This window comes from Actinacidiphila sp. bgisy144, from assembly GCF_057708105.1.
This window is the reverse complement of sequence record NZ_JBYIRM010000028.1, coordinates 1-56,190: the sequence shown is the minus strand read 5'-3', so window position 1 is coordinate 56,190 and position 56,190 is coordinate 1. Positions and strand designations below refer to the sequence as shown.

Annotated in this window: 51 protein-coding genes (1 of these 51 only partly in view); 17 read left to right on the top strand and 34 right to left on the bottom strand. The window is 73.7% G+C overall.

Annotation, left to right across the window (positions count from 1 at the left end):
- From melA to AC3EVP_RS27480, 6 genes are all read right to left on the bottom strand, one after another.
- Positions 1–339, bottom strand: partial view of an alpha-glucosidase/alpha-galactosidase gene (gene melA, locus AC3EVP_RS27505; protein ID WP_435134296.1) — the start only. It extends 978 nt beyond the left edge of the window; the window shows 339 of its 1,317 coding nt (coding positions 1–339); the start codon lies at positions 337–339; the stop codon falls past the left edge of the window.
- Positions 336–1,328 (bottom strand): carbohydrate kinase family protein, encoded by a 993-nt coding sequence (locus AC3EVP_RS27500; protein WP_435134293.1) that lies wholly within the window; start codon positions 1,326–1,328, stop codon positions 336–338. The genes melA and AC3EVP_RS27500 overlap by 4 nt, the downstream gene beginning before the upstream one ends.
- 4 nt (positions 1,329–1,332) lie before the next feature.
- Positions 1,333–2,226 (bottom strand): carbohydrate ABC transporter permease, encoded by an 894-nt coding sequence (locus tag AC3EVP_RS27495; RefSeq protein ID WP_335980395.1) that lies wholly within the window; start codon positions 2,224–2,226, stop codon positions 1,333–1,335.
- Positions 2,223–3,185 carry a carbohydrate ABC transporter permease gene (locus AC3EVP_RS27490; protein WP_335980397.1) on the bottom strand — a complete coding sequence of 321 codons (963 nt, stop codon included), beginning with the start codon at positions 3,183–3,185 and terminating at the stop codon, positions 2,223–2,225. Before AC3EVP_RS27490 ends, AC3EVP_RS27495 begins: the two co-directional genes overlap by 4 nt.
- A 9-nt stretch (positions 3,186–3,194) precedes the next feature.
- Positions 3,195–4,532 (bottom strand): ABC transporter substrate-binding protein, encoded by a 1,338-nt coding sequence (locus tag AC3EVP_RS27485; protein WP_335980399.1) that lies wholly within the window; start codon positions 4,530–4,532, stop codon positions 3,195–3,197.
- Between the two features lie 380 nt (positions 4,533–4,912).
- Positions 4,913–5,731, bottom strand: coding sequence for an endo alpha-1,4 polygalactosaminidase (locus AC3EVP_RS27480; protein ID WP_435134443.1), 819 nt, complete (start codon positions 5,729–5,731; stop codon positions 4,913–4,915).
- 470 nt (positions 5,732–6,201) lie between these two features.
- On the opposite strand from AC3EVP_RS27480, the gene AC3EVP_RS27475 reads away from it, so the two are divergent.
- Positions 6,202–7,365: an AI-2E family transporter gene (locus AC3EVP_RS27475; RefSeq protein WP_435134288.1), complete on the top strand. Its 1,164-nt coding sequence runs from the start codon at positions 6,202–6,204 to the stop codon at positions 7,363–7,365.
- A gap of 62 nt (positions 7,366–7,427) precedes the next feature.
- Here the strand turns inward: AC3EVP_RS27475 and AC3EVP_RS27470 are convergent, their stop codons facing one another.
- From AC3EVP_RS27470 to AC3EVP_RS27445, 6 genes are all read right to left on the bottom strand, one after another.
- A complete protein-coding gene (locus tag AC3EVP_RS27470; protein WP_435134285.1) occupies positions 7,428–8,720 on the bottom strand; it encodes a low temperature requirement protein A in 1,293 nt (430 codons plus the stop codon).
- A 68-nt stretch (positions 8,721–8,788) separates the two neighbouring features.
- Entirely contained in the window at positions 8,789–9,247 is a 459-nt protein-coding gene (locus tag AC3EVP_RS27465; RefSeq protein WP_435134282.1) for a MarR family winged helix-turn-helix transcriptional regulator, read from the bottom strand.
- Positions 9,244–9,984, bottom strand: a complete 741-nt coding sequence (locus tag AC3EVP_RS27460; RefSeq protein WP_435134279.1) for an SDR family NAD(P)-dependent oxidoreductase — start codon at positions 9,982–9,984, stop codon at positions 9,244–9,246. The genes AC3EVP_RS27465 and AC3EVP_RS27460 overlap by 4 nt, the downstream gene beginning before the upstream one ends.
- A 114-nt stretch (positions 9,985–10,098) precedes the next feature.
- Entirely contained in the window at positions 10,099–11,268 is a 1,170-nt protein-coding gene (locus AC3EVP_RS27455; protein WP_435134277.1) for a S1 family peptidase, read from the bottom strand.
- Between the two features lie 115 nt (positions 11,269–11,383).
- On the bottom strand, positions 11,384–13,198 hold the full coding sequence (locus AC3EVP_RS27450; protein WP_435134274.1) for an SGNH/GDSL hydrolase family protein: 1,815 nt from the start codon (positions 13,196–13,198) through the stop codon (positions 11,384–11,386).
- A 169-nt stretch (positions 13,199–13,367) separates the two neighbouring features.
- Entirely contained in the window at positions 13,368–13,727 is a 360-nt protein-coding gene (locus AC3EVP_RS27445; RefSeq protein ID WP_435134272.1) for a DUF6204 family protein, read from the bottom strand.
- A gap of 115 nt (positions 13,728–13,842) precedes the next feature.
- Between AC3EVP_RS27445 and AC3EVP_RS27440 the strand changes: the two genes are divergently transcribed.
- On the top strand, positions 13,843–14,091 hold the full coding sequence (locus AC3EVP_RS27440) for a Smr/MutS family protein (RefSeq protein ID WP_335980414.1): 249 nt from the start codon (positions 13,843–13,845) through the stop codon (positions 14,089–14,091).
- Positions 14,092–14,166: 75 nt separating this feature from the next.
- On the opposite strand, the gene AC3EVP_RS27435 is transcribed toward AC3EVP_RS27440, so the two are convergent.
- From AC3EVP_RS27435 to AC3EVP_RS27390, 10 genes are all read right to left on the bottom strand, one after another.
- Positions 14,167–15,186 (bottom strand): carbohydrate kinase family protein, encoded by a 1,020-nt coding sequence (locus tag AC3EVP_RS27435; protein ID WP_435134269.1) that lies wholly within the window; start codon positions 15,184–15,186, stop codon positions 14,167–14,169.
- A gap of 76 nt (positions 15,187–15,262) precedes the next feature.
- Positions 15,263–16,252 (bottom strand): zinc-dependent alcohol dehydrogenase family protein, encoded by a 990-nt coding sequence (locus AC3EVP_RS27430; protein ID WP_335980419.1) that lies wholly within the window; start codon positions 16,250–16,252, stop codon positions 15,263–15,265.
- Positions 16,249–17,133: a carbohydrate ABC transporter permease gene (locus AC3EVP_RS27425; RefSeq protein ID WP_335980421.1), complete on the bottom strand. Its 885-nt coding sequence runs from the start codon at positions 17,131–17,133 to the stop codon at positions 16,249–16,251. The genes AC3EVP_RS27430 and AC3EVP_RS27425 overlap by 4 nt, the downstream gene beginning before the upstream one ends.
- Positions 17,133–18,101, bottom strand: a complete 969-nt coding sequence (locus tag AC3EVP_RS27420; RefSeq protein ID WP_435134265.1) for a carbohydrate ABC transporter permease — start codon at positions 18,099–18,101, stop codon at positions 17,133–17,135. The genes AC3EVP_RS27425 and AC3EVP_RS27420 overlap by 1 nt, the downstream gene beginning before the upstream one ends.
- A gap of 16 nt (positions 18,102–18,117) precedes the next feature.
- A complete protein-coding gene (locus tag AC3EVP_RS27415; RefSeq protein WP_335980423.1) occupies positions 18,118–19,503 on the bottom strand; it encodes an ABC transporter substrate-binding protein in 1,386 nt (461 codons plus the stop codon).
- Positions 19,504–19,699: 196 nt separating this feature from the next.
- Complete coding sequence (locus AC3EVP_RS27410; protein ID WP_335980425.1) at positions 19,700–20,461, bottom strand: DeoR/GlpR family DNA-binding transcription regulator; 762 nt, start codon at positions 20,459–20,461, stop codon at positions 19,700–19,702.
- A gap of 476 nt (positions 20,462–20,937) precedes the next feature.
- Positions 20,938–23,064: a glycogen debranching protein GlgX gene (gene glgX, locus AC3EVP_RS27405; RefSeq protein WP_435134261.1), complete on the bottom strand. Its 2,127-nt coding sequence runs from the start codon at positions 23,062–23,064 to the stop codon at positions 20,938–20,940.
- A 170-nt stretch (positions 23,065–23,234) separates the two neighbouring features.
- Positions 23,235–24,104 carry an aldo/keto reductase gene (locus AC3EVP_RS27400; RefSeq protein WP_335982611.1) on the bottom strand — a complete coding sequence of 290 codons (870 nt, stop codon included), beginning with the start codon at positions 24,102–24,104 and terminating at the stop codon, positions 23,235–23,237.
- A gap of 201 nt (positions 24,105–24,305) precedes the next feature.
- Complete coding sequence (locus tag AC3EVP_RS27395) at positions 24,306–26,063, bottom strand: ABC transporter ATP-binding protein (RefSeq protein ID WP_435134257.1); 1,758 nt, start codon at positions 26,061–26,063, stop codon at positions 24,306–24,308.
- Complete coding sequence (locus AC3EVP_RS27390) at positions 26,060–27,874, bottom strand: ABC transporter transmembrane domain-containing protein (protein ID WP_435134255.1); 1,815 nt, start codon at positions 27,872–27,874, stop codon at positions 26,060–26,062. Before AC3EVP_RS27390 ends, AC3EVP_RS27395 begins: the two co-directional genes overlap by 4 nt.
- A 280-nt stretch (positions 27,875–28,154) precedes the next feature.
- Here AC3EVP_RS27390 and AC3EVP_RS27385 point away from each other — a divergent pair, with 280 nt between their 5' ends.
- The 9 genes from AC3EVP_RS27385 (at position 28,155) to AC3EVP_RS27345 (ending at position 34,637) form a co-directional block, all read left to right on the top strand.
- Positions 28,155–28,430 carry a GlsB/YeaQ/YmgE family stress response membrane protein gene (locus AC3EVP_RS27385; protein WP_335982607.1) on the top strand — a complete coding sequence of 92 codons (276 nt, stop codon included), beginning with the start codon at positions 28,155–28,157 and terminating at the stop codon, positions 28,428–28,430.
- A gap of 181 nt (positions 28,431–28,611) precedes the next feature.
- Positions 28,612–30,054 carry an NADP-dependent phosphogluconate dehydrogenase gene (gene gndA, locus AC3EVP_RS27380; RefSeq protein ID WP_335982605.1) on the top strand — a complete coding sequence of 481 codons (1,443 nt, stop codon included), beginning with the start codon at positions 28,612–28,614 and terminating at the stop codon, positions 30,052–30,054.
- Positions 30,055–30,144: 90 nt separating this feature from the next.
- The gene (locus tag AC3EVP_RS27375) at positions 30,145–30,501 is read left to right on the top strand and encodes a PRC-barrel domain-containing protein (protein ID WP_435134252.1); all 357 of its coding nucleotides are present in this window, start codon (positions 30,145–30,147) and stop codon (positions 30,499–30,501) included.
- Positions 30,502–30,555: 54 nt separating this feature from the next.
- Complete coding sequence (locus tag AC3EVP_RS27370) at positions 30,556–30,723, top strand: hypothetical protein (RefSeq protein WP_435134249.1); 168 nt, start codon at positions 30,556–30,558, stop codon at positions 30,721–30,723.
- Positions 30,724–30,741: 18 nt separating this feature from the next.
- Positions 30,742–31,476 carry a DedA family protein gene (locus AC3EVP_RS27365; protein ID WP_435134246.1) on the top strand — a complete coding sequence of 245 codons (735 nt, stop codon included), beginning with the start codon at positions 30,742–30,744 and terminating at the stop codon, positions 31,474–31,476.
- Positions 31,477–31,846: 370 nt separating this feature from the next.
- Positions 31,847–32,563 carry a DUF4232 domain-containing protein gene (locus AC3EVP_RS27360; RefSeq protein ID WP_435134244.1) on the top strand — a complete coding sequence of 239 codons (717 nt, stop codon included), beginning with the start codon at positions 31,847–31,849 and terminating at the stop codon, positions 32,561–32,563.
- A 160-nt stretch (positions 32,564–32,723) separates the two neighbouring features.
- Complete coding sequence (locus AC3EVP_RS27355; protein WP_335982593.1) at positions 32,724–33,281, top strand: glycoside hydrolase family 25 protein; 558 nt, start codon at positions 32,724–32,726, stop codon at positions 33,279–33,281.
- Between the two features lie 85 nt (positions 33,282–33,366).
- A complete protein-coding gene (locus tag AC3EVP_RS27350; protein ID WP_435134241.1) occupies positions 33,367–33,573 on the top strand; it encodes a hypothetical protein in 207 nt (68 codons plus the stop codon).
- Positions 33,574–33,602: 29 nt separating this feature from the next.
- Positions 33,603–34,637 (top strand): PHP domain-containing protein, encoded by a 1,035-nt coding sequence (locus AC3EVP_RS27345; protein WP_435134239.1) that lies wholly within the window; start codon positions 33,603–33,605, stop codon positions 34,635–34,637.
- Positions 34,638–34,884: 247 nt separating this feature from the next.
- Here the strand turns inward: AC3EVP_RS27345 and AC3EVP_RS27340 are convergent, their stop codons facing one another.
- Together AC3EVP_RS27340 and sthA are read right to left on the bottom strand one after the other, a co-directional pair.
- Positions 34,885–35,625 (bottom strand): 3-keto-5-aminohexanoate cleavage protein, encoded by a 741-nt coding sequence (locus tag AC3EVP_RS27340; RefSeq protein WP_435134237.1) that lies wholly within the window; start codon positions 35,623–35,625, stop codon positions 34,885–34,887.
- Between the two features lie 72 nt (positions 35,626–35,697).
- On the bottom strand, positions 35,698–37,101 hold the full coding sequence (gene sthA, locus AC3EVP_RS27335) for a Si-specific NAD(P)(+) transhydrogenase (RefSeq protein WP_335982587.1): 1,404 nt from the start codon (positions 37,099–37,101) through the stop codon (positions 35,698–35,700).
- A gap of 154 nt (positions 37,102–37,255) precedes the next feature.
- On the opposite strand from sthA, the gene AC3EVP_RS27330 reads away from it, so the two are divergent.
- Positions 37,256–38,239 carry a magnesium and cobalt transport protein CorA gene (locus AC3EVP_RS27330; protein WP_335982585.1) on the top strand — a complete coding sequence of 328 codons (984 nt, stop codon included), beginning with the start codon at positions 37,256–37,258 and terminating at the stop codon, positions 38,237–38,239.
- Positions 38,240–38,270: 31 nt separating this feature from the next.
- On the opposite strand, the gene AC3EVP_RS27325 is transcribed toward AC3EVP_RS27330, so the two are convergent.
- The 4 genes from AC3EVP_RS27325 to AC3EVP_RS27310 form a co-directional block, all read right to left on the bottom strand.
- The gene (locus AC3EVP_RS27325; protein ID WP_435134232.1) at positions 38,271–40,652 is read right to left on the bottom strand and encodes a glycoside hydrolase family 65 protein; all 2,382 of its coding nucleotides are present in this window, start codon (positions 40,650–40,652) and stop codon (positions 38,271–38,273) included.
- Complete coding sequence (locus tag AC3EVP_RS27320) at positions 40,649–41,389, bottom strand: HAD family hydrolase (RefSeq protein ID WP_335982582.1); 741 nt, start codon at positions 41,387–41,389, stop codon at positions 40,649–40,651. The genes AC3EVP_RS27325 and AC3EVP_RS27320 overlap by 4 nt, the downstream gene beginning before the upstream one ends.
- Before the next feature lie 90 nt (positions 41,390–41,479).
- Positions 41,480–42,145, bottom strand: coding sequence for an NAD(P)H-binding protein (locus AC3EVP_RS27315; RefSeq protein ID WP_335982580.1), 666 nt, complete (start codon positions 42,143–42,145; stop codon positions 41,480–41,482).
- A 121-nt stretch (positions 42,146–42,266) separates the two neighbouring features.
- Positions 42,267–42,731: a MarR family winged helix-turn-helix transcriptional regulator gene (locus AC3EVP_RS27310; RefSeq protein WP_435134227.1), complete on the bottom strand. Its 465-nt coding sequence runs from the start codon at positions 42,729–42,731 to the stop codon at positions 42,267–42,269.
- Between the two features lie 135 nt (positions 42,732–42,866).
- Between AC3EVP_RS27310 and AC3EVP_RS27305 the strand changes: the two genes are divergently transcribed.
- The gene (locus AC3EVP_RS27305) at positions 42,867–44,156 is read left to right on the top strand and encodes an MFS transporter (protein ID WP_435134225.1); all 1,290 of its coding nucleotides are present in this window, start codon (positions 42,867–42,869) and stop codon (positions 44,154–44,156) included.
- On the opposite strand, the gene AC3EVP_RS27300 is transcribed toward AC3EVP_RS27305, so the two are convergent.
- From AC3EVP_RS27300 to AC3EVP_RS27280, 5 genes are all read right to left on the bottom strand, one after another.
- Complete coding sequence (locus AC3EVP_RS27300) at positions 44,084–44,503, bottom strand: GNAT family N-acetyltransferase (protein ID WP_335982616.1); 420 nt, start codon at positions 44,501–44,503, stop codon at positions 44,084–44,086. The genes AC3EVP_RS27305 and AC3EVP_RS27300 overlap by 73 nt on opposite strands.
- A gap of 255 nt (positions 44,504–44,758) precedes the next feature.
- Positions 44,759–45,163: a DUF2795 domain-containing protein gene (locus tag AC3EVP_RS27295; RefSeq protein WP_335982574.1), complete on the bottom strand. Its 405-nt coding sequence runs from the start codon at positions 45,161–45,163 to the stop codon at positions 44,759–44,761.
- A gap of 254 nt (positions 45,164–45,417) precedes the next feature.
- Entirely contained in the window at positions 45,418–46,176 is a 759-nt protein-coding gene (locus tag AC3EVP_RS27290; protein WP_335982572.1) for a G1 family glutamic endopeptidase, read from the bottom strand.
- 287 nt (positions 46,177–46,463) lie between these two features.
- Positions 46,464–47,054 (bottom strand): cysteine dioxygenase, encoded by a 591-nt coding sequence (locus tag AC3EVP_RS27285; RefSeq protein WP_335982570.1) that lies wholly within the window; start codon positions 47,052–47,054, stop codon positions 46,464–46,466.
- Positions 47,051–48,109 carry an amidohydrolase family protein gene (locus AC3EVP_RS27280; protein WP_435134220.1) on the bottom strand — a complete coding sequence of 353 codons (1,059 nt, stop codon included), beginning with the start codon at positions 48,107–48,109 and terminating at the stop codon, positions 47,051–47,053. The genes AC3EVP_RS27285 and AC3EVP_RS27280 overlap by 4 nt, the downstream gene beginning before the upstream one ends.
- Before the next feature lie 94 nt (positions 48,110–48,203).
- Between AC3EVP_RS27280 and AC3EVP_RS27275 the strand changes: the two genes are divergently transcribed.
- A complete protein-coding gene (locus AC3EVP_RS27275; RefSeq protein ID WP_435134218.1) occupies positions 48,204–49,220 on the top strand; it encodes a LacI family DNA-binding transcriptional regulator in 1,017 nt (338 codons plus the stop codon).
- Positions 49,221–49,326: 106 nt separating this feature from the next.
- Here the strand turns inward: AC3EVP_RS27275 and AC3EVP_RS27270 are convergent, their stop codons facing one another.
- On the bottom strand, positions 49,327–52,860 hold the full coding sequence (locus AC3EVP_RS27270; protein ID WP_435134215.1) for a phosphodiester glycosidase family protein: 3,534 nt from the start codon (positions 52,858–52,860) through the stop codon (positions 49,327–49,329).
- A gap of 726 nt (positions 52,861–53,586) precedes the next feature.
- On the opposite strand from AC3EVP_RS27270, the gene AC3EVP_RS27265 reads away from it, so the two are divergent.
- From AC3EVP_RS27265 to AC3EVP_RS27255, 3 genes are read left to right on the top strand one after another with little or no spacing between them, the layout of a single operon-like run.
- Complete coding sequence (locus tag AC3EVP_RS27265) at positions 53,587–54,735, top strand: glycoside hydrolase family 3 N-terminal domain-containing protein (protein ID WP_435134212.1); 1,149 nt, start codon at positions 53,587–53,589, stop codon at positions 54,733–54,735.
- Positions 54,736–54,774: 39 nt separating this feature from the next.
- Positions 54,775–55,338, top strand: a complete 564-nt coding sequence (locus AC3EVP_RS27260; protein ID WP_435134210.1) for an NlpC/P60 family protein — start codon at positions 54,775–54,777, stop codon at positions 55,336–55,338.
- A gap of 7 nt (positions 55,339–55,345) precedes the next feature.
- Positions 55,346–56,068 (top strand): MBL fold metallo-hydrolase, encoded by a 723-nt coding sequence (locus AC3EVP_RS27255; protein ID WP_435134207.1) that lies wholly within the window; start codon positions 55,346–55,348, stop codon positions 56,066–56,068.
- The last annotated feature ends 122 nt before the right edge of the window (positions 56,069–56,190 follow it).

The following is a 56,190-nucleotide window of genomic DNA, read 5'->3' as shown; positions in this document are numbered from 1 at the left end:
GTCGCCGATGGTCTGCCGCACCCCGTAGCGGGCCGGCACCTCGAAGTCCGTCCGGGTCGACTCGCCCATGCCGACCTGCACGATGTTCACCACGAAGGCGGCGCCTTCGAGCGCCTCGCGCCGGTCGGCGTGCGCGGTGATCGTCGGCGAGGCGGCCAGGTGCCCGGCGATGTGCCGGGCGGCGCCCTCCGCGGTCGCCAGCCGCTCCGCGTCGATGTCGTGCAGCGCGATGTGCACGCCCTTCAGCTCCTCGAACGCGAACAGGTCGGCCAGCAGCCCCTGCGTGAACACGACGCTCCCGGCGCCGATGAACGCGATCTTGGTCGTGGTGGTGGTCACGTGCTCTCTCCGTGGTTCTGCCCCGAGCCCGGGGCGGTGGTGCGGGACGCGGCCAGTGCCTCGTCCCAGGTGGGCTGCGCGCCGGTGCCGCCGTAGGCGCGGGTGGACAGCGCGCCGCAGGCCGCGGCGAGCGCGAGCGCCTCCGGCAGCGGCAGCCCGGCCAGCACCCCGGCGATCAGTCCGGCGTCGAAGGTGTCGCCGGCGCCGACGGTGTCCAGCGGCCGCACCGGCACGGCGGGGGTGCGCAGCACGGCCGAGCCGTCGTGGGCGAGCGCCCCGTCGGCGCCGTCCTTGACGACGACGGTCGGGCCGTACGCCGCCAGCGCCGCCGCGGCGCCCGCCAGGTCGCCGTGGCCCGACAGGGCCCGCGCCTCCTGGGCGTTGGGCAGCAGGAAGTCGGTGACCGGCAGCACCGCCGCCAGACCCGCCGGGTCCCAGCGGCCGTCCGGGTCGTCGTTGGTGTCCAGCGAGGTGGTCGCGCCGTGCGCGCGGGCGGTGCGGAACAGCTCCGGCAGCGCCGCGGCGAGCCCCGGCATGAGGAAGTACGACGCGGCGTGCACGTGCCGGCAGTCGGCGAGCAGTTCGGCCGGCACGTCGTCGCCGCTGGTCGCCGCCAGCGTGCCGGGCGCGGTGAGGATGGCCCGGTCGCCGTTCTCGCCGCCGTCGTCCGCGGCCCGGTTGAGGACCGCGGTCAGCGGCGACGGCAGGTCGCCATCGACCCGCAGCGCGTCGGTGTGCACACCGCGCGCGGCCAGCGCCGCCCGGACGTACGCGCCGGTGTCGTCGTCGCCGATCCGCCCGGCGAAGGCGACCTTCAGGCCGAGCCGGGCCGCCCCGCAGGCCATGATCGCCGCCGAGCCGCCCAGCGTGAGCAGCCCGGTGGGCACCAGCTGCTCGCGCTGCCCGAAGGCGAGCGGCCCGGGCAGCGGGCCGACGACGACGTCGGGGTTGACGTCCCCGATCACGAGGAGGTCGAAGGAGGGGGGCATCGGGTCAACCCTTCAGGCCGCTGGAGGTGATGGACTGGATGAACGACTTCTGCGCGCCGAGGAACGCCAGCAGCACCGGCAGCACCGTGATGACGTTCCCGGCCATCACCGCCGACCACTTGGTGTGGTGCTGGCCCTGGAAGGTGGTCAGCCCCAGCTGGAGCGTGTAGTGCGCGTCGTGGTTGATGGCGATCAGCGGCCAGGTCAGGTCGTTCCAGGTGCTGAGGAAGGTCAGCACCGCGACCGTGCTCAGCGCCGGCCGGGACAGCGGCAGCACCACCGACCACAGCACCCGCAGCCGGTTGCAGCCGTCGATCCACGCGGCCTCCTCCAGCTCCCGGGGCAGCGACAGGAAGAACTGCCGCAGCAGGAACACCGCGAACGGCGTCACCAGCGACGGCACGATCAGCGCGCCGAGCGAGTCGATCAGGCCGAGCTTCTTCATCACCAGGAACGTCGGGATCATCGTCAGCTGGAAGGGGATCGCCATCGTGGCGAGCATCGTGGCCAGCAGCACCCGCGACCCGGCGAAGCGCATCCGCGCGAAGGCGTAGCCGCCCAGCGCCCCGAAGACCAGGTTCGAGGCGACCGACGCGACCGACACGATCAGCGAGTTGGCGAACCAGCGCGGGAACATCGCGTTGCCCAGCACGTACCGGTAGCCGCTCAGGTCGATGTGCGAGGGCCACAGCGCCGGCGGGAAGCGGTTGATCTGCGCGTCGCTCATCACCGAGCTGAGCAGCAGCCACACCAGCGGGATCGCGAACAGCAGCGCCAGCGGGGCGAGCGCGAGGTGCCAGGGGCTGAACGGCAGCACCCGGCGGCGCCTGCCGGGCGGGGCGGCGGCGGGCGAGTCCGACTCGGGTACGGCGCGGGCGGGCGCCGAGGTCGCGGTCATCGGGTGGCTCCTTCCAGCTGGTCCGGGCTCCGGCGGCGCAGCAGCCGGGTCCCGGCCCCGATCACGAGCAGGGCCACCGCCAGGACGTACGCGGCCGCGGCCCCGTATCCGGCGGTGAAGTTCTGGAAGGCCATCTCCCAGATGAAGTAGACGATCACCGTGGTGGAGCCCAGCGGGCCGCCCTTGGTGGTGACGTAGACCAGGTCGAAGACCTGGAGCGACTGGATCACCTGCCACACCAGCAGGAAGACGTTCACCGGGGTCAGCGCCGGCAGCACCACGTGCCGCAGCAGGTGCAGCCGTCCCGCGCCGTCCAGCTTCGCCGCCTCGATCAGCGACGGCGACACGTCCTGGAGCGCGGCCAGGTAGACCACCAGGCAGAAGCCGGTGCCGCTCCACAGCGAGATCGCCACCAGGACGTACAGCGCCTGGCCGGGGTCGGTCAGGAAGCCCTGCGCGGGGATGTGCAGCTTGTGCAGCACCGAGTTGGCCGCGCCGAACTCCGGGTCGAGGATGAAGGAGAACAGCACGCCCTGCGCGGCCGCCGAGATCACGAACGGCACGAAGAACAGCGTCCGGTACAGGCCGACCAGCCTGATCCTCCGGTTCAGCGCGATCGCCAGCAGCAGGCCGAGCACCATGCTGAGCGGCACGTACAGCGCCGTGTAGATCAGCGTGTTGCGGACCGCCTGGCGGAAGTTCGGGTCCTGGGTGAGCGCGTGGTAGTTCTGCAGACCGACCCAGCGGCTGGGCGTGACCAGGTCGTCGGCCTGGAACGACAGCAGCAGCGACCAGATCACCGGCAGCACGCTCAGCCCGATGATGACCAGCACCGAGGGCATGATGAACGCCCACGCGGTGCCCGTCTCCGCGCGGCGCCGGCGGCGTCGGGCGCGCCGCACCTCGGCGTCGGTCGGTGTGTCGGCCGGCAGGGTGAGCGGGGTGGGAAGGCGAGGCATGGGTCCTCCTCAGCGCGGGATGAGCAGAGCGGCGTTGGACTGGCGGGCGCAGTCGTGCATGGCCTTGGCCGGGGTGGAGCGGCCGAGCAGCACGCTGACGATCGCCTGGCCGAGCGCTGCGGAGATCTGCGGGTAGGCGGCGTGGTTGGGGCGGACCCGGGCGGTGTCCAGGGCCGTGGTGAAGACGGTCAGGCCCTTGGTCTTCTTCGTCTGCGCGGTCCACTGCGGCAGGGCCTGCGTGGCGCGGCTGAGCGGCAGGGAGCCGGTCTTGATGTCCCACCGCACGTCCTGCGCGGGCTGGTTGAGCCAGGTGACGAAGGTGCGGGCGGCGGCCACCCGGGCCGAGCCGTTGTCGAACAGCGTCCAGGTGTCCGGGCCGGAGATGGTCATCGGCCGCCCGCTGTAGCTGGGCAGCGGCACCACTTCGTAGTCCACCTTCGCCTGGATGACGTCCGGCAGCTGCCAGGGCCCGGTGATGGACATCGCCATCCGGCCGGAGAGGAACACCTGGTACATCTGCTCGCTGCCCGGCTTGGGGTCGATGTAGACGCTCTTGTCCTTCGCCAGCGCGGCGACCGTCTCCAGCGCCTTGACGCCGCTGTCGGCGAAGCCGATGCCGTTGCCGCTCTTGTTGACGACCTCGCCGCCCAGGTCCCACACCATCGGCCACAGCCGCCAGACGGTGTCCTCGTCGCCGACGCCGGGCCAGCCGGTGCCGAAGACGCCCGCGCCCTTGTCGGTGAGCGCCTTCGCGGTCTCCACGAACTCCTGCCAGGTCCAGCCGGCCTTGGGGATCGGCACCCCCGCGGCGGCGAAGATCTTCCGGTTGCACACCACGGCGAGCGCGTCGAGCACCGCCGGGGCGGCCCGCACCTTGCCGTTGACGGTGACGGCGGCCCGCGAAGGCGCCCAGAAGCGGCTCCACGGCGTCGGGGCGTGCTTCACGGTCTCGGTCAGGTCCACCACCTGCGGGCTGCGCGCCACGCTGGCGAGGTCGGAACCGAAGATGTACGCCATATCCGGGTACGAGCCGGACGCCAGCGCCGCGGTGATCTTCTGGAGCATCGAGTCCGCCAGCACGCCCCCGCCGGGGTCCACCCGGATCTTGGGGTGCTCGCTGTTGAACTGCTTCACCAGCGTCTCCATCGCGGCCTTGCCGACGTCGGTCTGGCCGTGCCACAGCTCCACGGTCACCTTGCCGTCCTTGCCGACCCCGTCGTTCGCGCCGTCGCCGCAGGCGGCCAGCAGGGGCGCGGCGCCGGCCGCGGCGGCCACCGCGGCGCCGCCGCGCAGCAGGGCGCGGCGCGAGGGCCGCTCGTGCGGGGTCGGCGACTGTGGCCCGGTCATCGGGACCTCCTGAGGGTCGGACAGGGCAGGAGCATGGGACACCACCGGATCGCTGGACGGACAGACGGAACAAAGGGCGTATATGGGGGAGCGTGCGGGTGTGACGGGGGAAGGGCCTGCCGCGAGGCGGCGGGAGCCGGGGGCGAGGAAACGTTTCAGGAGCCGGTGAGCGGGGCGCCGGTGGGGAGGGGCGCGGGGGCCGGGGCGCTTCGCGGGGTGGCCGCGGCGCGGCGGCGGGTGGTGCCGCGGTGCCGGTCCGGGGGTGGCGGTCGCGGGGTGTCGGTGCGGGTGCGGGTGCGGCGGTAGCGGTGGCGGCGGGAGGAGGCGGGCGGCGCGGGCGCGGGGTCGGGGTCGGGGTGCCCGCGCCGCCCACCGCGCCGTCAGCAGGTCTTGCGGACGTAGCCCTTGCTGCCGGCCGGCACGACGTCGAGGTCACGCTGGACGATGCTCAGCTCGTCCCCCCACCCCGCGCACGCCTTCTTCAGTCCCTTCGCGGTGTACTCGATGACGATCACGTTGTCGCCGAACGCGGCGGTGTAGTCGCCGCACTCGTCGTAGTAGCCGCACTCCTCGGCGACCGCGAAGTCCAGCCCGGTCTTGGCCCGGTCGTCGGCCAGTTGCGGGGTGTTCTTCTGCGCGATGGCCAGCCCGTCGGCGTGCGCGTGCGCCGACAGCAGCGTGATCATCGCCTCCGCCTCGGCCGAGGTGAGCAGCTTGCCCGACCGACTGTAGCTGTCGTAGTTGTCGGGTTCGACGGCCTGGTACCCCTTGGCGGCGCAGTCGTCGATCCAGCCGTCGACCTTCGCGGCGATGCGCTGCCGCTTGTCCGCCGTGCTGGTGTCGAGCAGGGCCTCGCCCCAGTCCTCGTCGTAGACGACGTCCCCGTCCGCGTTGTGGAGCAGCAGGTCGGAGCCCCAGTCGTCCTCGGCGTCGGGCTGGGCCTGGAAGGCGTTGACGTAGCAGATGTTGTAGACCCCGTCGGCGGGCGCGTCGGTGTGGTCGCGGCTGACCACGGTCACACCCGCGGGCGGGGTGTACGCGCCGCCGAGCTGGTAGTCGAAGTCGGCGTGGGTGGGGGGAAGGGCCACCGAGTCGGTCGCGGCGCCGGCCTGCTGCATCGCGAGCGACGGGACGAGCGCGGTGGCCAAGAGCGCCGGAAGCGCGGTCAGTCGGAGAACGGAACCGCGGTCGATGCGCATCATCGAGCTCCTGATGATGGGGGGTACGTCCCCGCCTCGGACGCGCACGGCGGTCCTGGCGACTTTGTCCGGACTTACGGCCCGGGTGGGGGCCGGATCACCGGCTAGGCGTACCTCTCGCGCCGGTCCTCGTTTCCGGCGCTTGCCCGGGAGTAAATCGCGCAGATTCCCCTGTGTCAACCGCGCGTTTCTGCTCAGTAGACCCATGATTGAGTCAAAAATGCGCACGTTACCTCGGTGTTTCGCGCACGCGGGTGCCCGAAAGGCGCGGAAGGAGGGGATCGGGAGGTGCGCGCGGGGTGCACATGGGCGGTTCGCGGGGGTTCGGGCGCCCCCCGGATTCCGCCGACCAGGCGGCAACGGGTGACGCGCCGCGCTCCGCGCCGTTGGTAGAGGTGGACCCGCGGGCGGCGGCCGCCCCCGCCCGCGCGGCCGTCGAGTGCGATCCACCGTCGCGAGGGAGCCCAGCCATGACCGACCTGCCCGCCGGCACCGCGCTCCCCGTGGCCCCCGCCGCCGCTTCCGCCCCCGCCCCGGCTGCCACTGCCGCGCCCGCCGCGCCCGGCACCGCCCGGCCGCGGCCCCGGCTCGCCGCGGCCCTCCCGGCGGTCCGCCGCTCCTGGTTCGGCGTCGGCTTCGGCGCCGGGCTCGGCGCGGTGCTCGCCTGGATGCTGGTGCGCACCGTGCTGCGGATGAGCGAGCTGCTGACGCTGCTGCTGCTCGCGGTGTTCATCGCGGTCAGCCTGGAGCCGGTCGTGGCGTGGCTGTGCCGGCGCGGGCTGCGCCGGGGCCTGGCGGTGGCCGCGGTGGCGGCCGGGTTCGCCGGGGTGCTCGCCGCGTTCGTGGCGCTGGTCATCCCGCCGGTCAGCGCCGCCATCGCCGCGCTCACCGACGACGTGCCGCGCTGGCGCAGCCAGCTGCACGACCACCGCACCACCCTGGGACGGCTGGAGGAGCACTACCACGTCATCGAGAAGGTCCGGCAGCAGCTCGGCTCCGGCGGGGGAGCGGCGGACATCGCCGGCGGCGTGCTGGGCGCCGGCCAGCTCGTGGTGAGCGCGGTCGCCTCCACCGCGATCGTGGTCACGGTGACCCTCTACGTCATGGCCGCCCTGCCCGCGATCAAGTGCTTCGGCTACCGCTTCGTGCCCGGCACCCGCCGGGCCAGGGCGGAGGCGGTGAGCGAGGAGATCCTCAGCCGGGTCGGCCGCTTCATGCTCGGCAACGTCGTCACCTCCGCGATCGCCGGGGCCGCCGCCTTCGCCTGGTGCGAGGCCACCGGCGTGCCCTACCCGGCCGCCCTCGGCTTCTTCGTCGCCCTGGTGGACATGGTGCCGGTGATCGGCTCCACGGTCGGCGGGATCGCGGTCAGCCTGATCGCCCTGTCGGTGTCACTGCCGGTGGCGCTGGCCACCGCCGCCTTCTCCGTCGCCTTCCGCGTCGCCGAGGACTACCTGATCATGCCGCGGGCGATGAAGTACGCCGTCGACGTCCACCCGGTCGTCACCGTCGTCGCGGTCCTGGTCGGCGGGAGCCTGCTCGGCATCGTCGGCGGTCTGGTGGCGATCCCGGCGGCGGTGGCGCTGGGCATCGTGCTCGACGAGTACGTCTTCCCGCGCACCGACCGCGCCTGACCGCGTGACCGCGCGGCGCCCCGGTCAGGGGTGAACCGCCCTCCGCCCCGGCCCGGGCCTGCTCAGGGCGCGTCCCCGGCCGGGGGCAGCCCGTCCAGCATCCGCCGCTGCCGCCGGTGCCCGACCGTCTCGTACCCGACGACGGTGACGAACGGCGCGAGCATCACCACCAGCAGGCACAGCGACAGCGCGGCGCCCGCCGCCGCCAGCAGCACCGCCGCCAGCAGCACCACCATGCTGATGGCGATCAGCAGCAGGTGGAAGCTGTCCCGCGCGGACAGCAGCAGCGTGTGCAGCAGGTAGATCATCAGCACGTACAGGCCGACCGGCAGGGCCAGCGCCAGCACCACCGCGGTCCCGCCGAGCTCCGCGTCGTGCTCCAGGTACAGCCCCGCGACATGCAGCCCCGCGCCAGCGCCGGCGATCCCCACGAAGACCGGGATGTGCCCGTAGCCGAAGAGGTAGCCGAACGCGCGGCGGCGGACCAGGATGTCGCCGAACGGCGTGGTGAAGTACACCCACCACATCCCGAAGGTCAGGCCGATCCCCGCCACCACGACCGCCACCGCGGTGCCGGTCCAGTGCGTGCCGTCCGCGCCCCCGAGCAGACCGCCCGACGACGCCACGGTGCCCACCACGCCCTCGCCGAGGGTGATGATCGCGAACAGGCTGTACCGCTCGGCCACATGGTGCGGATGCCAGGGCGTACCCCCGGCGCCGCCCTGCCCGAGCACCGGCAGCAGCAGTTCCAGCACCGCGAGCACCACGAACGCCGCGAAGACCGCCGTGCGCGGCAGCGGCGCGAAGCCGACCACCGTCCACGCCGCCTGCGCGATCACCGTCCAGCGGATCATCGCCATGCCGACGTCGTGGAAGGGCGGCGAGTCCCGGGCCGCCCGCCACCACTGGAGCACCATCGCGACCCGCATCACGACATAGCCCGCGACGATCGCCCGCAGCTCCAGGTGCCCGCCCTCCCGCACGGAGTGGAACATCGCCGGCAGGCCCAGCGCGAACACCACCACACCGATCATCTGCACCATGGTCAGCACCCGGTACAGCCAGTCGTCCGTGCCGAAGGCCGAGGCGAACCAGCTGAAGCTGATCCACGCGATGAGGATCGCGGTCATCGCCATCAGGAACGAGGCCACCGCGGCACCGGTGCGCCCGCCGGCGAGCATCTCGGCGAACTGGTCGGCCGCGGTGCCGACGGCGACGACGAAGGTCAGGTCGAGCAGCAGCTCCAACGGCGTGGAGACCCGGCCGTGTTCGCCGGGGTCGCGGCCGGTCATCGGCACCCGCGCGTGCGCCACCCGGCCGGTGCCCGGGGTGCTGCCTGGTTCGGAGACGGTCATGACCAGCATGATGCCGGACGCGGCGCCTGCTTCCCGGGCGGGCCGGGCCGCGGCCGCGCCCCGCGCGCTCAGCCGCCCGCCGCGTCCGCCGCCAGCAGCCGGGCGAGCAACTCCGCCAGGCGTTCGAGGTCACCCGGCGGCAGCGTGCCGACGGCCGCGGGCGGGCGCAGCAGGATGGCGTCGGCGGTCTCCAGCGCCCGCTGCCCGGCCGCGGTGAGCGTGACGAGCTTGCGCCGCCGGTCGTCGGGGTGCGGGCGGCGCTCGACCAGGCCGTGCGCCTCCAACTTGTCCACGACGATCGTCGCGTAGGGCGCGTCCACCCCGTTGGCCTCGGCGATCTCGCGCAGCGTGCGCGGCCCCTGCCGCAGCTGGAGCAGCACCTTGCCGCGGCCCCCGCCGAGGCGGAAGCCGAGCGCGTCGGCGAGTTCGCCGTGCCGGCTGTGGGCCTCGACGAAGCGCCGCATCAGCGTCCAGACCTGCCGTACGGGGTCGGCGTCCGCGTCGCCGGGGGCCGGCGCCGGACTCACCATGCCACCGTACGGCCGAGGTAGTCGACGTAGTGCAGGCCGGGCGTGCCGCGCAGCGAGTCCAGTGTCCGGACCACGTTCGGGATGCTCTCCTCCACGCTGAGCCGGCCGTCGGGGCCGCCGACGCCGACGCGCACCCAGCCCGGCGCCATGAGCACCAGGCTCCGCGGCTCGCCCTCGTGCCGGGCCGCGTAACTGCGCATGAAGGTGTTGAGCGCGGCCTTGCTGCCCCGGTACACCTCGTGGCCGCCGCGTTCGTTGTTGGCGACGCTGCCCTGCCCGGAGGACATCACGCCGATGGTGCCCGCGGGTTCGACCAGGTCCTGGAGCGCCTCGACCGCCCGCAGCGGGCCGAGCGCGTTGGTCACCATGACCCGGGTGAACTCCTCGGTCGAGGTCTCGGCCACGGTCCCTTCCGGCTGGTTGGTCACGCCCGCGTTCACGAAGAGCAGGTCGAAGCGCCGGCCGGCCAGCCGTTCGCGCAGCGCCGCGATCTGCTCCGGCTCGGTGATGTCCACGGTCTCGATCTGCACGCGGCCCGCGGCGCCGTCGGCGAGGTCGTGCAGCGCGGTGCGGGCGGTGCCGCGCACGGTCGCCACGACCTGCCGGCCGTCCTTCGCCCACTCCTGGGCGAGCGCGAGCCCCAGCCCGCGGGAGGCGCCGATCAGCAGCACCCGCTCGCTTAGCCGGGCCGTCGGGTCGGGCCGAGTGCTGTCGGGGTGATTGGTTGTAGTCATAGCAACAATTGTGCGACCTATAACTAATCGCGTCAAGCGCGCCCGCCCACGGCGACGGCCCGCCCCGGAGGGAGTTCCGGGACGGGCCGCGCTGTGCCTTTCAGGTGCCGGCGGTCAGCTGGTCTGGAGCGTCAGACCATAGGCGGACAGGATCGGGTTGACCGGCTGGAACCAGGTCTCGCCGCCCGAGGTGCAGTCGCCGTAGCCGCCGGACGTGACGCCCTGGGCCTGGTCGCCGCTGATGAACGAGCCGCCGGAGTCGCCGGGTTCGGCGCACACGTTGGTCTCGGTGAGCCCGTAGACGCTGCCCTCGCTGTAGTTGACCGTCTCGTTCATGCCCAGCACGGTGCCGCAGTGCCAGTGCGAGGTCGACCCCGAGCGGCAGATCGAGGAGCCCACCGGCGCCACGTTGGAGCCGTGCACCAGCACGTCGGAGACGGTGCCCCAGCCGAGCACCACGTTCACCGTCCACCAGCCGCTGCCGACGTTCACCCAGGAGTAGTCGTTGCCCGGGAAGGTGCCTGCCTGGAAGTTGCCGACGTAGGAGCCGTCCCACCCGTAGACCGCCGCGCCCTGCTGGGCGCAGTGGCCCGCGGTGACGAACCCGCCGATCACCGAGAAGCCGATGGAGCAGCGGATGCCGTGGCTGGTGTACGGGTCGCCGCCGACGGTGCCGGCTGACAGCGTTGTCGGAGCTGCCGCGGCCGTCGTGCGGACCGTGACCGCGTGGGCGCTGTCGCCCCGCTCGGCCCCGGCGACGAACGCCCGCACCGCCGCGTCCTTCGCGTGGGCGGCCTGGACGTCGACGACCACCTGGTTGGACTGGAGGTCCACGCCCCAACTGCTCACCCCGGCCGGGGCCTTGTGCGCCCTGGCCAGCGTGTCGATCGCCGACTTCGCGGTGTTGAGCTGCTCGGCGGTGCGGGAGACGACCTTCGCGGTCGCGCCGGTCCTCGCCACCGCCGCCGCCGCGTGCGCGTCGGTGACGGCGACCACCAGCGAGCCGTCGCTCTGGTCGAACCACGATCCGCCGTAGGAACCGCCCGCCGCCTTGCGGGCCTTGGGGGTCAGTGCGGTGGCCGCGGCCTGCTGCCGCAGCCGCTGGTGGGCCTGGGCCGGGGTGAGGCCGAGGTCGTGGACCATCGCCGACACCACGGCGTCGGAGGCGTCCGCGCGGGCGGCGGAGGCCGGGGCGGCGTCCGCCGACATGGCGCCCGCGCCGGTGAGGGCGGTCGCCACGAGGGCGGCGGACAGACACGCGATCATGCCGATTCTGCGTCTCATGACACTTCTTCTTCCGTCCGGGGGGAGTGAGACCGAAGTGCGGGAGAGAGCGCTCTCTCGCGGAGGTGCGAGGTCATCGTAGGGGCAAAAAATGGCCATGTACAGGTCAAGAACTTTATCGGAGGGCGGCCAGGTCGATCGCGTCGGCCATGGCGCGGTAGCCGGCGCCGTTGGGGTGCAGGTGGTCGCCGGAGTCGTAGCGCGGCAGCATCGTCTGCGGGTCGGCCGGGTCGCGCACGGCGGCGTCGAAGTCCACCCACGCGTCGAAGACGCCGCCGTTGTCGCGGACGAAGGCGTTGATCGCGTCGCGCGCCGCGGCCCGCGCGGGGTTGGTGCAGCTGCACCCGCCGGTCGGGGTGAGGGTGCCGGCGACGACCCGCAGACCGTGGGCGTGGGCCGCCGCGGCGATCTGCTTCAGCCCCGCGATCACGTCGGCGGCGGTGGCGTTCGCGTCCACGTCGTTGATGCCCTCCAGAACGACGACGGTGCGCACCCCGGCCTGCGCGAAGACGTCGCGGTCGAGCCGGGCGGTCGCCTTGACGCCCGCGGTGCCGGTGTCCGGCAGGCCCGTGAACGCGTCGGTGAGCACCTTGTTGCCGCTGATCCCCTCGTCGGCGACGGCCGGCGCCTTCGGGCCGTCCTGGGCGAGCAGGCGCTGCGCGAGGTAGTTCGGCCAGCGCTGGTTGCCGCCCACGGTGGAGGCGTAGCCGTCGGTGATCGAGTCGCCCAGCGCGACGACGGTGCCGTGCGCGGGGCCGGTGACCTCGATGCCCGACAGCACCGTCCAGAACCGGAAGAGGTTGTTCACCGGGAAGCCGGCGCCGTCGGCGGCGTGGTCGGTGCCGTTGTCGGCGGTGGAGTACATGTCCTGCAGGCCCAGGCTGTGCATCGGCGCGAACTGCACGGTGCCCGGCAGGAAGACGCTGACCAGCAGGTCGCTGTCGGCGGGCACGGCGAAGGGCAGCGGGTCGCTGTACGCCTGCCCGCCGGCCGGCATCGTGACCTGCTGCCTGCCGCCGAAGGTGAGGGTGGCGGGCGTGGCGGCCGGCGCCGCGCCGGACGCGCGCACCGCGATGGTGGCGTGGCCGACCGTCAGCGGGGCCGGTCCGAAGGAGTTGTCCAGCCTGATCCGCACCCGGTCGCCGCCGACGCTGGTGTGCTCCACCATCCGCAGGGTGCGGTCGGTCCACACGTACGGCGCCAGGCTGTCGTCGACCGCGGTGGACCAGGTCGCGCTCCAACCGGCCGGCACCTTCCGCAGGCCCAGGGCGAACACATGGAGCGCGGGCGCCGCGGCGCCGTCCGCGGCGGCCACGGTCGGCAGCGTCACCGACACCGGCCGCCTGCGGGCGTCGAGCGGCACGGACACCGCGTACAGCTTGACGTCCAGCGCGGTCGGGCCGGCGGGCGTGTCACGGCGCGCGGTGCGCACGGTCAGCAGGTCGCTCGGCCCGCTGTACCAGTCGGGCGCGGTCAGCCGGTAGCTCTGGCTGCCGCCGTCGGCGTAGCGGACCGTGCCGGACCCGGTGGCGTCGGCGGCCGTGCCGGTGACCAGGAACGTCAGCGCCGACCCGGCACCGTGCAGCGCGATGCGCTGGCCGTCGGCGACGACGTTGTCCGGCCGGCCCGGTGCGCGCCGCGGCATGGCCAGCTCGGTGCCGTCGACCGTGACCGCGGCGCCCGGGCCCCAGCCCGCGGCCGCCAGGTCCTCGGCGACGAAGCTGTTGCCGAGGCCGTCGAGGTCCGCGGCGGTGGGATCGGCGGCCGAGCTGATGCCGGCGTTGTCGTACGCGGCGGCGAGGTCCGGGTACTGCGGTGCGGAGGCGGGCGGCGGTCCGGCGATGGCCGGTCCGGCGGCGGCGGCCGGTGGCGCCAGCACGGCGGCCAACGCGGCGACGGGAAGGGCGATCGCGGGCAGGAATCTCTTCAACTCACGCTCCTGACGGGTGTTCCGGTGGGGGCGAGGTGCGAGGAGGTGCGGCCGGTGCTCGGGTGGTGGCTGAGAGCAGTGTGACGCAGCCGGGTGCCTTTTCGGCACCCGGCGGGGCCGTTGACGCCTCAAGGCGGCGGGCCGGGAACGGCGGTGGCGCTCGGCCCGCTTACGCCTGCCGCCGGGTCGCCTCCCGCTTCTGCCGCTTGCCCAGCGGCGCCAGCGACAGGTCCTCGGCCTGGGCGCGCAGCTTCGCGAAGCCGTAGCCGCGGCTCTCCAGCCAGGCGCGGGCGGCGGCCTGCGCGCGCTCGGTCGCGGGCAGGATGTCCTCCTCGGCCTCACCGGTGTCGCTGAAGCGGAAGGTGAACGCGGGGCGCGCCGCGAGGTCGTAGCTGAGGTGCCCCTCGGGGGTGAAGGCGGCCCGCAGCACGTCGTGTTCGGCCGCGTGCGCCAGCAGTTCGGCGCGCTGGGCGTCGGTGAGCTGGTCGAAGACGCCGCGGACGGTGATCCGGAAGGTACGAGTGGTCATCGCGCGACCGTAACCGCGGCTGCCCGGGGCCGCCACGCGATTTCCCCGCCGGGGGTACGGTGCTTCTGGCGCCCGCGGTGGGCGCCGCCGCCGGCTCGGAAGGCACAGGCACCCGATGACGCTCACCCTCGACCTGCACCCGCTGTTCCGCAGCGACCGCGACATCGACCGCGCCGTGCGGGAGATCATCTTCCGGGCCGCGGCCACGAAGGCGGACCGGGTGGAGATCATCTCCGGCAAGGGCTCGGGCAAGCTGCGCACGCGCGTGCTCGCCACGCTGCGGCAGCCCCATCTCAAGCGGCTCTACCGCAGCTTCGAGGCCGACCCGTCCAACCAGGGGCGGATCGTCGTCCACTTCGCGTGACGCGGGCCGGGCGCGCCACCGCGCGGGCTCACCCGGGATTCATCCCGGTGCTCGCCCGCGTGCTCGCCCGACGCCTCAGGCCGGCGGCCGCTCCAGCTCCTCGTAGGTCGGCGGGGCCGCGCCCGGGCGGGAGCAGGTGATGCCCGCCGCCCGCACCGCGTACCGCAGCGCCCCGACCACCTCGGGGCTCAGGGCCGCCGCACCGGTCGCCTCCCGCAGCCGCGCCCGGGTCGCGGCGGTCGCGGACGTGCCGCCGCCGCTCAGCAGGTCCCGCCGCAGCAGCGCGCTGACCAGCGCGGACATGAACGAGTCGCCCGCGCCCACGGTGTCCACCACGCGGATCGGCGGCGCCGGCACATCGAGCATGCCGTGCTGCCACCAGGCGCGGGCGCCGCGCGGGCCCCGGGTGAGCACCACCAGCGCGGGGCCGAGCCGCGCCCAGCGGGCGGCCGCGGTGTCCGGGTCTTGTTCCGGGTAGAGCCAGGCGAGGTCCTCGTCGCTGGCCTTCACCACGTCGCTCAGCCCGACCAGGTGCTCCACCCGGGCGCGTTCGGTGTCCCGGTCGCCCAGCAGCGCCGGGCGGATGTTGGGGTCGTAGGAGACGGTGGCGCGCGGCCGGAGCTGCTCGGTGGCCGCGAGCACCAGGTCGGCGCCCGGCGGCAGCGCGGCGGCCACCGACCCGATGTGCAGATGGGCCGGGGGCCCCGAGCGCAGCGCCTCGACGGTCTGCGGCGCGAGGTCCCAGACGAGGTCGAACTCGTAGCCCACCGTGCCGTCCGGGCGCACCCGGGCGGTCGCCGACGAGGTCGGCGCGTCACCGACGGACCCCGGCAGCAGTTCGGTTCCGCCGCGCTCCAGCCACTCGCGCAGTGCCGTGCCGGTGCGGTCACGGCCGATACGGGTGGCCAGGCGTACCGGGTGGCCGAGGCGGCCGAGCCCGAGTGCGACGTTCGCCGGGCTGCCGCCGGGGTGCTCGCCGTGCACCCCTGCCGGACCGGTCAGGATGTCGGTCAGTGCCTCGCCGATCACCAGCGCCGGCACCGGGGGAGGCGGCAGCGGCGGCACGGGGGGCGAAGCGGGCAGGGGTGCGGTCATGGGCCTTCCTCTTCCGGCGGCACGGCAACACGGCGGGACCAGGGACGGGTGTGGGGGGAGTCGGCAGGGGCGGGCCCTACGGCAGGACCTGGATCTTCCGGCCGACGCCCGCCTGGAAGCGCTGTAGGGCGGCAGCGTAGTCCACCAGCGGCAGCCGGTCGCTGATGAACACCTCCGGGTCCAGCACCCCGCCCGCGAACAGCTCAGCGGCCCGCTCGTAGCTGTGCAGCACCGCCATCGAACCGGTGATGGTGATCTCCTGGTTGTAGATCTTGTACGGCTCGATGGTGGCGCGGGCGGCGTAGTCGGCGACGCCGAACTGGAGGAAGGTGCCGCCCTTGCCGACCCGGCCCAGGGCGTCCTGGATGGCGGCGGCGTTGCCGGTCGCGTCGATGACGACGTCCCAGCCGCGCGGCTGGTCCAGCTCGTCGGCGCTGGTGGCCGCCGCGGAGCAGCCCAGCTGCCGCGCGGTGGTCAGCCGCTCCTCGTTGAGGTCGACCATGTCGACGCTGGCCGCGCCGGTGCGCTTGGCCAGCTCCATCATCATCAGGCCCATGGTGCCGGAGCCGTAGATGAGGACGTGGGTGGCCAGCTGGGAGCGCAGGATGTCGTAGCCGCGCACCGCGCAGGACAGCGGCTCGATCAGGGCGGCGTCGCGGGTGGCGATGTGCTCGGGGAGCTTGACGCAGTTCGCGGCCGGGGCGGCGGCGTACTCGGCGGCGCCGCCGGGCACGGTGACGCCGATCGCGTTCCACCGCTCGCACAGGTTGTTGCGGCCGATCCGGCAGTAGTGGCACTCGTGGCAGTACAGCGAGGGGTCCACCGCGACCCGGTCGCCGGCGCTCAGACCGCGTACCTGCGAGCCGACCGCGACGATCTCCCCGGCGAACTCGTGGCCGGGCACGATCGGCAGCGTCGGCGCGAACTCCCCCTGGAGGATGTGCAGGTCGGTGCCGCACAGGCCGCAGGCGGCGACCTGGACGACCACCTCGCCCGGGCCCGGCGTCGGGTCGTCCACGGTCTCGATGCCGACCTGGCCGGGGGAGCTGATGACGGCGGCTTTCACTTGACGGCTCCAAGGGAGAGGCCCTGGACGAGCTTGTCCTGGGCGGCGAACCCGGCGGCGAGCACCGGCAGGGAGATACAGACCGCGGCGGCGCACACCTTCGCCAGGAACAGGCCCTGGCTGGTGACGAAGCTGGTCAGGAAGACGGGCGCGGTGCCGGCGGTGACACCGGTGAGCACCCGTGCGAAGAGCAGCTCGTTCCAGCTGAAGATGAACGAGATCAGCGCGGTCGCCGCGATGCCGGGCGCGACGATCGGGGCGACGATCCGGGCGAGGATGGTCGGCAGTCCGGCGCCGTCGATGGACGCGGCCTCGATGATCGCGCCGGGCACGTCGGACAGGAAGGACCGCATCATCCACACCGCGATCGGCAGGTTCATCGAGGTGTAGAGGATGACCAGCAGCCAGATGTTGTCGAGCATGCCGATGTTCTTCGCGATGAGGTAGACCGGCAGCAGCCCGGCGACGACCGGCAGCATCTTCGTCGACAGGAAGAAGAACATCGCGTCGGACCACTTGCGGACCGGCCGGATGGACAGCGCGTACGCCGCCGGGGTGGCCAGCAGCAGCACCAGCAGGGTGGAGACGACGCTGGCGGTCAGCGAGTTGATCAGCGGCGGCCACGGGCTGACGCCGGTGCCGGAGCCGAAGAACTCGCGGTAGCCGTGCAGGGTCAGCGGCGCGTCGATCTTCGGCGGGTTGGTGCCCGCGTCCTGCTCGCTGTGGAAGGAGGTCAGCACCATCCACGCGAAGGGCAGGAAGAAGACGATCCCGCACAGCCAGGCGCCGACGGCCAGCAGGCCGCGGTTGCGGCGCTCCTTGCGCTCGCGCGGCGCGCGGCCGGCGACCGGGGTGACGGGGTCGAGGGTGGTGGCGGCCATCAGCGGGACTCCTCCCTGAGCAGCGACGAGACCGAGCGCAGCGCGAACGTCGCCACGAGGATGGACAGGATCACCACGATCACGCCCTCCGCGGACGCCTGCCCGTAGTCGTGGGCCTCGTAGAAGGTGCTGTACACCGCGTAGGGGAGGTTCGCGGTGCCCAGGCCCCCGGAGGTGAGGGTGAAGACCGCGTCGAAGTTCTGCACCACGTAGACCGTGCCGAGCAGCGCGGCCAGTTCCAGGTAGCGGCGCAGGTGCGGCAGGGTCAGGAAGCGGAACACGTCCCAGTTGTTGGCGCCGTCCACGCGGGCCGCCTCGACGACGTCGGTGGGGCGCGACTGCAACCCGGCCAGCAGGATCAGCATCATGAACGGCGTCCACTGCCAGATCAGCGACGCCTCGACGGCGAGCTTCGGCGACGTGGACAGCCAGTCCGGCTGCGGCGCGCTGTCGCTGCCGAACACGCTCCAGATCCAGGTGAGTGAGCCGTTGATGAAGCCGTAGGTGGCGTTGTACAGGGCGTGCTTCCACAGCAGCGCTGAGGCGACCGGCACCACCAGGAACGGCGTGATCAGCAGCGTGCGCACCGCGCCGCGGCCGGGGAACTTCCGGTCCATCAGCAGCGCGAGGCCCAGCCCCAGCACGAGGCTGACCAGCACCACCGTGACGGTCAGCACCACCGTGGTGGTCAGCGCCGAGCGCAGCTGCGGGTCGGTGAACTCCTCCTTGTAGTTGTCGAAGCCGGTGAACCCCTTGTCACTGGGGTCCAGGGCGTTCCAGCGCATGAACGAGATCACCAGGGTGCCGACGAACGGCAGCTGGGTGACGACGATCATGAAGATCAGCGCGGGCAGCAGCGGCGCCCGCCGCGCCCAGGCACCGGCGTTGCGGCGCGGTGCCCGGTTCGCGGCGGACCCCGACACGGCCGGCGGCGCGTGGCGGTCTCCGAGGATCGAGGGAGTGCTCATGGTGTCGGCTTCCCGCTCACTTGCCGGCGTACTTGTCGGCGACCTTCTCGGCGAGCTTCTGGCTGGCCTTCAGCGCGCTGGAGACGCTGGTGCGGCCGGCCACCGCCGAGGAGAGCTGCTGGGAGACCTGGGTGCCGAGGTCGGTGAACTCCGGTATGTCCACGAACTGGATGCCGGGCGCGGGGCGCGGCTGCACACCGGGGTTGGCCGGGTCGACGTCCTTGAGCGCGTTGAGCGTCGGCTGGGCGAACGCGGCGGACGCCTTGACGTAGTCGGGGTTGCTGTAGGTCGAGGTGCGCTTGCCGGCCGGCACCCGGGACCAGCCGAGCTTCTGGCCGACCAGGTTCTCGTAGCCCTTGCCGGACGCCCAGGAGATGAACTTCCAGGCGTCGGACTGGTGCTTGCTCGCCTTCTGCACGCCCCAGGCCCAGGTGTACAGCCAGCCGGCGTTCTTGGTCTGGTCGACCGGCGCGGGCACGTAGCCGATCTTCCCGGCCACGGGGGAGCCGGAGCCCTCCAGGGAGCCGGCCGCGGAGGTGGCGTCGTACCACATGGCGACCTTGCTCTGCTCCAGGTCGTTGAGGCACTCGGTGAACCCGGACTGGGCGGCGCCGGCCTCGCCGTGCTTGCGGACGAGGTCGACGTAGAAGTTCACCGCCTTGGTGAAGGCGGGGCTGTCGACCTGGGCCTTCCAGTCCTTGTCGAACCAGGTGCCGCCCATGGTGTTCACCACGGTGGTCAGCGGCGCGATCATCTCGCCCCAGCCGGGCTGGCCGCGCAGGCAGATGCCCTTCATGCCCTTCTCGGCGCCGTCGGCCTTGGCGGCCAGGTCCGCGACCTGGGTCCAGGTCGGGTTCGCCGGCATCGTCAGGCCCTTCGCGGCGAAGACGTCCTTGCGGTACATCAGGAACGACGACTCGCCGTAGAACGGCTCGGCGTACAGCTGCCCGTTGTACGTCAGCGACTGCTGCATGGCGGGCAGGATGTCGCTCTGGTCGAAGGCGGTGTCGGCCTTCGCCTCGGACGACAGCGAGGACAGCCAGTTGTTCTTCGCGAAGATCGGCGCCTCGTAGTTGCTGATGGTGGCCACGTCGTACTGGCCGGCCTGGCTGGAGAAGTCCTGGGTGATCTTGTCGCGGACGTCGTCCTCGGGCAGCACCGTGAAGTTCACCTTGATGCCGGTGGACTTGGTGAAGTTGGCGGCCGTCAGCTTCTGCAGGTCCACCATCTGCGGGTTGTTGACCATCAGCACGTTGATGGAGTGCGAGCCGGAGCCGCCGCCGGCGCCGCCCGCGCCCGAGCAGGCCGCCGCGAGCAGCATGCCCGACACCGCCAGCGCCAACGGGGGGAGGGTGCGGCGGCGCAGTCTGCGGGAGGCGGTGGAGCCGGTAGACGATGTCATGATTCGTCCCTTTCATGACTGGGGTCGGGGTGTGGGGGATCATCCGGCGGGCCGATGGCGGCACGTCGGAACGGCACGGGGGTGCGGGCGGAAGGAGGTGCGGGGGAGGTCGGGAGCGGTCGGTCGGTCGAGAGCGGTGGGTCGGGAGTGGTGGGTCGGGGGCGGCGGATCGGCGTCGGGGGATCGGCGGCGGGGGTCAGGCCCTGAAGACGCGGGGGCCGAGCAGGGTGTAGCGGTGGGCCTCGGTGCTGGACAGCCCGGTGTCGGTCACGATCGCCTCGAAGTCGGAGACCTCCGCGAAGCGGCAGAAGCTGCTCGCGCCGAACTTGCTGTGGTGGCCCATGAACACCCGCCGGCGCGAGACCTCCAGCGCCTTGGCCTTGACATCGGCGACGACCGGATCAGGTGTGGTCAGGCCGAGTTCGCGGGAGATGCCGTTGGAACCGACGAACGCCAGGTCGATGACGAAGCCGGCCAGCATCGCGCACGCCCACGAGCCCACGGTCGCCAGGGTCCTGGCCCGGACCCGGCCGCCGAGCAGCAGCACCGTGGTGTCGGCGGACTCCGCGACCGCGGCGGCGGTGGACAGCGACGCGGTGACCACCGTCAGCGGGCGGTCGCGCGGCAGCAGGGAGGCGACGAGTTGGGGCGTGTAGCCCTCGTCCACGAACACCGTCTCCGCCTCGCCGAGCAGCTTGACCGCCTCGGCGGCGATCCGGCGCTTGTCGGCGACGTGCAGGTTGACCCGCTCGGCCAGCGCGGTCTCGAACCCCGCGCCCTCGACGGGATACGCCCCGCCGTAGGTGCGGCGCACCAGACCGCGGCGCTCCAGCACGCCCAGGTCCCGCCGGATCGTCTCCGGTGCCACCGACAGGTCCGACGCCACCGCGGTGACCTCCACCTGGCCGTGGTGACGGGCCAGGGTCAGGATGCGGTGCTGGCGCTCCTCGGCCCTCATCGCCCACCTCGCCTCTTCGCTCCGGTCCGGGCGCGGCCTGCCCGGTATCGCCCGTAGAAGAGTTATACCGTCGGCCCTTTGTCCGACCAGGGCCCACAACGGACAACAAACGGCCCGGTATTGCCCGGTCAGCCGGTGGAAAGGCCCTGGTCCCCCAGGTGGTGGGAGGGTATGCCGACCGAATCGCACCCAAAGCGGCGGCTGGCGGGCCCGGTTCGGGCGGTTGCCCGATAGCGGGCGGATACATCTTTCCGGGCGCGTTCGACGGGTTTTCCGGCCCGGTCGGGAGGGCGCCGGGCCCGGTCCGCGGCGCCGGCCCGGCGCCGGCGCCGCGCGCATTCCGGACCTCCGGTGCGTATCGGGCCGGAGGCGGGGGGGTGGCGTGCCCGGTTCGCGCCGGTGTGCCCGTACCGGGCCGCCCTGCCCGTTTCCCGCCCGCTCGCCCGGGACCTCGGGCGGCCGCTACGGGCGGCGCCTCATCGCGCCCGGCCGGGCTCCCGGACCAGCACCACGACCGCGCGCGCCTCCACCTTGCAGGTGTCGCCGGCCGCGAAGCGCACCGGGGCGCCGCCGTCCGCCCCGGAGCGCTCCGCGGTGTCCACCACCACGCTCCAGCCGGGCCCGAACTCCACCGGCGGCAGCCGGAACGCCACATGCTCCCAGTGCGCGTTGAACAGCAGCAGGAACGAGTCGTCCGCGATCGGATGCCCGTGGGCGTCCGGCTCGGAGATCGCGTCGCCGTTGAGGTGCACCGCCAGCGCGTGCGCGTCGCGCCGGAACCAGTCGCGCTCGGCCATCTCCCGGCCGTCGGGCCGCAGCCACGTCAGATCGCCCGGGCCGCCGTCCGGGCCGGGGCCGCCGCGGAAGAACCGCCGCCTGCGGAAGACCGGGTGGCCTCGGCGCAGCGCGATCAGCCGCCGGGTGAAGTCCAGCAGCTCGCGCTGCTGCTCGTCCAGCTCCCAGTCGATCCAGGACAGGGCGTTGTCCTGGCAGTAGGCGTTGTTGTTGCCGCGCTGGGTGCGGCCCAGCTCGTCGCCGTGGGCGAGCATCGGCACGCCCTGCGAGACCAGCAGGGTGGTCAGCAGGTTGCGCTGCTGGCGGGCGCGCAGCGCCAGCACCGCCCGGTCGGCGGTCTCGCCCTCGGCGCCGCAGTTCCAGGAGCGGTTGTGGCTCTCGCCGTCCCGGTTGTCCTCGCCGTTCGCCTCGTTGTGCTTGTCGTTGTAGGAGACCAGGTCGCGCAGGGTGAACCCGTCGTGCGCGGTCACGAAGTCCACCCCCGCGCGCGGCCTGCGGTGCTCGCCCGCGTACAGGTCGGAGGAGCCGGTCAGCCGGGAGGCGAACTCCGGCAGCACCCCGTCGCAGGAGCGCCAGAAGTCGCGGACGGTGTCCCGGTACCGGCCGTTCCACTCGCTCCACAGCGGCGGGAAGTTGCCGACCTGGTAGCCCCCGTCGCCCACGTCCCACGGCTCGGCGATCAGCTTCACCCGCGAGACCACCGGGTCCTGCTGCACCAGGTCGAAGAACGCCGAGAGCCGGTCCACCTCGTGGAACTGCCGGGCCAGCGTGGCCGCCAGGTCGAAGCGGAAGCCGTCGACGTGCATCTCCGTCACCCAGTAGCGCAGGCTGTCCATGATCAGCTGGAGCACGTGCGGGCTGCGCATCAGCAGGCTGTTGCCGGTGCCGGTGGTGTCGAAGTACGACGCCGGGTCGTCGTCGGCCAGCCGGTAGTACGCGGCGTTGTCGATCCCGCGGAAGGACAGCGTGGGACCCAGGTGGTTGCCCTCGGCGGTGTGGTTGTAGACCACGTCGAGGATCACCTCGATGCCGGCCGCGTGCAGCGCCTTGACCATCGACTTGAACTCCGCGACCTGCCCGCCCCGGCCGCCCGATGCCGAGTAGCCGTTGTGCGGGGCGAAGAAGCCGATGGTGTTGTAGCCCCAGTAGTTGGTCAGGCCCCGGCCGAGCAGATGCCCGTCCTGCACGAACTGGTGCACCGGCATCAGCTCCACGGCGGTGACGCCCAGCTCCGTCAGGTGCCCGATCACCGCCGGGTGCGCCAGCGCGGCATAGGTGCCGCGGATCTCCGGCGGCAGCCCCGGGTGCGTCATCGTCAGGCCCTTGACGTGGGCCTCGTACATCACCGACTCGTGGTACGGCCGCTTGGGCAGCCGGTCGTCGCCCCAGTCGAAGTACGGGTCGGCGACCACCGAGAGCATCGCGTGCGGCAGGCTGTCGGCCGGGTCGGGCACGGCCGGGTCGCCGTCGCGGTAGCCGAGCAGCGACGGGTGCCCGTCCGCCTGCCCCTCGACCGCCTTCGCGTACGGGTCGAGCAGCAGCTTGGCCGGGTTGCAGCGGTGCCCGCGCGCCGGGTCGTACGGGCCGTGCACCCGGAACCCGTACCGCTGCCCGGGGCCGACCCCCGGCAGGTACGCGTGCCGGATCACGCCGTCGACCTCGGTCAGGGTCACCCGCGTCTCCCGGCGCCCGTCGTCGAGCAGGCACAGCTCGACCTTCTCGGCGACCTCGGAGAACAGCGCGAAGTTGGTGCCGGTGCCGTCGAAGGTGGCGCCGAGCGGAAAGGGATGGCCACTCCATTTGTGCATTTTCGAGACCTTACTGTCGGTACCGCCCTGCACATCCGACCTGGCCGCCCCGACGCGCGGACCCCGCCCGCCGCGCACCCGAGCGCCACTCCCGCGTCATCCGTCCGGCCCAGCGCACCGGCCGGGCCGCGGCGCCCGCACCCGCGAACGCCGCCGGGCCCCGCGCCCGCTCAGCCCACCGCGGCGGTCAGCTCCGCGAACTCCTCGTCGCTGAGCTGGAGTTCGGCGGCCGCCACATTGTCCTCCAGATGCGCCACCGACGATGTGCCCGGGATCGGCAGCACCACCGGGGAACGGCGCAGCAGCCAGGCGAGGGCGAGCTGCGAGGGCGACGCGCTGTGCCGCTCGGCCAGTTCGGCGAGCGGTCCACCTGGCTTGGCCAGCTCCCCGGTGGCCAGTGGGAACCACGGGATGAAGGCGATGCCCGCCGCCTCCGCGTGGTCCAGCAGCCGCTCCGCGGAGCGGTTCGCCAGGTTGTACAGATTCTGCACCGACGCGATCTCCGCGACCGCCCGGGCCGCCTCCAGCTGGTCCACATCGACCTCGGAGAGCCCGATGTGCGCGATCTTCCCCTCCTCCTGGAGCCGCTTCAGCTCGCCGACCTGCTCCTCCAGCGGCACCTTCGGGTCGATCCGGTGCAACTGGAAGAGCGGGATGCGCTCCAGGCCCAGATGGCGCAGGCTCATCTCTGCCTGCTGCCGCAGGTATTCCGGACGGCCCAGCGGCTGCCAGGCATCCGGCCCCGACCGGGCCAGGCCCGCCTTCGTGGCGATCACCAGGTCCGCCGGGTAGGGGTGCAGCGCCTTGCGGATCAGCGGCTCGGCCACCACCGGCCCGTAGGAGTCCGCGGTGTCGATGAAGTCGACGCCCAACTCCACGGCGCGCCGCAGCACCCGCACCGCCTCGTCGGGGTCCTTCGGATCACCCCACACCCCGGGGCCGGTCAACTGCATCGAGCCGAACCCGAGCCGGGTGACCGGCAGCTTCCCGGACAGGGTGAAGCTCCCGGACGCCTTCGCGGGCTGGGTCTGTGCGCTCACGTTCGCCTGCTCCTTCCGCGGACGCGCCCCGGCCCACCCCGGCCGGCCCGCGCCGCACGACGGTCCCCCCGTGGGCGGCCCTTCCGCCCACGCCCCGTCCAACCCCCTGCCCGCCGGCCGCTATTCCACCCCCGCCCGGTTTCCCCCGTTCGGCCCAGTGACCGCCGCGCTCCCGCGGCAGCCGTGCGGGCCGCACGCCCGTCAGGCCGGGGCGCCGTCCGTGCCGCCGTGCCAGGACGACCACAGCGACGCATAGGTGCCGCGGGCAGCCAGGAGAGCGTCATGGGAGCCCAGTTCGGTCAGACGGCCGTCCTCCATCACCGCCACGCGGTCCGCGTCGTGCGCGGTGTGCAGGCGGTGGGCGATCGCGATCACCGTACGGCCGCGCAGCACGCTCGCCAGGGCGCGTTCGGTGTGCCGGGCGGTGGTCGGGTCCAGCAGCGCGGTCGCCTCGTCGAGGATGAGGGTGTGCGGATCGGCCAGCACGACCCGCGCCAGGGCGAGTTGCTGGGCCTGCGAGCCGTCGGTGCGGTGGCCGCCGTCGCCGACCGCGGTGTCCAGGCCGGCCGGGAGGTCCTCCACCCAGTCCGCGCCCACCGCCGCCAGCGCCGCGAGCAGTTCGGCGTCCTGCGCGGCGGGCGCGGCGATCAGCAGGTTGTCGCGGACCGTGCCCAGAAACACGTGGTGCTCCTGGGTGACCAGCACGACATGGCGGCGCAACTGCTCCGGGTCCAGGGCCGCGACCGGGACACCGCCCACCGTCACAGACCCCGCGTGCGGCGCGTCGATCCCCGCCAGCAGCCGGCTCAGCGTGGTCTTCCCGGCCCCCGACGGGCCGACGAGCGCGATCCGCTCCCCGGGCCGCACCGTCAGGTCGACACCCCGCACCACCTCGCGCCCGCCCTCGTAGGAGAAGCGCGCCCCGACCACGTCGATCCGGTCGTCCGCGGGGGTGTCGGCCGCCGCCGGCGCCTGCCGCGCGGCCGCGCCCAGCCCCTCCACCCGGGCGAAGGAGGCACTGCTGCTCTGGAGTTGCTCCACCCACATCATGATCGAGTCCAAAGGCTCGGAAACCTGCCGCAGGTACAGCGCCGCGCTCACCACCGCGCCCAGCCCGACCACGCCGTGCGCGCGCAGCACACCGCCGACCACCAGCACCGCGACCACGGGGACGACGTAGGAGACCTCCACGGTGGGGAAGAACACGCTGCGTAGGTCCAGCGTGCGGGTCCTGGCCCGGCGGGAGGACTCGATCGCGTCCCTGCTCGCCGCGACCCGCCGCTCCTGCAAGCCGAACGCCTCGATCGTCCGGGCACCGGTGACGGTGGCCGTGAGGACCTCGGTGACCGCCGAGTTGGCCGCGCCCTCCGCGAGATAGGCGGCGCGGGCCCGCCGCAGGTACCAGCGCACCGACCAGGAGATCCCCAGCAGCCCGACCAGGCCGCAGCAGCCCAGCAGCGGGTCCAGCAGGAAGACCGCGCCGAAGATGAACAGCGCCTGCACCATGGCGATCAGCACCTCCGGCGCCGCGTCGCGCAGCGTGGTGCCGACCATGGCCACGTCGGTGGTGCCGCGCGCGGTCAGATCGCCGCTGCCGGCCCGCTCCACCACCGAGGCGGGCAGCGCCAGCGCACGGTCCACGAACTGCTCGCGCACCCGCGCCAGCGTGCGCTCGCCGAAGCGGTGCCCCAGGTAGCGGGCGTAGCGGGCGAGCAGGAACTGCGCCGCGGAGAAGACCAGGATGACCAGCGCCATCCGGTCCACGTCGCACACTCCGGCGCCCTTCTGCACGTCGTCCACGATCCGGCCGACCAGCCACGGACCGACCAGACCGGCGGCCGCGGCCAGCGCGTTCAGACCGAGCACGCCGGCGAACGCCCACCGGTCGGCCCGCACCAGGCGCCCGGCCGCCCGCGCGACCTCCCGCGGCCCGGCCACCGGCAACTGCCGCGGCGTCATCGCCCCGCCTCCTCGGCCCGCGCCCGCCCGTCCATCGCGCCCGCCCCGCCGCCCGGCCCGGCCCCGCCGCCCGGCGCCGGCCCCGGCACCTGCCCGGCGTGCTCCTCCTCCGCCGCGCTGCGGTCCACCAGCAGCCGGTAGCCCGGCTCGCGGCGCAGCAGGTCGCGGTGGGTGCCCGAGGCGGCCACCTTGCCGTCGACGAGGTACTGCACGGTGTCGGCCTGGTCGAGCAGCACCGGCGAGGTGCCGGTGACCACCGTGGTGCGGCCGGTCCGGGCAGCCCGCAGCCGGGCCGCGACGGCCGCCTCGGTGTGGGCGTCGAGCGCGGAGGTCGGCTCGACCGCCATGAGCACCTCGGGTTCGGCCAGCAGCGCCCGCACCAGCCGCACGCGCTGGCGCTGCCCGCCGGAGAGGTTGCGGGCCTGTGCGTCCATCGCGGTGCCGAGCCCCTCGGGCAGCCCGGCCACCACGTCCTGCGCCGCGGCGTCCCCGACGGCCCGGGCGACCGCCTCGTCGTCGTGCGCCCGCCGGCCGGCCACCATCTCCCGCAGCGTCCCGGCGAACAGGTCCGCCTCGTTGTCGGCGACCAGGAGCCGGTCGCGGACCTGCGCGGCCGGCACGTCCGCCAGCCGGACCCCGCCCCAGGTCACGTCCGCGCGCCGGAACCCGCCGAGCCGGTCGACGACCTCCGCCGACTCGGCCGGCCGGGCGCTGACCAGCGCGGTGAGCCGCCCCGGCGCCACCACCACCCCGGAGTCCGGGTCGCGCAGCACCGAGGGCCCGGCGGGCGCGTCCGCCGCGCCCTCCTGCCGTTCGCCCCCCTCGGGCGCCAGCGCCAGGAAGCCCACCACCCGCTTCGCGGCCACCAGCCCGCGGGTGATGTCGTAGCCGCACTCGATGAAGAACGCCACCGGCATCACCAGCACCGCGACATAGCCGTAAACCCCGACGAACTCGCCCACCGACAGGGTGCCCTGGACGGCGAGGCGCGCCGCGAGCCAGGTGACGAGCGCGAGGAAGAGCGTCGGGAGCCCCACGCCGAGCGCCTGCACCCAGCTCGTCACGGCCCCGACCCGGTACCCCTGCGCCGTCAGCTCGGCGGACTCCCGGCGGAAGGCGTCGGCGAACAACTGCTTGCCGCCCAGCCCGTTGAGCACCCGCAGGCCCCCCGACAGGTCGCCGATCCGCGCGGTCAGTCCGCCCTGCCGCTCGCGGTAGACCGACTCCGCCCCGCGCAGCCGCCCCAGCAGCGGACCGACCAGCAGGGCGATCACCGGCACCCCGAGCAGCACCACCAGCCCCAGGGACACCGACATCGACAGCAGCAGCACCGCCACCACCAGGTAGGCGATCACCGAGCCGAGCCCCGGTCCGGTCATCGTCAGGGACTGGCTGATCTGCTGGACGTCGGTCACGCCGATGGTGACGACCTCGCCGGCGCCCGCCTGCCGCGACAGGTCCGCCCCCAGCCGGTTGGCCTGCGCGATGACCGACTTGACGGTGCGGAAGGTCGCGTCCATCCGCAGCCGCGTCATCGTGCGGTGCCGCATGGTGCTGACCCAGGCGTTGAAGGTGCCCAGCGCCAGCAGGACGCCGCTCCAGGCGAGCAGCGGACCGGTGCGGCCGGGCTCCAGCCCGTCGTCGACGGCCCGGGTCAGGACGTAGGGCGTGAGGACCATCAGGACCATCCACACGGTGCCGAGCACCGCGCCGCCCAGGGTGCGGCCCGGCTGGCGGGCCAGCAGCCACCACAGGTAGCGGCCCGGGCCGCGGCGTTCTGGCGCGCCGGGGTCGGCGTACGCGTCGATCACGAGCGGGCCCCGCGGGTCCGCCGGTCCTGGAGGTTCGCGCGGTGCGGTCGGGGCCGGTCGGTCGCCTGGGATCGGTGCATGGCCGCCAGCCTCCCAGAGCACCCGGCCGCCGGGCCAACGTATATCCGGCCCACCCCTCGGCTGCCGGCCCGGCCGGCCCACCCCTCGGCCGCCGGCCCGGCCGTCGCAGCGGCGTCGCAGACATGTCCCGGCCCCGTAACAAGCCGCCGTACGGCGGAAATCACGGTGTGCGCCGCGGGCGCCGGGGCATATGGCCGACATGGGAATCATCGGTTGGATCATTCTGGGACTGCTCGCAGGAGCGATCGCAAAGCTGCTGCTGCCCGGGCGCGACCCGGGCGGGGTGCTCGGCACCACCGTCATCGGCATCATCGGGGCCTTCCTCGGCGGCTGGCTGTCGGCCAAGGTGCTCGGCCACCCGGTGCCGCACCACTTCTTCGACCGCTCGACATGGCTGGCCGCGATCGTCGGCTCGCTGGTATTGCTCATCGCCTACCGGCTGGTCTTCGGCGACTCGCGCGACCGACGACGGTGAGCCGCGGGCCGCGGCGGACCCCCGCCCGGCCCGCGGCCGCACCTCCCAGCCAGCCGCCGCTCCACGCCCGCACCGCCGCCGTCCACCCGAACGGCCGCAGTGCGACGGCCCGGCACCCTCCCGCCGCGCACAATGACCGGGAGCGGCCCCACGACCCCGGCGCGGCAACCAGGAGCGGAAGATGAGCGCAACAGCGGACATCGGCGTGACCGGCCTCGCGGTCATGGGCAGCAACCTCGCCCGCAACTTCGCCCGCCACGGCTTCACCGTGGCGCTGCACAACCGCACCACCGCGAAGACCACCGCCCTCGTCGAGGAGCACGGCGACGAGGGGGACTTCGTGCCCGCCCGCACCCCCGAGGAGTTCGTGGCCGCGCTGAAGCGCCCGCGCCGCCTGATCGTCATGGTCAAGGCGGGCGACCCCACCGACGCGGTGATCCGCGAGTTCGCCCCGCTGCTGGAGGACGGCGACGTCATCATCGACGGCGGCAACGCCCACTTCGAGGACACCCGGCGCCGTGAGCGGGAACTGCGCGAGCAGGGCATCCACTTCGTCGGCACCGGCATCTCCGGCGGCGAGGAGGGCGCGCTCAACGGCCCGTCGATCATGCCCGGCGGCTCCACCCGGTCGTACGAGTCGCTCGGCCCGCTGCTGGAGCGGATCGCCGCGAAGGCCAAGGACGGCACGCCCTGCACCACCCACATCGGCCCGGACGGCGCCGGCCACTTCGTGAAGATGGTGCACAACGGCATCGAGTACGCCGACATGCAGCTCATCGCCGAGGCGTACGACCTGCTGCGCGCCGTCGGCGGCTACACCCCCGAGCAGATCAGCGGCATCTTCCGCACCTGGAACACCGGACGGCTCGACTCCTACCTGATCGAGATCACCGCCGAGGTGCTGGCCCACACCGACGCCGCGACCGGCCGCCCCTTCGTGGACGTCGTCGCCGACGCGGCCGAGCAGAAGGGCACCGGCCGCTGGACCGTGCAGACCGCGCTGGACCTGGGCGTGCCCGTCTCCGGGATCGCCGAGGCGGTCTTCGCCCGCTCGGTGTCCGGCCACACCGACCTGCGCGCCGCCTCCCGCGACCTGCCAGGACCGCGGGCGAAGGCCCTGACCGGCCAGGCCGCCGCCGACTTCGCCGACCAGGTCGAGCAGGCCCTGTACGCGTCGAAGATCGTCTCCTACACCCAGGGCTTCCACCAGATCCAGGCCGGCAGCGACACCTACGACTGGGACATCGACCTGGGCCGGATCGCGGCGATCTGGCGCGGCGGCTGCATCATCCGGGCCGCGTTCCTCGACCGGATCACCGCCGCCTACGACGGCCGCCCCGACCTGCCGAGCCTGCTGTCCGACCCGCGCTTCGCCGCCGAGATCGGCGCCGCCCAGGACGACTGGCGGGCCGTGGTGTCCGCCGCGGTGTCCGGCGGGGTGCCCGTCCCCGGCTTCTCCGCCGCGCTCGCCTACTACGACGCGCTGCGCGCCGAACGGCTGCCCGCCGCCCTCACCCAGGGCCAGCGCGACTTCTTCGGTGCCCACACCTACCGGCGCGCCGACCGCGACGGCACCTTCCACACGCTGTGGGGCGGCAGCCGCGACGAGGTCGAGGCCGGCTGAACCGCGTGGCATCGCGCCGCGGGGGAAGGAAATCCCGCACAGGGCCCTTGCCCGGCCCGCTGACGTACCCCGGCGAAAGGCAGGTGGGCGATGATCGAACCCGCGGATCTGCGCGAGTGGCGCGACCACGACGTGGTCGACGAGGACCACCACAAGATCGGCGTCCTCGAGGCGGTCTACGTGGACACCACCACCGACCGCCCCGCCGTGGTCACGGTACGGACCGGGCTGCCCACGCGCCACCGGCTGCTGTTCGTCCCCGTCCGCGAGGCGGTCGCGGGCCCCGGCTACGTCCGCGTCCCCTACCCCAAGTCCCTGCTGAAGGCCGCCCCCTCGATCGGCACCGACGACGTGCTGCCCGCCGAGGACGAGGAGGCGATCTTCCAGCACTACGGGCTGCCGTACGAGCCGGCCGCCAAGGGCACCAGGCTGCTCGCCCGCCGCTGAGCCGCACACCCGCGAGCCCGCGCATCCGCCCCTCGCCCGGAAAGGACCCGGAACGTGACCCTGTTCCTCCTGCTGATCATCCTGGCGATGGTCCTCGGGCTGATCGGCGCGGTCGCCGGGGGCCTCGGCGTGCTGCTCGTGATCGGCGTCGTGCTGTTCGTCGCGGACCTGGCGTGGGGCGCGTGGCGGCTGCGCCGCAGGCGTTCGCGGCCGGTCCGCTGAGGCGGGGCCGGTGACCGGATGAGCTCCGTCACCGACTGGCTCGCGCACTCCTCGGGCCCGGTCGTCTACGCCGTCGTCGGCGCCCTCGTCTTCTGCGAGGACGCCCTCTTCTTCGGTTTCGTGCTGCCCGGCGAGACCGCGGCGGTGCTCGGCGGGGTGATCGCCAGCCAGGGCGGGGTGTCGGTGTTCTGGCTGTGCGTGGTGGTGGTGCTCGCCGCGATCGCCGGGGACAGCGTCGGCTACGAGGTGGGCCGGCGGTTCGGCCCGCGCATCCTGGACAGCCGGGCGCTGCGCGCCCACCACGAACGCATCGCCCACGCCCAGGAGCTGATCCGCAGGCGCGGCCCGGCCGCGGTCTTCCTCGGCCGCTTCATCGCCTTCTTCCGCGCCCTGATGCCGGCGCTCGCGGGCATGTCCCGGATGCCCTACCGGGTCTTCCTCGTCTTCAACGCGGCCGGCGGGATCGTCTGGGGCGTCGGCTTCACCCTGCTCGGCTACTACGCGGGCGACGCGTACAAGCGGGTGGAGCGTACGGCGGGCACGGCCGTCGCGGTCGTCGTCGCGGTGGTCGTGGTCGGGGCGGTCGTCTACTGGCACTTCAAGCGGCGCGGGCGCGAGGCCAAGCCCCCGGCGGAGCCGGACGGTTCGCAGAGCGAGAGCGGGGGCGAGGCCGACCGGGCGCCGGGCGGCACGTCCGGTGGCGGCGCCCACCGCGCGCCGGACCCCGACGGCGACTCCGACGCGGACCGCTGACGGCGGCCTGCTCGGTCAGGCCGCGGCCTGCCACCCCGGAAGCGTGGGCGGCACGCTCTGCGCGACCCCCATCAGCACCACGGCCGCGACCGCCTGCCCCCACGCGCTCCCGCCCTTTTCGGGCGCACTGCCGTTCCCCGTCGCACATCCCCCCACCTGCGATGATCCCCCGATACGAGGCTGGACCCCAACCGGTGGTCCCCGGCGGTACAAGGTGATCACCCGTCAGTTCGCCCCGGTGTCGGGGCGGGTGCGTAGGGGGTGCGCCTGTGCCGGCAGCGGTTCGAACAGGGCGTACAGAATGTGCGGATACGGCAACAATCCGTGGTGCCGACGGTTCGGAGGGGCCCGGAGCGAGAACGCGGTAGATATGCGTACCACGACGTCCCTGTCACCGCGCGGCCGGCGGACGCCCGCCGGGCGGCACCCGCTGGCGCGTACCGCACCGCTGGCCGCAGCGGTGGCCACGGTCCTCGCGCTCGGCGCCGCCGGCTGCGGCAACGGCGGCACCGGCACGGCGGCCGCCGCCTCCACCCGGCAGGCCGCGTCGGACAGCCCCGCGCCCACCACCACCGACGACTCCGCCTCCCCGTCGGCGGCGCCGCAGGGCACGACCGCGCCCGGGACCGCCGCCGCCTCGCCGCAGGCCATGGACGGCGACGCCCCCACGACCGTACGGGCCGAGGCGGCCGGCAGCCGATGCACCGTCACCGACCTGACGATGCGGCTCGGCCGCGGCGACCCGGGCGCGGGCCAGCTGTACTACCCGCTGCTGTTCACGAACACCTCGTCGCACCCCTGCGTCCTCGACGGCTTCCCCGGGGTCTCCCTGATCCGGGGCGACGGCACCACGATCGGCCGCCCCGCCGGGCGGGAGGGGCCCAAGGGCGCCGTGGTCCCCCTGAAGCCGGGCGCGACCGTGGAGGCGGACCTGCACACGCTCAACCAGGGCGTGCGCGGGAACAGTTGCTGGGGCCGGCCGACCCTGGTCAAGGCATACCCGCCCGGCTCGCGGGACGCCATGACCCTGGCGACCGCCGACCCCGTCGTCTGCGGCGACACCTTCGAGGTCGGCAGTGTGCACTGAGCCGCTCCGCTCCGGCGGAACCGCTACCGGCCGCGAGCGGGTCCGTACCGGTGACCACGCCCGTGCACGCCACCGCCGACCCGCCCGCCCCCGCACCCCCGACCCGTGAACCCACCGTCGACGAACCAGCGCACCGCACCACGTGAGGGAAAGGCCCGCCATGACCATCAAGGGCATCGACGTCGCTTCCTACCAGTCCAGCACCTTCAGCACCTCCGGCCTGGCCTTCGTGATGGTCAAGGCCACCGAGGGCACCGGCTACGTCAACCCCCGGCACGCCGCCCAGGTCGCGCACGCCCGGGCCGAGGGCGTCGCCGTCGGCCACTACCACTTCGCCCGGCCCGGCTCCGTCTCCGACCAGGTCGCCTACTTCCGCAAGCACGCCGGGATCAAGGCAGGCGACATCCTCGCCATGGACTGGGAGGACACCGGCGTGAGCTGCGCGGAGAAGGACTCCTTCATCAAGGCGCTCCAGAAGGCCGCCCCCACCCATCGGGTGCTGCTCTACTGCAACCGCGACTACTGGCTGCACCGTGACACCACCTCCTTCTGCGGCGACGGCCTGTGGATCGCGGACCCCGGCGCGAAGGCGGGCCACCCGCGGGTGAAGCACCCCTGGACCATCCACCAGTACAGCTCGGCCGACGGCCTGGACCGCAATGTCGCCGCCTTCGCCGACAAAGACGCGCTCACCGCCTGGGCGGCGAAGGGGAATTAGGCCGCGGCGGCGTACGAGCCGTTCCCGGGCACGTCCTGGTCCACCGTCGGCCGCAAGCCGCCGATCGAGCACTGCGAACAAGGACGTGAGCGGCTCCGGCGATGCCGCCCCCTACGAGGCGTGGCAGCGCAAATACAGCACCGAGCACCACAAGGGGTGGAGCGCCGCCGCCCTCAAGTGGCCGCCCGGCAAGGAGAGCTGGGACGCCCTCCAGGTGCCGAACGTCTCAGCCGCGGGGGACCGCGAGGGACCGCGGGGCCGGGCGGGTGACGCGGGCCCGCCCGGCCGTTAGCCGCGGCCCCGGGCGGGAACAGCGCCACCATGGAGCCCATCGAGGCACTCGACCGGATCGCGTTCCTGCTGGAGAGCGCCCTCGCGCCCACCTACCGGGTACGGGCCTTCCGGCGCGCCGCCGACATCGTCGCCGCACTCCCGCCCGGCGAGGTCGAGCGGCGCGCCCGCAACGGGCGGCTGACCGACCTCGCCGGCATCGGCAAGACCACCGCCCAGGTCATCGCCGACGCCTGCGCCGGCCGCACCCCCGCCTACCTCGCCGACCTCGAACGCCGCCGGCCCGCCCCACCCGCCGACGGCGCCGGGCAGGCCCTGCGCGCGGCCCTGCGCGGCGACTGCCATGTGCACTCCGACTGGTCCGACGGCGGCAGCCCGATCGAGGCGATGGCCCGCACCGCCCGCGACCTCGGCCACTCCTGGATGGTCCTCACCGACCACAGCCCGCGCCTGAAGATCGCCCGCGGCCTCACCACGGAACGGCTCCTGCGCCAACTCGACGTCGTCGCCGAACTCAACGAACGCCTCGCCCCCTTCCGCGTGCTCACCGGCATCGAGTGCGACATCCTCCCCGACGGCTCCCTCGACCAGAGCGACGAACTGCTCGACCGCCTCGACCTCGTCGTCGCCTCCGCCCACTCCGAACTCCGCATGCCCGCCCGCGACTTCACCCGCCGCCTCGTCAACGCCGTCGGCAACCCCCTCGTCGACATCCTCGGCCACTGCACCAACCGCCTCATCGGCGACACCAAGCAGCGCCCCGAGTCCACCTTCGACGCCGAAGCCGTCTTCGCCGCCTGCGCCCGCTCCCACACCGCCGTCGAGATCAACAGCAGCCCCCACCGCCTCGACCCGCCCCACCCCCTCCTCACCCTCGCCCGCGACCTCGGCACCCTCTTCTCCATCGACTCCGACGCCCACGCCCCCGGCCAACTCGCCTGGCAACTCCACGGCTGCGCCCTGGCCGAAGCCGCCTCCATCCCCCCTTCCCGCATCCTCACCACCTGGTCCACCCCCACCCTCCTCACCTGGACCACCACCCGCACCCTCCCACCCCCCGAGTAGCCCCCACCGTCCCACCAAGAGCACCCCAACCGAGCGACGCCCCCACCCCCCACCCCCCTACCGCGGAGGAGTGAAGCCGGGGCGCAGGGGGCGGGGTTCGGGACGTTCGTATATTTGTGGCGCGGAAAGCAAGGGCAGATTCGCGGAAGACGCGCAGGCGCCGTAAATATGCAGTCCCGAACCCCGCCCCCGGAGCCCCGGCGCCCCCGCCCCCGCAGCCCCGGCGCCCCAACGCCCCCGCATCACCTCAACCCGCCGCCGCCACCTCAGCAAGAGCCGCCCGTACAAGCTCCGCATTGTCCACGGCCGCGCCCCCGTCCGGGAGGACCACCGTGTCCTCCAGCCCGATCCGCACGTCAAGCCCCCGGCCCGCCGCGCACCGCAACACCGCCCAGGCACCCCCTTCCTCCCCATGCAGCAGCACCGGCCCCCGCGCGGCACGATCCAGCCCGTCCAGCGCGGCGAGTTCATCGAGCAGCGCGACCGCGGTCCCGGGCGCCGTCACCGGATCGTGGTCCACGACCTCCGCCAGCACCCGCACCAACCGCCGCACATGCGGCCACCTCCGCAACCGCACCGCCGCATCCGTCCCCGAGAACACCCCCGCCTCGACCCCGACCCCCACCTCCAGCAGCGCCTCCGCGACGATCTCGGCCCCCTCCTCGTGCCAGTTCACGGACGCGTGGTCCGGCAGCACCGACCACGACCGCACCAGCGCGGCCCGCCGCCGCGGGTCCGGCTCGGTCCACGCCCCGGTGGTCACCCCGATGGGCACCCCGGGCGCGGACGCCCGCACCGCCGCGACCGCGGCGTCCACACTCACCGCCGCCATCGTCTCCTCGCCCTTCCCGTCCCTGGGATGGACATGCACCGCCCGGGCCCCGGCCCGCACGGCCTGCGCCGCGGCGTCCCCCAACTCCCACGCCGTCACCGGCACCGCCGCACCCGCGCCCTGCCCCCGACCACCGTTCAGACATACCTGCAGCATCCCGCGATCATCCCAGCCGCCCCCCGCCGGAGGCCGCTCCGACCCGCCCTGCCACCCGGTGGCGGGTGCCGGTCAGGTGTCGAGGCGGTCGATCTGGCGGATCTTGTTGGTGACGTCGAGGGCGGCGACTTTATAAGACTCGGCCAACGTGGGGTAGTTGAAGACGGCGTCGACGAGGTAGTCGACGGTGCCGCCGCAGCCCATGACGGCGCTGCCGATGTGGATGAGCTCGGTGGCACCGGTGCCGAAGCAGTGGACGCCCAGCAGGCGGCGGTCGGTGGGGGAGACGAGGAGCTTGAGCATGCCGTGGGCGTCGCCGATGATCTGGCCGCGGGCCAGCTCGCGGTAGCGGGAGACGCCGACCTCGAAGGGGACGGCGGCCTCGGTGAGCTCGTCCTCGGTGCGGCCGATGAAGCTGATCTCGGGGATGGTGTAGATGCCGATCGGCTGGAGCTCGGGCATGCCGTGCACGGGCTCGTCGAAGGCGTGGTAGGCGGCAGTGCGGCCCTGCTCCATGGAGGTGGCGGCGAGCGCGGGGAAGCCGATCACGTCGCCGACGGCGTAGATGTGCGGCACCGCGGTGCGGTAGTGCTCGTCGACCGCGATCCTGCCGCGCTTGTCCGCGGCCAACCCGGCCCGGTCCAGGCAGAGTCCGTCGGTGAGGCCCTGGCGCCCGGCGGAGTACATCACCGCGTCGGCGGCGATCTTCTTGCCGCTGGCGAGCACCGTGAGAGTGCCCCGCTCGTGGCGCTCGACGGCCGCGACCGTCTCGCCGAAGCGGAAGGTCACCGCGAGGTCGCGCAGGTGGTACTTGAGCGCCTCGACCACCTCGCCGTCGCAGAACCCGAGCATGCCCTCGCGCTGCTCGACCACCGTGACCTTGCTGCCGAGCGCGGCGAACATCGAGGCGTACTCCATGCCGATCACCCCGGCGCCGACGATCACCATGGAGCGCGGCACCCGGTCCATGCTCAGTACGCTGTCGGAGTCCAGCACCGTACGGTCGTCGAACTCCACGCTCGCCGGGCGCGCCGGGCGGGTGCCGGTCGCGACGACCACGAAGTCCGCGGTCACCGCCCGCTCCCGGCCGGCCGCGTCGGTGACGGCCACGGTGTGCTCGTCGAGGAAGCGGCCGGTGCCCGGCAGCAGCTGCACCTGGTTGCGGCTGAGCTGGCTGCGGATCACGTCGACCTCGCGCCCGACCACGTGCTCGGTCCTGGCGGTCAGGTCCCCGATGGTGATGTCGTCCTTGAGCCGGTAGCTCTGCCCGTACAGGTCGCGCTGGTTGAGCCCGGTGAGGTAGAGCACCGCCTCGCGGAGCGTCTTGGACGGGATGGTGCCGGTGTGCAGGGACACCCCGCCCAGCGACGCCGGGCGGTCCACGATCGCCGCACGTCTGCCGAGCTTGGCCGCGGCGATCGCCGCCTTCTGCCCGCCGGGACCCGAACCGATGACCAGTATGTCGTAGTCGCGCACCCGCAGAGTCTGCCATCGCCGCCCCCGGCACCGTAACCCGTACGGGGGCGGCGGTTCGGTGACTTCTGCGTGCCGCCGCCCGGCCCGGGCACACGGACCGGCGGGCGGGCGCGCGGGTGATAGATCCGCACGCCGCCGAGGAAGGGATGTCCCCGTGATCGTCGACTGCGCTCTGTACCGTGACGGCCGCCGCACCCGCACCCCGGACGACCTGTCGGCCGCGCTCGCCCGGGCCCGCGGCCAGGGCGACTCCTTCCTGTGGATCGGCGTGCACGACCCCACCGAACCGGAGTTCGCGGACATCGCCGCCGCGCTGGAACTGCACCCGCTGGCCGTCGAGGACGTCGTCAAGGCCCACCAGCGGCCCAAGCTGGAGATCTACCCCGGCGCGCTGTTCGCCGTGCTGCGGCCGCTGCGCTACGACGACGCCAAGGGCACCGTGGGCGCCAGCGAGCTGATGGTCTTCCTCGGCGACGCCTTCGTGGTGACCATCCGGCACGGCGCCACCGGCGCGGCGGCCGCGGCCCGCACCCGGCTGGAGAAGGACCCGGCGATGCTCAAGCACGGCCCGGTCGCGGTGCTCCACGCGATCTGCGACAGCGTCGTGGACGACTACCTCGACGTCGCGACGGAACTCCAGGTGGACCTGGAGGAACTGGAGGAGCGGGTGTTCGCGCCGGTCGGGGGCGACTCCGCCCGCACCGCCGCGACCATCTACGCCTTCAAACGCCAGGTGCTGGAGTTCCGCCGGGCCACCGGCCCGCTCGCCGAACCCATGGCGCGGATGGCCGCCGGCGGCATGCCGTACACCGACCGGCGCAGCCAGCCCTTCTTCCGCGACGTCGCCGACCACCTCACCCGGGTCACCGAGGCGGGCGAGTCCCTGGACCGGCTGCTGTCGGACATCCTGGCCGCGCACCTCACCCAGGTCGGGGTGCGGCAGAACGACGACATGCGCAAGATCTCCGCCTGGGCGGCCATGGCCGCGGTGCCCACGATGATCGCCGGCATCTACGGGATGAACTTCCAGCACATGCCGGAACTCCGCCAGGTCTGGGGCTACCCGGCGGTGCTCGCGCTGATGGTCGTGGTCGTCCTGGTCCTCTACCGGCTCTTCAAGCACCGCGGCTGGCTGTGAGGAAGGAAATGGGGACCTCACCGTCACGAACTCACGAACGCACGCCGTGCTGCCCCGGCGCCTGGCTGCGCCGCCGCGGCGCCCGCCCCGGCGGCTGCTGGGGCGCCTCGCGGTGCACCACCTCCGGCAGGTCCCGCACCACCGGGTGCTCGGCGGTCAGCGTGAACGGCTGCTCGTAGTGCAGGATCTCGATCGGCTCCCCGGCGGCCAGCGCGTACGTCGCCGAGGTCCGCTTCACCTCCACCCGCAGCCGCCGCCCCCGGAAGTCCAGCCGGAACGCCACCCGGCTCAGCGCGTCCGGCAGCCTGGGCGCGAACCGGATCGAGTCGCCGTTGAACAGCCGCATCCCGCCGAACCCGGCCACCAGCGCCGTCCAGGTGCCGGCCAGCGCCGCGATGTGCAGCCCGTCCCGGGCGTTGTTCTCCAGGTCCTCCAGGTCCATCATCGCGGTCTCGCCGAGGTAGTCGTAGGCGAGCTGGAGGTGCCCGACCTCCGCAGCGATCACCGACTGGCAGTACGCGGAGAGCGAGGAGTCCCGTACGGTCAGCGGCTCGTAATAGGCGAAGCCGCGCGCCTTCTGCTCCGGTGTGAAGGCGTCACCGCGCAGGTACATCGCCAGCACCAGGTCGGCCTGTTTGACGACCTGCTTGCGGTACAGGTCGAAGTACGGGTAGTGCAGCAGCAGCGGGTAGCGCTCGGGGCCGGTGGCGTCGAAGTCCCAGCGCTGGTGCCGGGTGAAGCCCGCGGACTGCTCGTGGACCCGCAGGTCCTCGTCGAAGGGCACCGTCATCGCCGCGGCCGCGTCGCGCCACGCGGCGGTCTCCTCGTCGGTGATGCCGAGCGCGGTCGCGTGCCGCGGGTGGCGCTCGGCGGCATCGGCGGCGGCCACCAGGTTCGCCTGCGCCATCAGGTTGGTGTACGCGTTGTCGTCGCAGACCGCGCTGTACTCGTCCGGTCCGGTCACGCCGTCGATGTGGAAGGCGCCGGCGTGGTCGTGGTGGCCCAGCGAGCGCCACAACCGGGCGGTCTCCGCGAGGAGTTCGAGCCCGGTCTCGGCCTCGAAGGCGTCGTCGCCGGTGGTCGCGACGTACCGGACCACGGCGTCGGCGATGTCGGCGTTGACATGGAAGGCGGCGGTGCCGGCCGGCCAGTAGCTGGACGCCTCGTCGCCGTTGATGGTGCGCCAGGGGAAGGTGGCGCCCTCCAGGCCCAGTTGGGCGGCGCGCTCACGGGCGGCCGGCAGCGTGGTGTGCCGCCAGCGCAGCACCTCCGCGGCGGCCTGCGGCGCGGTGAACGTCAGCAGCGGCAGCACGAACGTCTCCGCGTCCCAGAACGTGTGGCCGTCGTACCCGGAGCCGGTCAGGCCCTTCGCGGGGATCGCCCGCTGCTCGGCGCGGGCGGCGGTCTGGAGCACGTGGAAGAGCGCGAACCGCACCGCCTGCTGGATCTCGGTGTCGCCGTCGACCTCGACGTCCGCCCGCTCCCAGAAGTCGTCCAGGTAGGAGCGCTGCTGGTCCAGCAGCCCCTGCCAGCCGGTGTCGCGCGCGCCCACCAGCGCCGCGTCCGCCTGGTCGCGCAGTGCCGGCAGTGAGCGCGTCGCCGACCAGCCGTAGGCGACGAACTTCTCCAGCCGCAGCCGCTGCCCCTTCTCCAGCACGCAGGTGACGGTCAGCCGGCTGACGTCCTCGCCGGCCTCCGAGGAGATCTGCGTGGTGCCCTTCGGGCCGTCCACCCGGTGGTCGGCGGCCGCGGCGACCCGCAGTTCGCTGCGGGTGGTGGAGTGGATCAGGCCCAGCCGGGTGCCGGCGGCGAAGTGGTCCTCGGAGACCAGCGGCGACTCCAGCGCCGCGGCCACCCGCGGGTCGCCGGTGGTGCGGGGGATGTCCTCGTTGGCCGCCAGCTCCGACTGCACCACCACGCGGACCTGCTCGTCCAGCGGCTCCACCTCGTAGGCGATCGCCGCGACCGCGCGCTGCCGGAAGGAGACCATCCGGGTGGAGCGCACGCGGACCGCGCGGCCGGCCGGCGAGACCCACACGCACTCGCGCTCCAGCACCCCGGCCCGCAGGTCCAGTTCCCGCTTGTGCGAGCGGATCGTGCCGTAGCGCAGGTCGAACGGCTCGTCGTCGACCAGCAGCCGGATCAGCTTGCCGTTGGTGACGTTGATGACGGTCTGGCCGGACTCCGGGTAGCCGTAGCCGGCCTCCGCGTACGGCAGCGGGTGCAATTCGTGCAGTCCGTTGAGGTAGGAGCCGGGCAGGCCGTTCGGCTCGCCCTCGTCGAGGTTGCCGCGCCAGCCGATGTGGCCGTTGGACAGGGCGAAGACCGACTCGCTCTGCGGCAGCAGGTCGAGGTTGAGCTCGCACTCGCGCAGCGACCAGGGCGCGACCTCGTAGGCCGGATCGGTGATCACGCGCTCCTCCCGATCAGGTCGGACAGGTCCTTCACCACGGTGTCGGCGCCGTGCCGCCGCAGCTCGTCGGCCTGCCCCACCCGGTCCACGCCCACCACGTAGCCGAAGCTGCCCTCCCGCCCGGCGTCCATCCCGACCAGCGCGTCCTCGAAGACCGCCGCCTGACCGGGATCGAAGCCCAGCTGCTTCGCCGCCGCCAGGTAGGTGTCCGGCTTGGGCTTGCCGCGCAGCCCCTGCTCCTTGGCGGTCAGGCCGTCCACCCGGACGTCCATCAGGTGCTCGATGCCCGCGGCGACCAGGACGTCCCGGGTGTTGGCGCTCGACGAGACGACCGCGGTGCGCAGCCCCGCCGCCCGCACCGCCTGCACATAGCGGACCGAGCCCTCGTACGGGGTGACGCCCTCGGCGCGGATCTTCGCCAGCACCAGGGCGTTCTTGCGGTTGCCCAGGCCGTGCACGGTCACCGCGGACGGCGGATCGTCGTCCTCGCCCTCGGGCAGCTCGATGTCGCGGGAGGCGAGGAAGGTGCGCACCCCGTCCGCGCGGGGGCGGCCGTCGACGTAGCTGTCGTAGTCCGCGGAGTCGAAGGGGCGGAAGCCGTCGCCCTCCCGGTCGTGCAGGAAGGCGTCGAACATCTCCTTCCAGGCCGCGGCATGCACCAGCGCCGTCGGCGTCAGCACACCGTCGAGGTCGAAGAGGCAGGCACGTACTCTGCTCGGAAGGCCGATCTGCGTCATGCGCACCATGTGCCCCCATACGGCGGCAAACATGCCCTTTGCGAGTGAAGTCCCCTCGGCTCGCCGAATTCCGCCGCCGAGGGCGGGCCGTCAGGCGCCGAGCCGGTTGATGTCCGGGCTGTGCAGGACGTACGGCTCCTCGCCGTCGAGCCGGGTGACGGCCAGCATCGCCCGGCCGAGCGCCTGCGTGGTCGTCACGTGCCGGGGTGCGAGGCGCCGCAGCAGCGGGTAGAGCCACGACCCGGCCCCGTAGAGCACGCGGTACCAACCGGTGCGGGAGCGCTCGCCGTGCAGCGGCTGGACCCACCCCGGCCGGAACATGTACGCGTGCATGTCCATCGCCAGCAGCGCGTTCTCGGTGCGCCCCTTCACCCGCGCCCAGCCCGAACGCCCCTGCTCGGTGCTGTCGGTGCCTTCGCCGGAGACGTAGGTGAAGGTCAGCCCGGGGTTGCCGGCGGCCACGGTGCGGGCGGCCGCGAGCGTGCAGTCGTAGGTGATCCGGGTGTAGTCCTGCGAGCTGTGCCCGGCCGCGGACACGCCCAGGCAGTAGAAGCACGCGTCCGCGCCCGCCAACTGCCCGGCGACCGCGGTGAAGTCGGTGAAGTCGTCGTGGAAGACCTGGCGCAGCTTCGGGTGGGCGGCCGCGAGGGGGCTGCGCGCCACCGCGAGCACCTCGGTCACGTCCGGGTCGCGCAGGCACTCGCGGAGCACGCCCTGCCCGACCATCCCCGAGGCACCGAAGAGGATCACCTTCATCGCGGTGCGTCGCCGCCCTTCCTGCCGTCCGCCGTCGCGCCCAGTCTGCCCCACCCGGGGCGAGAGATGCGCGGCCGGGGCGCAGCCGTTGTCCGGCGTTGTGTGGCCGGCCCGGGGGCGGTCAGAGTGTCGACGGGCGGCGGATCTCGGCGAGCGCGGACACCAGGGGCGCGAGGGCGGGGTCGGTCGCCGCCTGGTCGAGGGCCTCGCGCAGCGCCTCGTTGTTGGTGGGGCGGGCGGCGGCGAGCAGCTCGCGCCCGGCCGGGGTGACGTCGGTGTAGATGCCGCGGCGGTCGGTCGGGCACAGGTAGCGGGAGAGCAGCCCGCGTTCCTCCAGCCGCGTCACCAGCCGGGTGGTCGCGGACTGGCTGAGCACCACCGCGTCGGCGACCTGCTTCATCTGGAGGTGGCCGCCGTCGCCGTCGTGCTGCCGGCTGAGCACGTCCAGCAGGGAGAACTCCCGCACGCTCAGCCCGTGGCCGGACTGGAGGGCCCGCTCGATGTGCGTCTCGATGCGGCCGTGCAGCAGGGACAGGGCGCACCAGCTGTCGGCGAGCGCGGTCAGTGCCGGGTCCGTGGCGGTCATGGGCCAATTGTAGCGCGTTTGCAAATAACCAGCGCGTGCAAGTATTGTTGGCGCCTGCTAACCGCGCCGGCCTGCTAGTCGGGCGGGCGGTCTCCCCTGCCGTCCCCCTGCCGTCCCCTCCGAAAGGCCCTTCCCATGCCCCTCGCGCTCCTGGCCCTCGCCATCGGGGCCTTCGGCATCGGCACCACCGAGTTCGTCGTCGTCGGCCTGCTCCCGCAGATCGCCGGGGACTACGGCGTGTCCGTGCCCACCGCGGGCCTGCTCGTCACCGGGTACGCGCTCGGCGTCGTGGCGGGCGCCCCGCTGATGACCGCGCTCGGCACGAAGATCTCCCGCAAGCGGATGCTGATCCTGCTGATGGGGCTGTTCGTGGTCGGCAATCTGGTCTCCGCGGCCGCGCCCGTGCTCGCGGTGATGCTCGTCGGCCGGGTGGTCACCTCCCTCGCCCACGGCGCGTTCTTCGGCATCGGGTCGGTGGTCGCCTCGGAGCTGGTCGCCCCGCACAAGCGGGCCGGCGCCATCGCCATGATGTTCACCGGGCTGACGGTCGCCAACGTCGTCGGCGTCCCGCTCGGCACGTTCGTCGGGCAGAGCGCGGGCTGGCGGCTCACGTTCGTGCTGGTCGCCGGGCTCGGCGTGCTCGGTCTGCTCGGCGTGGCCAGGCTCGTCCCCGACCTGCCCCGGCCCGAGGGCGTACGGCTGCGGCACGAGGTCGCGGTGCTGCGCGAACCGCAGGTGCTGCTCGCCATGGCGATGACCGTGCTCGGCTTCGGCGGCGTCTTCGCCGCCATCACCTACCTCGCGCCGATGATGACCGACGTCACCGGCTACGCCGACGGCTCCGTGACCTGGCTGCTGGTGCTCCTCGGGCTGGGCATGGTTACCGGGAACCTGGTCGGCGGCCGGTTCGCCGACCGGCACCTGATGCCGATGCTGCTCACCGCGCTGGCCGCGCTCGGCGCCGTCCTGGCCGACTTCACGCTCACCGCGCACGACAAGACCGCGGCCGCGGTGACCGTCTTCCTGATCGGCGTGCTCGGCTTCGCCACGGTTTCGCCGCTCCAGAAGCGGGTGCTCGACCAGGCCGCGGGCGCACCCACCCTCGCCTCTGCGCTGAACATCGGCGCCTTCAACCTCGGCAACGCGCTCGCCGCCTGGCTCGGCGGGCTGGTCATCTCCGCCGGCCACTCCTACACCGCGGCGAACTGGGTGGGCGCGGCGCTCACCGGCGCGGCCCTGGTGCTGGCCGCGGTCTCCGCGGCGCTGGAGCGCACCGGACGGCGCTCCGCCGCCGCGGTCCAGGGCCGCACGGTGGTGAGCCGTACGGTCCCGGGCCCGGCGACGGACGGCGGTCAGCGCCCGGTGCGGGCCGAGACGTCCAGCGACAGCGCGGTGGAGTGCGCGGCGAACCCCAACGCCCGGTAGAGGCGCTCGGCCTCGGGTGTGGCGTGCAGGTCCACCCGGGTCACGCCGCGCGCCGCGAACCAGTCGAGCAGCGCCTCGGTGACCGCCCGGGCGTAGCCGCGGCCGCGGTGGGCGGGGTCGGTGCAGACGTTGAAGACGAAGCCGAACAGGCCCGCCGGCGACGAGGGCGACGGCAGCCGCCGCTCGATGGTGCCCACCGCGCACGCGGCCAGGCCCGCCCCGCCCTCGGCGTCCACCACGAACACGCCCGTCGCGGGCTCGGGGCCGGCCAGCTGGGCGGCGAGCTGCCGCCGTGCCTCGGCCTCCCAGGGGCCCGGCCGGTCCGCGCCGGTCATCGCGGCGAACATCACGCGCCGCAGCCGGACCACCTCGGCCGCGTCCGAGGGGCGCCCGGCCCGTACGGAGGCGGTCCGGGCGCCGTGCGTCCCGTCCGCCTCGTCTGCCCTGTCTGCCCTGTCCGCGCCCGCAACGGGCGCCGGCTCACCAGTCATACCGAGAATGTAGGCCGTGCGACCGGACGCCCGGGACGGGGGAGGGCGGCCCCGCCCGGGCGGGTGGCGGCCCGGGCACCGGTACCCGCGGCCGGGTTCGGGTGCCCGCGGTCAGTCGCGGTGGTTCTCGACGCCGTAGCCCAGCGCCTGGACCACCGCCTGGACGTTCGGGTAGACCTCGTCCGGCGGCAGGGCGGCGACCCGGTCCACGAGGGCGTCCGGCGCGCTGTGGCGGTGGAGCGCGCCGAGCAGGGCGCTGCGGCGGGCCGGGTAGACGCTGCGGTCGAGGTGCCGGGCCAGGTCGTTGCGTACGTAGACGCCCTGCGGCGTCATCCCGGCGGGCGCGGCGCCGCCGCGGGCGGGGGCGGTCAGGGCCGGGTCCTGGTCGGAGGGCTGGGGCTCGGCGAGCTCCTCGTCGGCCTGTACCGCCCGGTTCGCCCGCAGCGCGTCCTGAAGTTCCCGCTTCAGCTCGTCGTCGCGGGCGAAGCCGGTCTTGTTGGTTCCCTGGTCCGTCATGCGGTGATGGCCTCCCTGGTCGATCGCCGGGCGGCGCGGTGCTGAGGGTTGCGCGCCCGGCCGGGGCTGGGCTCCATCGGGTACCCGACCGGTACGCCCCGAAACCACCCCCTCCGCTCCCGCCCTCCCGCCTCCCCGGGCGCGCCGTACGCAAGCCACCCGGCCCCGCCCGGGGCAGGTCCGGGCGGGGCCGAGGGCGTGCGCGGGCCGCGGTCCTCACGGGGTGCGGCGTCGCCGGGGGGATCAGCGGCGGCTCAGCTGTGCTTCCAGGTCACCGAGAAGTTCTCGCTGCTGCTCAGCGACGAGGTGCTGGCCTTCGTGGTGCTGCCCGAGACCATGTTGATCTGGTCGGGGGAGAAGTTGCCGATCGGCTGGCCGTTGGCGGTGGCGCCGGTGAAGGACGCGGTGCCGAAGTTCGACAGCGGCAGCACGCCGCTGGAGCTGGAGGGCGCCTCGGCGATGATCTCGGCGGACGCGTTCGACAGGCCGCTCTGCGTCTTCGTGGTGGTCTTCGTCCACCCCTGCGTGGTGTCGGACAGCTTGAGCGTGTAGGTGGTGCCGCTGACGCTGACCGTCGAGGTGAAGTGGTCGCCGGCCTTGACCGTGTTGCTGTAGTTCACCGGGTAGGCCGGGTACATCTCGTACCACGCGTAGTACTCGGCGGTGCCGCCGTAGCAGTCGCCCTCGCTGCCGGTCTGCTCCACGGAGTTGCTGCCGTCGCCGTCCAGGCCGATCCAGAACGACGAGTACGTCGTCGAACTGGAGCAGCTGACCGCGGGCTGCACCCAACTGGACGAGACGCTGGTGAAGGTCTGTCCGGTGGCCGCGTAACCGGCCCAGTTGGAGCTGCTGCTGTGCTCGATCCGGCCGTCGGGGCCGATGAGGCGGTGGCTGCCGACCGGTGCCTGGAAGACCGTGGGGGCGGCGCTGGCCACGGCCGGTGCGGTGGCGAGGGCCGACAGGACCGCCGCGCTGACGGCTGTTGCGGCGGTGAAGCGCTTCGTTGCCGACATGCTGCTCCTTCTCGCGGGTCTCGCGGTACGGGCGTTGACTGGCGGCGGTCAGTGGGGTGCGCGTGCCGCCAGTGATTGACAGTGTGCAGACAATCACTGGTGGTGCGGCACTCGTTCGTGCCAACGATCGGCAAAGACCGCGCCAAGTACCCCGAGGTGAACGGGGTGTTCGACGCCAAACCGGGCAACTCGCCGCGCCGGCGCGCGAAAAGCGGCGCACAAGTGGATGTCATCGCTCCGCTTGTGCGCCGCCCTCGCTGCCGTCCGACCAGGTGTCAGGCCAGGCGTCAGGCCATGTCGTCCAGCGGGCGCAGCTCGTCGGCGTACGACACCGAGGTGCGCCGCAGGATGCCGGTGCGGCTGACGGTGTACTGGCCCATCCTCCACAGCGGCGGCGAGTACGCGTGGATCGACACGCTCCCGGCGTCCAGCCCGGTCAGCCGGTGGATGTGGTCGGGGCCGAAGCAGTAGACCTGCCCGGCCGGGACCTCGGTGGCCAGGCTCGGCACGCCCACCGCGAGGTTGTGCTCGACCAGGGCGCCCTGGGTGACCGCGACGGCGCCGGAGGATATGTCGTGGTCGTGCCAGCCGGTGTCGTTGCTCGGCGTCCAGCACAGCACCCAGACGTCCACATGCGCGTCGCGGTGCAGCGAGACGTAGTGGCGCCGGTCGTCGGAGAAGAGCACATGGCGGCGCCACAGCGCGGGGTCGGCCGCCACGGAGCAGGCGAGCTCGAGGAGTTCGCGCTTGTCGAGGTCGCGGCCGGGCAGCGTGTCGAGGCCGATCGACGGCGACACGCCGAGCCAGGGCTCGGCACGCTTGACCGGGGCGGTGTCCTGGTCCTCGGGCGACGGCAGGGACGACGGCGGAGCGGTCACGGACTGATCCCTTCGAGTAGGTGCAGCGGGTTGGCGACGCGGACGGCGTACTCCGCCGCCGCGCCCAGTCGGGGGTCGGCCGCCGTGGCGTACGGGCGGTCGCTGCCGAGGACGAGCGCGTCGATGCCCAGCACGCGGACCACGGCGTCCAGCGCCTGGCGGCCGTAGGAGGAGGTGTCCACGAAGACGCCCGGGTCCAGGCGCAGCGGGCCGCCCCCGCGCATGGCCGCCCGCTCGTGGTGCACCGGGGCGAGGCCGGCCGCGGCGGCGAAGCAGATCCGCAGCCGCGGGAGGAGGGCGCGCCCGGCGGTGTGCCAGGCCCACCACGCCGCCTGGAGCTGGGCGGTGTAGCCGACCACGGCCGCCCACCAGGCGGGCAGCGGCTCGGCGGCGGCGGACGCGGAAGCCGGTGCCGGCTCCGGCCCGGGGTGGACCAGGACGGGCTTGCCCGCCGCCTCGGCCACCGCGAGCAGCGGCGCGAGGCGCTCCAGCGCCCGGGGCGTGGCCATCGCGCCGGCGGGCACCTGGAGCCCGACCAGGCCGCGGGCCGCGGGGCCGGCGGCCGAGGGGGCCGCCGAACCACCGGGCGGGGCCGGGTCGTCGAGCAGCGCCGCCAGCGCCCGCGGGTCGGGCGCGGTCAGTTGCGCCGACGCCCAGCCGGTGAACGGCTCCGGCAACTCCCGGACCCCCGCGTGCCAGGCGTCCAGCAGCGGAGCGGCCTCCTCGGGCGGCAGCAGTTCGATGCCCAGCGGGCTCGACAGCGACACCGCCACCCGCCGCAGGCCCGGGTCCAGGCGTACCCGCAGCGCCGGGTCGTGGTCCTCGGGCCGCACCTCGTACGGCGGTTCGCCGGCCAGGTGGAGCGTCCAGCCGTCCAGGCGCGGCGGCCGGGAGCGGGCGCGCAGCAACTCGACGAACCCGGCGGGCCACAGGTGCTGGTGCACATCGGTGGGCCCGGGGGCACCGGGAGCACCGGGGGCGTCGGCCGGTGCGGCGGGGACGGCGGAGCACGCGGGGTCGGGAGTGCCGCCGGGGGAGCGACCGTAGCCGGACAATACCCTCCTCACGTCGACTGATGCGCTTCAGTTAAGCGCCTCAGTGAAGCGCTTAACTCCACGCGCCGTCAAGTGCGCCCCCTAGACTGGACGCGTGCCGCAACGACCAGCGAGGGTCACCCAGCGCGATCTCGCCGAGGAGACCGGGCTCTCCACCGCCACGGTGTCCTACGCGCTGCGTGGGATGCAGGTGCCCCCCGAGACCCAGCAGCGGGTGCGCGAGGCCGCCGAACGGCTCGGCTACCAGGCCGACCCGATCGCCCGCGCCCTCGCCTCCGGCCGCACCGGCTACATCGGCGTGCTCTGCCGCTCCCTGACCGACGTGTGGCAGCAGGCCACCGCCGCCGCGCTCGGCCGCAAACTGCTCGGCGACGGCCGGCACGCCCTCATCGTGGACGCCTCCAACGACCCCGCGCTGGAGGCCACTCTCGCCTCCCAACTCGCCGATCAGCGGGTGGACGCGCTCATCGTGCTGCCGGTGGACCCGGCCGCCGCGCACTGGGCGGAGGTCGCCGAGCGGACCGTGCTGATCTCCATCGGCGACGGGCTGCCCGGCGCCGCCGCCCACGCCGAGGTCGTCTTCGACAACGAAGCCGGCCTCACCGACGCGCTCCACGGCCTGGCCGCCGCCGGGCACCGCCGGATCGCGGTACTGACGCCCGGCGGGCTGACCACCCCCGACCGCCCCGCCGAGACCGTGGCCGAGCAGGTGGCCCGCCGGCTCGGCCTGCACGTCACGCTGCACCGCTCCCCGCACGACCTGGACGGCGCCGCCGCGATCGCCCGCGCGGTGCTGACCGGCCAGGACCCGCCGACCGCCTTCCTGTGCATGGCCGACTCGATGGCCTACGGCGTCTACGCGGGCGCCCGCGAGCTGGGCATGGAGGTGCCCGCCGACATCTCGGTCGTCGGGTACGACGACCACCCGCTCTCCCGCCTGCTGACCCCGCCGCTGTCCACCTACCGCTGGCCGGTGGAACTCCTGGTGGACCTGGTGGTCGAGCGCACCGTCAAGGCGATCACCTCCGGCCGCCGCAGCCGGCGCCGGGTGCTGCCCCCGGCCGCCCAGCCGCGCGGCTCGGTCGCACCGCCCCGGACCCCGCACAGCTGAGGGCGGCTGCGGCTGAGGGAGACCGCGTGCGCCCGCCGCACGCCCCCGCGCCCGAACGGGCCCGGCCCGCGCGGCCGCCCGACGCGCCCGGGCGGCCGCGCCCGGGTCACCGGGCCGTCACCGCCACCGTCGCGGTGCCGGTGATCCCGCCCGCCGTGACGCTGATCCGCGCGGTGCCCGCACGGTGGCCGGTCACCTCGCCGGTGGCCGCGTCCACCGTCGCGACACGCGGGTCCGAGCTGGCCCAGCGGCGCGAGACCGGGTCCGTGACCGGGACCTGAAGCGCCGTCAGGTCGTCGCCGGCTATCGACGTGCCGGTCGCCGTCAGCTGCTCCTTGCCGCCGGCCGCCAGCGACGGCGCGGGCGCGGACACCGCGACCGAGGCGAGCAGCGGCTGCACCGCGAACTGCACGGTGCCGTCCGGCAGGACATGGAACAGCCCGTAGTTGAAGAACCCGCCCTCGTCGGGTGTCGCGTACGGCGGGGTGCCCAGGTCGGCGACCACAAAGTTCGGCACACCGTCCGGCCCGTCGGTGCCGTCCGGCTCGCGCAGGTCCTCCGCGAAGCCGCGCGCGTGCCCGAACATCATCAGCACGTGCACCGCCGGATGCGTGCGCTGGTACCGCTGCACCAGCGCCTCGTACATCTGCGCCTCCCACCGGTCGGTGAACTGGCTGTCCGCCCGCGGGTGCGGGTCATAGGCGGGCGTGTGGGTGACGACGACCGCGACCTTGCTGGTGTTCTCGGTCAGATGCCGGGCAAGCCACAGGTACTGCGACCCGCCTTCGTCGGGCACCTGGAAGGCGTCGGAGGCGGTGATGCCGATGTGCCCGCTGTCGGTCACGATCATCCGCGCCGCGCCCGCGTCGTACGCGTAGTGCGTCGGGCCGAAGACGCTGGTGAAGTCGCCGTTCTCCGGGTCGGCGCCCTGGGTGATCTCGTGGTTGCCGACCGCGTCCCGGTAGGGCACGCCGAGGCCGTCGAGCAGGGTGCGCAGGTTCGTCAGATCGCCGGTCGTCCCGTTGTCGGACATGTCGCCGAGCGCCTGCACCTGTTGGGGCCGGGCGGCGGGAGGCAGCGCCCCGAAGAGGCCGGGCAGCGACTTCAGGGCCACCGTGCCCGTCGCCCCGGGCGTGGCCGCGGTGGTGTGCGCGTCGTCGAACGCGGCGACCGTGGTGCCGCCGGGCCGGAAGGACGACACGTCGGTGAACCGGAGCCAGGACGGGTTCTTCGGGATGGCGGTGTACGCGGCCGTCTTCGGCGGGCGCGGCGAGTACAGCGCCTCGAGGTCCGCGAGGTGGACGTCACCGGTCAGGTCCGCGCCCGGCTTGATCGTCACCAGCCCCAGGTAGTTGATCCGCAGCGGGTACTGAAGGCCCTGCGGCAGTTTCGCCACCACGTACTGCCAGCCGTCGAAGGTGATGCCGGTCGGGTAGAAACTGGTCGGCTGGTTGCTCGCCTGCCAGATGCCCACGTTGAGGGTGACGATGCCCGGCGTGAGCCCGTCGCCGGGGCGCGAGGCGAGGTCGGCGTTGCCCTTCACCCACACGCCGAGCCCGATCGGCGCCTGGTCGCCGCCCCGCAGCGGGATCTGCTCGCTGTCCGGGTCGTTGAGGTAGACGCTCAGGTCGTAGGTGCCGGTCTTGTCCGGATAGGTGTAGTGCACGTCCATGGAGCCGCGGTCACCCGGCGCCGCCGTGGTGGCGGAGTCCAGGGAGATGCTGCCGTTGGTGGTGGAGTGCGGCCCCGGGCTGGGCACCTTGCGCGGGTAGACGTTCATGTAGTCGCTGGTCACCGACCACTTGGACAGGTCGGTGAGCGGGTCCACCGGGACCGTGGTGGAGCCGACCGCCAGCGACGCGGTGGCCTTGGTGCCGCCCGCGGCGGCCGTGACGGTGGCCAGTCCGGTGCCGGCGGACGCCGCCGTGAAGGTGCCGTCGGCGCCGACCGCGCCCAACTCCGGCTTGTCCACGGACCAGGTGACGGCCGACGGCGGCAGGCTGACTCTCGCACCGCCGCTCGCGGTCGCCGTCGCCGCCAGTGCCTGCGATGCTCCGTTGCCGAGGTCGGCCTGCGCCGGTGTCACCGCCAGCGTGTGCAGGGCGCCGACCACCGACAGCGGCACGGAGGAGGCGACACGGCCCGAGCGGATGTGCAGGGTGCCGCGGCCGGGCCGGCCGGCGAAGGCCAGCGTGGTGCCGTGCACCGTGGCGAGGCCCGGCGGGCTGACGCTCAGGAAGACCGGGTCCGCCGCCGGGTTGTCCGCCGTGTCCAGCGCGTAGGCGGGCACGTCCACGGAAGTGCCGGCCAGCGCCGTCAGCGGCTTGCCGCCATTCACCACCGCGTGCGCCGCGGGACCGGCCGCCGCCTCCCGGCTGTAGAGGAACAGGCCGTTGGCGACGGGCCGTTCGTGGCCGTCCGACGGCGTGTTGAGCACCGACGCCCGGTCCTGCCCGGGGAGCCTTCCGACCATCTGGGTCGAGCCGCCCCCGTCGAAGAGGATCGCGTCATAGGCGCCGTGCTGCATCATCCAGCCGGCCAACTGGGGCCGGGTCAGGCCCTGCGCGACGCTCTCGGCCTGGTGGCCGTCGAAGGCCGCGAAGATCGCGTGCCTGCCGTCCTTGGTCACGCCGACCGCCGTCACCGGGTTGTCGACGTTGTTGTCGCCGCCGGCCTGGAGCGGCACCGCGCGCTGACCGTCCTTCACCAGGACCGCGCCGCCGCTCAGCGCCTGCACCACATCGCTGTCCGGCCCCAGCGTGTCCGTGGTCGCGACCTCGTCGCCCGCGTGGACATGGGCGGCCAGCCAGTCCCCGTACGCGGCCGAGCCGACCAGGTCCTCCTGGCCGTCGGCGAGTTGGGGCAGGTCGGTGACTCCGCTGCGCACCGTGTCCACCGTCAGCGTGGCACCGTCGGCGCCGAGCCGGCCGGTGACGACGGTGGCCGCCGCGATGGACGCCGGGCCCAGGTCGGGCGTGACCCGCAGCAGCGCGCCCGCGCCGAGGTCGTCCACCGCGTTGACCCCGGTGAGCGCGGTGCTCGCCGCGCTGGTCCGGTCGGTGAGGGTGCCGGTGTACGTCTCGGTGCCGATGCCGATGCTCCCGTCGCGGCGGACCCAGAAGTCCGCCGGGCGGCTCGGCTCGGGGCTCTTCAGCAGCCGCCCGTCGCGCACCACCATGCCCTCGGGCCGGCCGCTGGCGTTGATCTCGAAGAAGTCGCCGTTGATCCCCGCGACCGCGCCGGTGCGCCGCGCCATCGAGGAGGGCACCTCGTCGGACGGGTCGGTGAGGCGGTCGTGCGACTCCACCACGCCGAGCCGTACGTTCCGGTCGGTCAGCGACACGTCGAGGACCTGCGCGCGCTGCGCCCCGCCGACCGTTTGCAGCGTGTCGGAGTAGTGGTCCACCCCGTGGGTCAGGGTGCTGGGCGCGGTCGTCTTCTCGTCGACCACCAGCGGCCACTGGTCGGGGGTGGGCGGCAGCCAGGACGACGCGGCGCCGTCCGCGCGGGTGCTGGCCGCGGCGGTCGCGGGGCTGCCGCCTGCCGCGAGCAGCGTGGCGCACACGGCGGCCGCCACCAGCGCGGCCAGGGTCCGTGCCGCGCGTCTCGGGCGGCGTGGGCGGTTCAGGAACTGGGCCATGAGTCCTCCGGGCGGGCCTGCCGCCGGCCCGCCCGGACCATGGCGGCCCGGCGGTCCCGGCCGTCGCGGCCTGTCGTACGGGAACGGTGCGGTGGTGCGCCATGCAGTGTGGACGGCCCGGGCCGCATCCGGACGTCGGTGAGCCGACGGCAGGATGAGCAACAGGAGCCGGAGCGCGCCACACGTGGCGAACCCGGGCACATTATGGCCCCGTGTTCGCAGAAATTGTCCGTGCACCGCCAACTCGGTGGGGGTGGGTGCGGCCGAACTCCCTTGGCACGCCCGGCTCCACCGGGGCGGCCGCGTCTTCGCCTCCGACGCCCCGGGCGCGGTGCGCGCGGGCCCGCGGACCAGGGGAGCGCCCCTCGCCCCGGCCGGACGGGCCCTCTCCCCGACCTCGGCCTGCCCCGACCCGACTGGTGACGTTCCGTATCGCATTTCATCGCTCTGTGTCATGACTCCACGATGACGCATGGCCGGGGCGTCCCGCGCAATGCCACCCGTCCGGCTGTGGACAACTCCCGCGAGGCCCCCGCCCGTGAAGGTTCCGCCCCCTGAATCCGCGCCGGAAACCGCGTCGCCGCAGGTCCCGAACGCCGCCTTTGGCGTAGGCCATTGGCGTTCGCCGGAGCCCTTCCGGGCCGTGGCGGGAAGGGCGTACCGTCCCGACGGTGTCATGAACGCTGCACAAATCCCGCGCCCCCACACCCACGGGAAGAGGCACCCATGGACGCACCACGCAGCCTGCCCGTCCGCCGCCGCACGGTGCTGGCCGCCGCGGGCGCCGCCGTGGCAGCCGCCTCGGCCGGCGCCACGAGCGCCGCGGCAGCCGGGCGGACCCGCGACCGAACATCCGCCGCCCCCACCGCGCTGACCGCCCGTCAGACCGCGGGCCAGCGGGTGATCTACTCCTACCCCGGGCTCACCGTGCCGAGCGCCCTGCTGGCCACGATCAGCGCGGGCGAGGCAGCCGGAGTGATCTTCTTCGGTGAGAACATCTCCAGCGAGAGCCAGATCGCCTCCGTCGTGCAGCAGCTGGCGGCGGCCAACGCGGCGAGCCCGGTCAAGGCGCCGCTGCTGCTGATGACCGACCAGGAGGGCGGCGAGGTACGCCGCCTGCCCGGCGCCCCCGCCCTGTCGGAGAAGCAGGTCGGCGAGGCCGCGCAGCCGCAGACCGCAGCCACCCAGGCCGGCACCGGCGCCGGCACGAACCTGGCCGGCGTCGGGATGAACGTCAACCTCGCGCCCGTGCTCGACGTCTACTACACGGCCGGCAACTTCGTCGACAAGTACCAGCGCTCCTACAGCAGCAGCGCGAGCACCGTCTCCACCCTCGGCAAGGCGTTCATCACCGCCCAGCAGGCCACCGGCGTCGCCGCCACCGCCAAGCACTTCCCCGGCCTCGGCGCCGCCACCGCAGCCCAGGACACCGACGCCGGCCCCGTCACCCTCACCCAGAGCCTGTCCAAGCTGCGCGGCGTGGACGAACTCCCGTACCAGGCCGCGATCGCCGCGGGCGTCCGACTCGTCATGGTCTCCTGGGCCGTCTACCCCGCGCTCGACGCGACCGCACCCGCGGGCCTGTCCGCCACCGTGGTCCAGCAGGAGCTCCGCGGCCGGCTCGGCTACACCGGCGTGACCGTCACCGACGCCCTGGAAGCCGGTGCGATCAGCGCCTCCTACGACACCGCGCAGCGCGCCCTGCTCGCCGCGGGCGCCGGGATGGACCTGCTGCTGTGCTCCGCCCGCGACACCTCCCAGGGCGACGACGCCGCACAGGCCCTCGCCGGCGCCTACACCAGCGGCCAACTCCCCGCCGCCGCCTTCGACGCGGCGGTCCAGCGCGTCACCGCGCTGCGCACCTCCCTATCCTGAAACCGGGGCCGCTTCCCGCGCCCCACCCGAGGAAGCGAGGTGGCGACCACGCCCGACGATCAGCTGCCCGACCCGGTCCAGTCCGACCCGGTCCAACCCGGCCCGGTCCAGCCCGCTCCGCTCAAGCCCGACCCGCTCCAGCCCTCCGCCCAATCGGACCCGCACCCCCACCCGCGCCCGGCCCACCCCCTCCTCTCCCTTCTCCCGGCCCCCTTCTGGCACGTCCCCTACGCCGGCGCCCGCCACCCCGGCTCTGCGGCCGTCGCGGCGCTGCCCGGCCTCGCCGCCGGCGCCAACTGCCAGCTGTACGCCTACGCGGTGCTCGCCCACTTCGGCCGCTCCCTGCCCGCCCTGCGCTCCAGCGACCTGTGGGAGGACACCCGGCACACCGTCCAAGTAGCGCAGGCCCGCCCCCTCGACCTGCTGCTGTTCAACAAGGACGGCGACGCGTACGGCGCCCACGTCGGCGTCTGCGTGGGCGACGGGCAGGTCCTCCACCTGTGTGCGGAGGTCGGGCGACCCGCGGTGTGGGGAACGGCCGACTTCGCCGCGCGCGAACGCTACCGCTTCCTCGTCGGCGTCAAACGGCTCCGCGCGGCATGATGAGCCGATGAGCGACGACATCGCGGTACGCCGTCTGGACCTGGGGTACTTCGTCCGTCCCGCGGTCGAGACCGGCGGCCGGGAACCACGCGTCGAGCCGGTACTGGCCTACCTCGTCCGCCACGAGGCCGGGCTGCTGCTGTTCGACACCGGCATCGGCGCCGCCGACCCGGAGACCGAGGCCCACTACCGGCCCCGGCGCCGGGAGTTGGCGGCCGCGCTCGCGGACGCGGGGGCCGGCCTCGCGGACGTGGCGCTGGTGGCCAACTGCCACCTGCACTTCGACCACTGCGGCGGGAACCCCTCGCTGGGCCGTACGCCGATCCTCGTCCAGGCGTCCGAACTGGCCGCGGCGCGCGGCGAGGACTACACGTTCGGCGAGCTGGTGGACTTCCCCGGCGTGCGCTACGAGGAGTTCACCGGCGAGGCCGAGGTGTGGCCCGGCGTGTGGATCGTGCCGACCCCGGGGCACACCGAGGGCCACCAGTCGCTGGTGGTACGCCGACGCGACGGCACCGTGGTGCTGGCCGGCCAGGCGCACGACTTCGCCTCCCACTTCACCGCCGGCCACCTCGCCCGTCAGGCCGCGCTCGACGGCGTACCGCCCCCACTGCCCTCCTACCGCCCCTGGCTGGACCGGCTCGCCGACTTCGACCCCCGCCGCGTGCTGTTCGCGCACGACGCCGCCGTATGGGAGCCGACCCGCCCGGGCCCGGCCTCGGACGGGTGAGCGATCGGCACCGCGCGTCAGGACCCCGCGGTCCGGCCGGGCCGCGTCACCCGCGTACCGGGCTGGTGGAATTGCGGACGACCAGTTCGGGGGCGTGCAGGAACTCGCTGGGCGTGGAGCTC

Excerpts from the sequence above, each read along its gene's own strand:
- AC3EVP_RS27345 (WP_435134239.1), top strand. The coding sequence starts at position 33,603 with ATGGAGCCCATCGAGGCACTCGACCGGATCGCGTTCCTGCTGGAGAGC.
- AC3EVP_RS27435 (WP_435134269.1), bottom strand. The coding sequence starts at position 15,186 with ATGACCGCACCCCTGCCCGCTTCGCCCCCCGTGCCGCCGCTGCCGCCT.
- AC3EVP_RS27440 (WP_335980414.1), top strand. The coding sequence starts at position 13,843 with ATGACGCTCACCCTCGACCTGCACCCGCTGTTCCGCAGCGACCGCGAC.
- AC3EVP_RS27360 (WP_435134244.1), top strand. The coding sequence starts at position 31,847 with ATGCGTACCACGACGTCCCTGTCACCGCGCGGCCGGCGGACGCCCGCC.
- AC3EVP_RS27385 (WP_335982607.1), top strand. The coding sequence starts at position 28,155 with ATGGGAATCATCGGTTGGATCATTCTGGGACTGCTCGCAGGAGCGATC.
- AC3EVP_RS27320 (WP_335982582.1), bottom strand. The coding sequence starts at position 41,389 with ATGACGCAGATCGGCCTTCCGAGCAGAGTACGTGCCTGCCTCTTCGAC.
- AC3EVP_RS27270 (WP_435134215.1), bottom strand. The coding sequence starts at position 52,860 with ATGGCCCAGTTCCTGAACCGCCCACGCCGCCCGAGACGCGCGGCACGG.
- AC3EVP_RS27410 (WP_335980425.1), bottom strand. The coding sequence starts at position 20,461 with ATGAGGGCCGAGGAGCGCCAGCACCGCATCCTGACCCTGGCCCGTCAC.
- AC3EVP_RS27470 (WP_435134285.1), bottom strand. The coding sequence starts at position 8,720 with ATGACCGTCTCCGAACCAGGCAGCACCCCGGGCACCGGCCGGGTGGCG.
- AC3EVP_RS27480 (WP_435134443.1), bottom strand. The coding sequence starts at position 5,731 with ATGCGCATCGACCGCGGTTCCGTTCTCCGACTGACCGCGCTTCCGGCG.
- AC3EVP_RS27365 (WP_435134246.1), top strand. The coding sequence starts at position 30,742 with ATGAGCTCCGTCACCGACTGGCTCGCGCACTCCTCGGGCCCGGTCGTC.
- AC3EVP_RS27290 (WP_335982572.1), bottom strand. The coding sequence starts at position 46,176 with ATGTCGGCAACGAAGCGCTTCACCGCCGCAACAGCCGTCAGCGCGGCG.
- AC3EVP_RS27310 (WP_435134227.1), bottom strand. The coding sequence starts at position 42,731 with ATGACCGCCACGGACCCGGCACTGACCGCGCTCGCCGACAGCTGGTGC.
- AC3EVP_RS27395 (WP_435134257.1), bottom strand. The coding sequence starts at position 26,063 with ATGACGCCGCGGCAGTTGCCGGTGGCCGGGCCGCGGGAGGTCGCGCGG.
- AC3EVP_RS27315 (WP_335982580.1), bottom strand. The coding sequence starts at position 42,145 with ATGAAGGTGATCCTCTTCGGTGCCTCGGGGATGGTCGGGCAGGGCGTG.
- AC3EVP_RS27420 (WP_435134265.1), bottom strand. The coding sequence starts at position 18,101 with ATGAGCACTCCCTCGATCCTCGGAGACCGCCACGCGCCGCCGGCCGTG.
- AC3EVP_RS27500 (WP_435134293.1), bottom strand. The coding sequence starts at position 1,328 with ATGCCCCCCTCCTTCGACCTCCTCGTGATCGGGGACGTCAACCCCGAC.
- AC3EVP_RS27475 (WP_435134288.1), top strand. The coding sequence starts at position 6,202 with ATGACCGACCTGCCCGCCGGCACCGCGCTCCCCGTGGCCCCCGCCGCC.
- AC3EVP_RS27485 (WP_335980399.1), bottom strand. The coding sequence starts at position 4,532 with ATGACCGGGCCACAGTCGCCGACCCCGCACGAGCGGCCCTCGCGCCGC.
- AC3EVP_RS27375 (WP_435134252.1), top strand. The coding sequence starts at position 30,145 with ATGATCGAACCCGCGGATCTGCGCGAGTGGCGCGACCACGACGTGGTC.
- gndA (WP_335982605.1), top strand. The coding sequence starts at position 28,612 with ATGAGCGCAACAGCGGACATCGGCGTGACCGGCCTCGCGGTCATGGGC.
- AC3EVP_RS27460 (WP_435134279.1), bottom strand. The coding sequence starts at position 9,984 with ATGACTACAACCAATCACCCCGACAGCACTCGGCCCGACCCGACGGCC.
- AC3EVP_RS27455 (WP_435134277.1), bottom strand. The coding sequence starts at position 11,268 with ATGAGACGCAGAATCGGCATGATCGCGTGTCTGTCCGCCGCCCTCGTG.
- AC3EVP_RS27295 (WP_335982574.1), bottom strand. The coding sequence starts at position 45,163 with ATGACGGACCAGGGAACCAACAAGACCGGCTTCGCCCGCGACGACGAG.
- AC3EVP_RS27490 (WP_335980397.1), bottom strand. The coding sequence starts at position 3,185 with ATGCCTCGCCTTCCCACCCCGCTCACCCTGCCGGCCGACACACCGACC.
- AC3EVP_RS27265 (WP_435134212.1), top strand. The coding sequence starts at position 53,587 with ATGGACGCACCACGCAGCCTGCCCGTCCGCCGCCGCACGGTGCTGGCC.
- AC3EVP_RS27415 (WP_335980423.1), bottom strand. The coding sequence starts at position 19,503 with ATGACATCGTCTACCGGCTCCACCGCCTCCCGCAGACTGCGCCGCCGC.
- AC3EVP_RS27340 (WP_435134237.1), bottom strand. The coding sequence starts at position 35,625 with ATGCTGCAGGTATGTCTGAACGGTGGTCGGGGGCAGGGCGCGGGTGCG.
- AC3EVP_RS27355 (WP_335982593.1), top strand. The coding sequence starts at position 32,724 with ATGACCATCAAGGGCATCGACGTCGCTTCCTACCAGTCCAGCACCTTC.
- glgX (WP_435134261.1), bottom strand. The coding sequence starts at position 23,064 with ATGCACAAATGGAGTGGCCATCCCTTTCCGCTCGGCGCCACCTTCGAC.
- AC3EVP_RS27300 (WP_335982616.1), bottom strand. The coding sequence starts at position 44,503 with ATGTTCGCCGCGATGACCGGCGCGGACCGGCCGGGCCCCTGGGAGGCC.
- AC3EVP_RS27255 (WP_435134207.1), top strand. The coding sequence starts at position 55,346 with ATGAGCGACGACATCGCGGTACGCCGTCTGGACCTGGGGTACTTCGTC.
- AC3EVP_RS27445 (WP_435134272.1), bottom strand. The coding sequence starts at position 13,727 with ATGACCACTCGTACCTTCCGGATCACCGTCCGCGGCGTCTTCGACCAG.
- AC3EVP_RS27425 (WP_335980421.1), bottom strand. The coding sequence starts at position 17,133 with ATGGCCGCCACCACCCTCGACCCCGTCACCCCGGTCGCCGGCCGCGCG.
- AC3EVP_RS27305 (WP_435134225.1), top strand. The coding sequence starts at position 42,867 with ATGCCCCTCGCGCTCCTGGCCCTCGCCATCGGGGCCTTCGGCATCGGC.
- AC3EVP_RS27495 (WP_335980395.1), bottom strand. The coding sequence starts at position 2,226 with ATGACCGCGACCTCGGCGCCCGCCCGCGCCGTACCCGAGTCGGACTCG.